This window comes from Sporomusa sphaeroides DSM 2875 (genome assembly GCF_001941975.2).
GTDB classification, from domain to species: Bacteria; Bacillota; Negativicutes; order Sporomusales; family Sporomusaceae; genus Sporomusa; species Sporomusa sphaeroides.
In genome coordinates this window covers 3,554,042-3,611,712 of the sequence record NZ_CP146991.1, presented here as the reverse complement: position 1 = coordinate 3,611,712, position 57,671 = coordinate 3,554,042, and the positions used below count along the sequence as shown (strand labels likewise).

The 57,671-nt window shown below is 49.3% G+C and carries 61 protein-coding genes (2 of these 61 running past the window's edge); 55 read left to right on the top strand and 6 right to left on the bottom strand.

Annotated features, from left to right (window positions below):
- The 3 genes from SPSPH_RS16955 to SPSPH_RS16945 form a co-directional block, all read right to left on the bottom strand.
- Nucleotides 1-296, bottom strand: partial view of an MFS transporter gene (locus SPSPH_RS16955; RefSeq protein ID WP_075757069.1) — the 5' portion only. It extends 1,033 nt beyond the left edge of the window; 296 of the gene's 1,329 nt are visible here — the first part of the coding sequence; it begins with the start codon at nt 294-296; the stop codon falls past the left edge of the window.
- Nucleotides 297-331: 35 nt separating this feature from the next.
- Nucleotides 332-1,597, bottom strand: coding sequence for a lactate racemase domain-containing protein (locus SPSPH_RS16950; RefSeq protein WP_075757070.1), 1,266 nt, complete (start codon nt 1,595-1,597; stop codon nt 332-334).
- 410 nt (nt 1,598-2,007) lie between these two features.
- The gene (locus SPSPH_RS16945; protein ID WP_075757071.1) at nt 2,008-2,700 is read right to left on the bottom strand and encodes a Crp/Fnr family transcriptional regulator; all 693 of its coding nucleotides are present in this window, start codon (nt 2,698-2,700) and stop codon (nt 2,008-2,010) included.
- Nucleotides 2,701-2,917: 217 nt separating this feature from the next.
- On the opposite strand from SPSPH_RS16945, the gene SPSPH_RS16940 reads away from it, so the two are divergent.
- From SPSPH_RS16940 to SPSPH_RS16900, 9 genes are all read left to right on the top strand, one after another.
- Complete coding sequence (locus SPSPH_RS16940) at nt 2,918-3,160, top strand: hypothetical protein (protein WP_158027102.1); 243 nt, start codon at nt 2,918-2,920, stop codon at nt 3,158-3,160.
- A 28-nt stretch (nt 3,161-3,188) separates the two neighbouring features.
- Entirely contained in the window at nt 3,189-3,938 is a 750-nt protein-coding gene (locus SPSPH_RS16935) for a transposase (RefSeq protein ID WP_075757072.1), read from the top strand.
- 49 nt (nt 3,939-3,987) lie between these two features.
- Nucleotides 3,988-4,323, top strand: coding sequence for an MmcQ/YjbR family DNA-binding protein (locus SPSPH_RS16930; protein ID WP_075757073.1), 336 nt, complete (start codon nt 3,988-3,990; stop codon nt 4,321-4,323).
- 17 nt (nt 4,324-4,340) lie between these two features.
- The gene (locus tag SPSPH_RS16925) at nt 4,341-5,183 is read left to right on the top strand and encodes a flavodoxin family protein (RefSeq protein ID WP_075757074.1); all 843 of its coding nucleotides are present in this window, start codon (nt 4,341-4,343) and stop codon (nt 5,181-5,183) included.
- Nucleotides 5,184-5,407: 224 nt separating this feature from the next.
- Nucleotides 5,408-6,094 (top strand): CAP domain-containing protein, encoded by a 687-nt coding sequence (locus tag SPSPH_RS16920; RefSeq protein WP_075757075.1) that lies wholly within the window; start codon nt 5,408-5,410, stop codon nt 6,092-6,094.
- A 150-nt stretch (nt 6,095-6,244) separates the two neighbouring features.
- A complete protein-coding gene (locus SPSPH_RS16915) occupies nt 6,245-7,015 on the top strand; it encodes a histidinol phosphate phosphatase (protein ID WP_075757076.1) in 771 nt (256 codons plus the stop codon).
- 4 nt (nt 7,016-7,019) lie between these two features.
- On the top strand, nt 7,020-7,430 hold the full coding sequence (locus SPSPH_RS16910; protein ID WP_075757077.1) for a VOC family protein: 411 nt from the start codon (nt 7,020-7,022) through the stop codon (nt 7,428-7,430).
- A gap of 278 nt (nt 7,431-7,708) precedes the next feature.
- On the top strand, nt 7,709-9,028 hold the full coding sequence (locus SPSPH_RS16905) for an amino acid permease (RefSeq protein ID WP_109298261.1): 1,320 nt from the start codon (nt 7,709-7,711) through the stop codon (nt 9,026-9,028).
- Nucleotides 9,029-9,328: 300 nt separating this feature from the next.
- Entirely contained in the window at nt 9,329-12,262 is a 2,934-nt protein-coding gene (locus tag SPSPH_RS16900; RefSeq protein WP_075757078.1) for an insulinase family protein, read from the top strand.
- 285 nt (nt 12,263-12,547) lie between these two features.
- On the opposite strand, the gene SPSPH_RS16895 is transcribed toward SPSPH_RS16900, so the two are convergent.
- Entirely contained in the window at nt 12,548-12,838 is a 291-nt protein-coding gene (locus SPSPH_RS16895) for a hypothetical protein (protein WP_083945656.1), read from the bottom strand.
- A gap of 183 nt (nt 12,839-13,021) precedes the next feature.
- Here SPSPH_RS16895 and SPSPH_RS16890 point away from each other — a divergent pair, with 183 nt between their 5' ends.
- The 3 genes from SPSPH_RS16890 (at nt 13,022) to SPSPH_RS16880 (ending at nt 16,279) form a co-directional block, all read left to right on the top strand.
- Complete coding sequence (locus SPSPH_RS16890) at nt 13,022-14,758, top strand: hypothetical protein (RefSeq protein WP_075757079.1); 1,737 nt, start codon at nt 13,022-13,024, stop codon at nt 14,756-14,758.
- A 68-nt stretch (nt 14,759-14,826) separates the two neighbouring features.
- The gene (locus SPSPH_RS16885) at nt 14,827-15,405 is read left to right on the top strand and encodes an RNA polymerase sigma factor (protein ID WP_158027103.1); all 579 of its coding nucleotides are present in this window, start codon (nt 14,827-14,829) and stop codon (nt 15,403-15,405) included.
- Nucleotides 15,395-16,279 carry a hypothetical protein gene (locus SPSPH_RS16880; RefSeq protein WP_075757081.1) on the top strand — a complete coding sequence of 295 codons (885 nt, stop codon included), beginning with the start codon at nt 15,395-15,397 and terminating at the stop codon, nt 16,277-16,279. The genes SPSPH_RS16885 and SPSPH_RS16880 overlap by 11 nt, the downstream gene beginning before the upstream one ends.
- On the opposite strand, the gene SPSPH_RS16875 is transcribed toward SPSPH_RS16880, so the two are convergent.
- A complete protein-coding gene (locus SPSPH_RS16875; RefSeq protein WP_143559017.1) occupies nt 16,232-17,428 on the bottom strand; it encodes an HD-GYP domain-containing protein in 1,197 nt (398 codons plus the stop codon). The two genes, SPSPH_RS16880 and SPSPH_RS16875, sit on opposite strands and share 48 nt — an antisense overlap.
- A 158-nt stretch (nt 17,429-17,586) precedes the next feature.
- Between SPSPH_RS16875 and SPSPH_RS16870 the strand changes: the two genes are divergently transcribed.
- The 43 genes from SPSPH_RS16870 to SPSPH_RS16660 all read left to right on the top strand — a co-directional run bounded on the left by SPSPH_RS16870 (nt 17,587) and on the right by SPSPH_RS16660 (nt 56,905).
- Complete coding sequence (locus SPSPH_RS16870; protein WP_075757083.1) at nt 17,587-18,408, top strand: carbon-nitrogen hydrolase family protein; 822 nt, start codon at nt 17,587-17,589, stop codon at nt 18,406-18,408.
- Nucleotides 18,409-18,451: 43 nt separating this feature from the next.
- Nucleotides 18,452-19,114 carry a LysE family translocator gene (locus SPSPH_RS16865; RefSeq protein ID WP_075757084.1) on the top strand — a complete coding sequence of 221 codons (663 nt, stop codon included), beginning with the start codon at nt 18,452-18,454 and terminating at the stop codon, nt 19,112-19,114.
- A gap of 135 nt (nt 19,115-19,249) precedes the next feature.
- Entirely contained in the window at nt 19,250-19,459 is a 210-nt protein-coding gene (gene rpmE, locus SPSPH_RS16860) for a 50S ribosomal protein L31 (protein ID WP_075757085.1), read from the top strand.
- 169 nt (nt 19,460-19,628) lie between these two features.
- Nucleotides 19,629-20,468: a DUF1385 domain-containing protein gene (locus tag SPSPH_RS16855; RefSeq protein WP_075757249.1), complete on the top strand. Its 840-nt coding sequence runs from the start codon at nt 19,629-19,631 to the stop codon at nt 20,466-20,468.
- Nucleotides 20,461-21,528 carry a peptide chain release factor 1 gene (prfA, locus tag SPSPH_RS16850; protein WP_075757086.1) on the top strand — a complete coding sequence of 356 codons (1,068 nt, stop codon included), beginning with the start codon at nt 20,461-20,463 and terminating at the stop codon, nt 21,526-21,528. The genes SPSPH_RS16855 and prfA overlap by 8 nt, the downstream gene beginning before the upstream one ends.
- Nucleotides 21,521-22,390, top strand: a complete 870-nt coding sequence (prmC, locus tag SPSPH_RS16845; protein WP_075757087.1) for a peptide chain release factor N(5)-glutamine methyltransferase — start codon at nt 21,521-21,523, stop codon at nt 22,388-22,390. Before prfA ends, prmC begins: the two co-directional genes overlap by 8 nt.
- A gap of 78 nt (nt 22,391-22,468) precedes the next feature.
- Nucleotides 22,469-23,512, top strand: a complete 1,044-nt coding sequence (locus SPSPH_RS16840) for an L-threonylcarbamoyladenylate synthase (RefSeq protein WP_075757088.1) — start codon at nt 22,469-22,471, stop codon at nt 23,510-23,512.
- A gap of 88 nt (nt 23,513-23,600) precedes the next feature.
- Nucleotides 23,601-24,194, top strand: coding sequence for a manganese efflux pump MntP family protein (locus tag SPSPH_RS16835; RefSeq protein WP_075757089.1), 594 nt, complete (start codon nt 23,601-23,603; stop codon nt 24,192-24,194).
- A gap of 212 nt (nt 24,195-24,406) precedes the next feature.
- Nucleotides 24,407-24,871 (top strand): low molecular weight protein arginine phosphatase, encoded by a 465-nt coding sequence (locus SPSPH_RS16830; RefSeq protein WP_075757090.1) that lies wholly within the window; start codon nt 24,407-24,409, stop codon nt 24,869-24,871.
- 56 nt (nt 24,872-24,927) lie between these two features.
- A complete protein-coding gene (rpiB, locus tag SPSPH_RS16825; protein WP_075757091.1) occupies nt 24,928-25,368 on the top strand; it encodes a ribose 5-phosphate isomerase B in 441 nt (146 codons plus the stop codon).
- Nucleotides 25,369-25,381: 13 nt separating this feature from the next.
- On the top strand, nt 25,382-25,936 hold the full coding sequence (locus SPSPH_RS16820) for a TIGR01440 family protein (RefSeq protein ID WP_075757092.1): 555 nt from the start codon (nt 25,382-25,384) through the stop codon (nt 25,934-25,936).
- 47 nt (nt 25,937-25,983) lie between these two features.
- Nucleotides 25,984-27,219, top strand: coding sequence for a serine hydroxymethyltransferase (glyA, locus tag SPSPH_RS16815; protein ID WP_075757093.1), 1,236 nt, complete (start codon nt 25,984-25,986; stop codon nt 27,217-27,219).
- A 48-nt stretch (nt 27,220-27,267) separates the two neighbouring features.
- Nucleotides 27,268-27,894: a uracil phosphoribosyltransferase gene (upp, locus tag SPSPH_RS16810; RefSeq protein WP_075757094.1), complete on the top strand. Its 627-nt coding sequence runs from the start codon at nt 27,268-27,270 to the stop codon at nt 27,892-27,894.
- Nucleotides 27,895-27,983: 89 nt separating this feature from the next.
- On the top strand, nt 27,984-28,445 hold the full coding sequence (locus tag SPSPH_RS16805) for a deoxycytidylate deaminase (RefSeq protein WP_075757095.1): 462 nt from the start codon (nt 27,984-27,986) through the stop codon (nt 28,443-28,445).
- Nucleotides 28,446-29,167: 722 nt separating this feature from the next.
- Nucleotides 29,168-29,839: a nucleotide pyrophosphohydrolase gene (locus tag SPSPH_RS16800; protein WP_075757096.1), complete on the top strand. Its 672-nt coding sequence runs from the start codon at nt 29,168-29,170 to the stop codon at nt 29,837-29,839.
- Nucleotides 29,840-30,025: 186 nt separating this feature from the next.
- Nucleotides 30,026-31,075, top strand: a complete 1,050-nt coding sequence (locus SPSPH_RS16795) for a glycosyltransferase family 4 protein (RefSeq protein ID WP_075757097.1) — start codon at nt 30,026-30,028, stop codon at nt 31,073-31,075.
- A gap of 123 nt (nt 31,076-31,198) precedes the next feature.
- Nucleotides 31,199-32,359, top strand: a complete 1,161-nt coding sequence (gene wecB, locus SPSPH_RS16790; protein ID WP_075757098.1) for a non-hydrolyzing UDP-N-acetylglucosamine 2-epimerase — start codon at nt 31,199-31,201, stop codon at nt 32,357-32,359.
- Nucleotides 32,360-32,522: 163 nt separating this feature from the next.
- Nucleotides 32,523-32,729 (top strand): AtpZ/AtpI family protein, encoded by a 207-nt coding sequence (locus SPSPH_RS16785; protein ID WP_075757099.1) that lies wholly within the window; start codon nt 32,523-32,525, stop codon nt 32,727-32,729.
- A gap of 14 nt (nt 32,730-32,743) precedes the next feature.
- Nucleotides 32,744-33,172 carry an ATP synthase subunit I gene (locus SPSPH_RS16780; RefSeq protein ID WP_075757100.1) on the top strand — a complete coding sequence of 143 codons (429 nt, stop codon included), beginning with the start codon at nt 32,744-32,746 and terminating at the stop codon, nt 33,170-33,172.
- 10 nt (nt 33,173-33,182) lie between these two features.
- Nucleotides 33,183-33,863: a F0F1 ATP synthase subunit A gene (gene atpB / locus SPSPH_RS16775; RefSeq protein WP_075757101.1), complete on the top strand. Its 681-nt coding sequence runs from the start codon at nt 33,183-33,185 to the stop codon at nt 33,861-33,863.
- Nucleotides 33,864-33,916: 53 nt separating this feature from the next.
- Nucleotides 33,917-34,168, top strand: coding sequence for a F0F1 ATP synthase subunit C (gene atpE, locus SPSPH_RS16770; protein WP_075757102.1), 252 nt, complete (start codon nt 33,917-33,919; stop codon nt 34,166-34,168).
- Nucleotides 34,169-34,255: 87 nt separating this feature from the next.
- Nucleotides 34,256-34,759 (top strand): F0F1 ATP synthase subunit B, encoded by a 504-nt coding sequence (gene atpF, locus SPSPH_RS16765; RefSeq protein ID WP_075757103.1) that lies wholly within the window; start codon nt 34,256-34,258, stop codon nt 34,757-34,759.
- Nucleotides 34,753-35,310: an ATP synthase F1 subunit delta gene (gene atpH, locus SPSPH_RS16760; protein ID WP_075757104.1), complete on the top strand. Its 558-nt coding sequence runs from the start codon at nt 34,753-34,755 to the stop codon at nt 35,308-35,310. The genes atpF and atpH overlap by 7 nt, the downstream gene beginning before the upstream one ends.
- 73 nt (nt 35,311-35,383) lie before the next feature.
- Nucleotides 35,384-36,907, top strand: a complete 1,524-nt coding sequence (gene atpA / locus SPSPH_RS16755; protein ID WP_075757105.1) for a F0F1 ATP synthase subunit alpha — start codon at nt 35,384-35,386, stop codon at nt 36,905-36,907.
- A gap of 6 nt (nt 36,908-36,913) precedes the next feature.
- Nucleotides 36,914-37,765 carry an ATP synthase F1 subunit gamma gene (gene atpG, locus SPSPH_RS16750; RefSeq protein ID WP_075757106.1) on the top strand — a complete coding sequence of 284 codons (852 nt, stop codon included), beginning with the start codon at nt 36,914-36,916 and terminating at the stop codon, nt 37,763-37,765.
- Nucleotides 37,766-37,797: 32 nt separating this feature from the next.
- Nucleotides 37,798-39,207 (top strand): F0F1 ATP synthase subunit beta, encoded by a 1,410-nt coding sequence (gene atpD, locus SPSPH_RS16745; RefSeq protein WP_075757107.1) that lies wholly within the window; start codon nt 37,798-37,800, stop codon nt 39,205-39,207.
- Nucleotides 39,208-39,210: 3 nt separating this feature from the next.
- On the top strand, nt 39,211-39,612 hold the full coding sequence (locus tag SPSPH_RS16740; RefSeq protein ID WP_075757108.1) for a F0F1 ATP synthase subunit epsilon: 402 nt from the start codon (nt 39,211-39,213) through the stop codon (nt 39,610-39,612).
- A gap of 222 nt (nt 39,613-39,834) precedes the next feature.
- Nucleotides 39,835-41,088: a UDP-N-acetylglucosamine 1-carboxyvinyltransferase gene (gene murA, locus SPSPH_RS16735; RefSeq protein WP_075757109.1), complete on the top strand. Its 1,254-nt coding sequence runs from the start codon at nt 39,835-39,837 to the stop codon at nt 41,086-41,088.
- Between the two features lie 521 nt (nt 41,089-41,609).
- Nucleotides 41,610-42,068 carry an ATP-binding protein gene (locus tag SPSPH_RS16730; protein ID WP_075757110.1) on the top strand — a complete coding sequence of 153 codons (459 nt, stop codon included), beginning with the start codon at nt 41,610-41,612 and terminating at the stop codon, nt 42,066-42,068.
- A gap of 39 nt (nt 42,069-42,107) precedes the next feature.
- On the top strand, nt 42,108-44,141 hold the full coding sequence (locus SPSPH_RS16725) for a SpoIIE family protein phosphatase (RefSeq protein ID WP_075757111.1): 2,034 nt from the start codon (nt 42,108-42,110) through the stop codon (nt 44,139-44,141).
- Nucleotides 44,142-44,430: 289 nt separating this feature from the next.
- Nucleotides 44,431-45,435: a stage II sporulation protein D gene (gene spoIID, locus SPSPH_RS16720; protein ID WP_075757250.1), complete on the top strand. Its 1,005-nt coding sequence runs from the start codon at nt 44,431-44,433 to the stop codon at nt 45,433-45,435.
- 69 nt (nt 45,436-45,504) lie between these two features.
- Complete coding sequence (locus tag SPSPH_RS16715) at nt 45,505-46,215, top strand: peptidoglycan DD-metalloendopeptidase family protein (RefSeq protein WP_075757112.1); 711 nt, start codon at nt 45,505-45,507, stop codon at nt 46,213-46,215.
- Nucleotides 46,216-46,368: 153 nt separating this feature from the next.
- The gene (spoIIID, locus tag SPSPH_RS16710) at nt 46,369-46,626 is read left to right on the top strand and encodes a sporulation transcriptional regulator SpoIIID (protein ID WP_075757113.1); all 258 of its coding nucleotides are present in this window, start codon (nt 46,369-46,371) and stop codon (nt 46,624-46,626) included.
- 196 nt (nt 46,627-46,822) lie between these two features.
- Complete coding sequence (locus tag SPSPH_RS16705) at nt 46,823-47,851, top strand: rod shape-determining protein (RefSeq protein WP_075757114.1); 1,029 nt, start codon at nt 46,823-46,825, stop codon at nt 47,849-47,851.
- An 88-nt stretch (nt 47,852-47,939) separates the two neighbouring features.
- The gene (gene flgF / locus SPSPH_RS16700; protein ID WP_422396920.1) at nt 47,940-48,686 is read left to right on the top strand and encodes a flagellar basal-body rod protein FlgF; all 747 of its coding nucleotides are present in this window, start codon (nt 47,940-47,942) and stop codon (nt 48,684-48,686) included.
- Nucleotides 48,687-48,855: 169 nt separating this feature from the next.
- Entirely contained in the window at nt 48,856-49,638 is a 783-nt protein-coding gene (gene flgG / locus SPSPH_RS16695; RefSeq protein ID WP_075757116.1) for a flagellar basal-body rod protein FlgG, read from the top strand.
- 10 nt (nt 49,639-49,648) lie between these two features.
- Nucleotides 49,649-50,626 (top strand): flagellar basal body P-ring formation chaperone FlgA, encoded by a 978-nt coding sequence (flgA, locus tag SPSPH_RS16690; RefSeq protein ID WP_075757117.1) that lies wholly within the window; start codon nt 49,649-49,651, stop codon nt 50,624-50,626.
- 141 nt (nt 50,627-50,767) lie between these two features.
- Nucleotides 50,768-51,355 (top strand): flagellar basal body L-ring protein FlgH, encoded by a 588-nt coding sequence (locus SPSPH_RS16685; RefSeq protein WP_075757118.1) that lies wholly within the window; start codon nt 50,768-50,770, stop codon nt 51,353-51,355.
- A gap of 39 nt (nt 51,356-51,394) precedes the next feature.
- The gene (locus tag SPSPH_RS16680) at nt 51,395-52,516 is read left to right on the top strand and encodes a flagellar basal body P-ring protein FlgI (RefSeq protein WP_075757119.1); all 1,122 of its coding nucleotides are present in this window, start codon (nt 51,395-51,397) and stop codon (nt 52,514-52,516) included.
- A gap of 17 nt (nt 52,517-52,533) precedes the next feature.
- Nucleotides 52,534-52,947: a rod-binding protein gene (locus SPSPH_RS16675; RefSeq protein ID WP_083945658.1), complete on the top strand. Its 414-nt coding sequence runs from the start codon at nt 52,534-52,536 to the stop codon at nt 52,945-52,947.
- 181 nt (nt 52,948-53,128) lie between these two features.
- Nucleotides 53,129-54,556 (top strand): phosphodiester glycosidase family protein, encoded by a 1,428-nt coding sequence (locus tag SPSPH_RS16670; protein WP_075757120.1) that lies wholly within the window; start codon nt 53,129-53,131, stop codon nt 54,554-54,556.
- Between the two features lie 67 nt (nt 54,557-54,623).
- A complete protein-coding gene (locus SPSPH_RS16665; protein ID WP_083945659.1) occupies nt 54,624-54,938 on the top strand; it encodes a biotin/lipoyl-binding protein in 315 nt (104 codons plus the stop codon).
- A gap of 11 nt (nt 54,939-54,949) precedes the next feature.
- Complete coding sequence (locus tag SPSPH_RS16660; RefSeq protein WP_083945660.1) at nt 54,950-56,905, top strand: SpoIVB peptidase S55 domain-containing protein; 1,956 nt, start codon at nt 54,950-54,952, stop codon at nt 56,903-56,905.
- A 101-nt stretch (nt 56,906-57,006) separates the two neighbouring features.
- Here the strand turns inward: SPSPH_RS16660 and SPSPH_RS16655 are convergent, their stop codons facing one another.
- On the bottom strand, nt 57,007-57,671 hold the 3' portion of the coding sequence (locus SPSPH_RS16655) for an MFS transporter (protein WP_233139145.1). 622 nt of this gene lie beyond the right edge of the window; 665 of the gene's 1,287 nt are visible here — the last part of the coding sequence; the start codon falls outside the window, past its right edge; it ends in the stop codon at nt 57,007-57,009.

Sequence of the window (57,671 nt, the reverse complement as noted above, 5' to 3'; positions counted from 1 at the left end):
ACGATTCCCCAGGTGACCAGTATCCGGGTAATCCAGACTCGGGCACCCACTTTATGCATGATCACGTTGCTGGGTACTTCGAAAAAGAAATAGGATATAAAGAAAATCCCGGCAATAATCCCAAAAGCACTTGCACTTATACCAAGTTCTTTGTTCATCTGCAGTGCTCCAAAACTGATGCACAGCCGGTCCATCATAGATACCACATACAGCAGCATAATATAAGGTACTATTCTCCAGCGCAGTTTAGTCATCAGCTTGTTCTGCATTTCTTCGGTAAACACGGTGTTAGTCATAATTGCCTCCTTTATAATTTAAACTTATTCCAAGGCTATAGCAGGTTGCCTTTAGAATCAAAATTCATTTCCACTGGGTACCCTAATATCTCCAGGCTAGCTTTCTGTTCCGCTTCGGTTAACAGTGTTTCTGAAATCTCCATCTCGCTGATTTCCAAAGTGTTTTTTATTCTAATTACCTTATGCTGCCCCGGTTCAACACAAACGCAGGTCTGTATTGCTGCCGCAATCGCTTCCCTGTCACTTTCCAGTGTCATTGGTATTTTGACCGTTGCCAACACAATTTTCGATGTAAAGGCATTCATATAGCCTTTTTTATAGTCAATTTTTGCAACCAGCTTACGGGTGGTTATGTCTGCCATACCGACACCTAACGCATTGCCTTCCGTTTCCGGCGTAAGGTCCAGCGCCACAAGCCGCTGATAGGCCAGATCCTCTTTTATGTCAACAGCATAGCGTCCGGTAATATTGGGATCCATGCCGTCACCACTGATGTTTTTGCCCAATTGATCAACAATTAACACATCAAAATTAGTAAAAGGGATCTTAGGCATTAGCTCAAATGCTTTTTGTAAAAGTGCAGGCTCTCTTTTTTCAATTAGCTGTTGAGGTATGGCTTCAAGCATAGCCACCTGTTCCTGCGCGTTTTCAACAATAGCCAGCCCAAATAAAACCGGCAATTTGCGGCAAACCTGCTGATAGGCTTCATGCAGTAACGGGCCAAAACCATTTACACTAAACCTGGAATGCAATGCACTGGCACCACGCTGCTTACCGGCGCCAATGGTAAGCATTTTTATGACGCCGCTTTCATGGTGATAACGAAATGCTGTGTGGGGTTTAACTCTGGCAATAGGAATGATCCCATCGGCACCAGCGGCATTACGATCGAAATAAACCGGTAAGCCGGAACCTGTTCGTCCAAGTTCAACCGTATCCATAGAAGATATAATCGGGGCACCGGCTTTCTCCTCCGTAATACCCAAACTCTGCAATACTTCGACTTGTCCTTCGGCTGTTGCTCCTCCGTGGCTTCCCATGGCCGGAACAATAAAAGGCTCTGCGCCATGCCTTTTCAATTCGCTAATGGTAATTGCCACTATATCATCAATCTTCGCAATTCCACGACTACCCACCAGCACCGCAATGCGGGCACCCGGTTTAATGAGTTGAGCAATCTCTTTTCCAGTTAGTTGCTCACTTACAGCAGCCTGCAAATTAGTAATAGGTTCAGTTGAGAATTTTTGTCGTACTTTAACCATTCTTGGTAAAGATATATCGGTTAAAAATTTTTCTAACATGAATCCGCCTCCGGTTCTTTTTTTTACCTCCCCAATTTAGTTACTGTTCTGATAAAGAATCGCGATTCATTGAACAAGTAGTTCTGGGTAAGAATACTGCAATGTATACAATACCTAATTGTCTGACTTGCTAATAATAGCACTCTATTCGAAATATTTCCGTTATTTGCCTGACACCTTAGTGCTTATCAGATACCAATATAATGTCAAGTAGGTGACATTTCTTAGAAAATGTCCAGTGGCACAACCTTGGCGCAAAGAAGAGGAACCCATAAATTTCGTTCCATAAAAATATGCTCCTTTTTGTAGTAGACCAGTTTATCCTGGCTACTGCAAAGAGGAGCATGATAGTTTGTACCCTTTTTACTGTTTTTAAAGCGGCTTATTACAGTTCAACTTGCAGCACATATTTATATTTCCCCTACGGATTTTGCTCTCAGTTTATCCGGATAAATTGCCTGTATCTGCCTGCCTTTCATTTCTATAAATCCCAGTTTTTTAAAGGAATTTATAATGCGGCTTGCCGACTGCCGGGTAGTACTGATAATGGCTGCAAGCTCTTCCTGCGTTAATTTGATTGATACCTTTACTTTATCATTCTTTTTGCTGCTGGATTTCTCTGCCAGATTGAGGAGAGTAATGGCCAGCCTCCCCGGTGCCTGTTTGCAAACATAATTGAGCATAGTTGTATTTGCCTGCTGGAGGCGGTATGCCGTTAAACTCAAAAACTTACGAAGGATGTTTGGATATTTATCCAAAATAATATACAAATTTTTGAGTTCAATAGCATAGACCTCGACCTCTGCTAACGCTTGCGCAAAGCATTGCCATGGGCTCCGGCAAAATGCTTCGGAAATACCGATAAATTCACCCTTGCTTCTAAGCCCTACGGAAACCCGCTTGCCTTCGTCTGTCATGCTATAAATATTGACCCATCCTTTGTTAATATAATATATTTCATTGCAGACCGCCCCTGCGTAAAAAATGATCTGGTTTTTTGGAAACTTCCGTAAATGACCATTCTTCAATATCAGGGTTAACTCTTCTGAAGTCCAAGATAGTTCCATATCCTCACCGCTTTTCCCGTGTTTATTACCACTCAATAACCGGAAAAATCTCCTTTTATTTATTCGCTAGCCCGGCGGTAAAAAATGTCCCATAGAGTCAAAAAATAACCTGCCTTGAGGCGTACCCCGGTTATCCATAAATGCTATCAGCTTTTATGGATAATTATATTAAAAGAGTTAAAGATCCATCTTAAAACTCCTTCAGAATATTTTTTATATTAATACTAATTTTTTAACCTTCAATTTATGATTTATGGACAAGGACAAAAGGGACAAGACAAAAAGAAGACAAAAAAGAAGACAAAAAAGAAGACAAAAAAGAAGACAAAAAAGAAAACAAAAAAGAAGACAAAAAAGAAAACAAAAAAGAAAACAAAAAAGAAAACAAAAAAGAAAACAAAAAAGAAAACAAAAAAGAAAACAAAAAAGAAAAGACAAAAGGGGACGTTCCTTTTTTGTCCTACATATGATAATATATAAAGGACAAATACAATAGGACTCTTTTAGAGGAAGGGGAGAAATGAGTGAGCAGACAAGCAAGAAAAATAAGCGTTACAGGCTTTTATCACATTGTTTTTCGTGGCATAAACCGATTGCATTTATTTGAAGAAGATAGTGATTTTATATATTTTCTTAACAACTTGCAGCACTTAAAGCACGAAATGCAATTTGAAATACATGCCTATTGCTTGATGAGCAATCATGTCCATATGTTAATAAAGGAAAGAGCGCCGGGCGATATTTCTTTAATTATGAAACGACTTTTGACAAAATATGCAATGTACTTTAATCGGAAATATGATCGCAGCGGAGCATTAATAAGTAGCCGATATAAAAGTGTGCCAGTAGAGATCGATGAATACTTTATTCCATTGCTATGTTACATACACCAGAACCCAATAAGAGCCGGGATTGTTTCGATAGCGGAAGAATATCGGTTTAGTAGCTATAGAGAATATTTGTATGGAGGAAATCTAACAGATACTGAATTTTCCTTGGGTCTATTGGGGAGAGATGAGTGGTTTAAACTACATCAGATTATTACGAAACATGATTTCGATGTAACCGGCAGGACAAATATACGTGAAGAAGAAATTCGACGAAGAATAATGCAGTATACAGGCGGGCGGGAAATTCACGAAATAGTAAGCTGGCCTAAAATAGAACGAGATTACGTAATTCGTCAGTTAAAAGAAAAAGAAGGTTTATCTATTCGTCAAATTGAGCGGGCAACAGGAATATCACGCGGCGTAATAGCAAAAGTTGTCAAATAGGGAACGTCCCCTAGTGTCCTGTGATGGGTAGGTTTACTGAGGAGAAACTATGACACGCAAACAGCTAATTTCTTTGTGTTTAAAACTCAATAACGTTTATGAAGATTATCCTTTTAATAAAAGGCAGTCTAATTTATTGTGGACTACGATAAGACATAAACAAAATAAAAAAATATTTGCTCTAATTTTTGAGCGTGATGATAAATTATATATTAATTTGAAGTGTGAGCCTCAATACGTAGATGAGATAAGAGAACTAAAGGCAGATGTTTTTCCTGGCTTTCACATGAACAAACGGCATTGGAATACCGTAATGGTTAATGGTGATGTGTCTGAGAAAGAGTTAACTAAAATGATTGAACATAGTTATAGATTGACACTTTGAAAGGAATGAAATTTTCTATGAAAGTAGTAGGCTTAGTAGCATCGCCCAGAAAATTGGGTAATTCCGAAATATTAACAAAAGAAATGCTGGCTTCATTACCGGATGAAGTGGAAAAAGTCATGATACGGCTGACTGATCTTGATATTAGGCAGTGCAATGCCTGCTACGCCTGTTTGCCGGAAGACAGGCAATGTGTCATTAATGATGATTTTGCCTTTTTACTGGAACATATCAGGCAGGCGGATGCTGTTATCATTGCCACACCTTGTTACTTTTTAGGCACTCATACTACGCTGAAGCTTATTGGCGACAGGTTGATTTCCCTTTTGCAGCAGGCTAAAGAATTTGCCGGCAAGAAATGCGTTGTCGCCGTATCTTATGGGATTGACGGCTGGGAGGGATATGCCCGCGAGGCCGCAGTCAATACCGCCCGGTTCTTTCATTTGGATGTAGTCGGGACAATGCTGGTTCAGGCGGCAAGCCCGGGAGAGGTTGTAAAACCGGAAATACTTGATCAAGCCCGCAGTCTGGCAGCAATGCTCATTAGCGATGGGCAGCAGGCAACCAACCTGCCTGTGCATGCATGTCCGTTATGCGGCAATACGCTGCTTCAGCTTGCGCCTAGCGGGAAGGTAATATGTCGGATGTGCGGGGCAGATGGTCAAATTGAAGTGATCGCAGGGGAAGTTAAGGTGCATTTTGCTACCCCCAGACATCCACGGTTTTCTCCCGCAGGGATGACAGAGCATGGCAGGCTTTTGGAGGCCGTAAAAGACCAATATATAGCTGAACGCCAGGAACTGAACAAATTGAGAAAACCTTATCAGCAGTATAACTGGTGGGTTGAGGCCAAAGCATAGTATCAGGGGGGACGGGGTTACCGACAACAATCGCAAAGGCATGTAGTGTCACTAACCCTGTCATTACAGGAATTGGTTATGCCCTATCAGCCCAATAAATCCGGTAGTTAGTAGACCTGACAGAATCTGGCGTGCCGTTATTTGAAGGATTATTTTAAGTAAGCACGAATTATTATTAGCAGAATCCGACTCAAATAATTTCTTTTATTAGAAAGGTGATCTTTTTGTTAAGAAAGTCCATTAGAAGCAAATTTATACACAGTTTTGTTGCCTTTTCGCTGTTTACCACATCCTTCGGCGGTGTTTTCGCTCTCCCTGCCTTCGCTGAGAGTTCTGAAGCTACGATAGCGGAAGAAACAGTCAAAGATAACTCTACTACCAATAACATACTGGCGGGTATAGCGGTAATTGGCTTGATCAGTGTTCTGAGTAATCGTGGCGATTCCTCTGACAACAGCTCTGCCCCAAAAACATCAACTAAACCTTCTGATTCAACTTCTAACTCCACATCGTCGAATGGTACAATTTCCACTTCTGAAGAAGCACAAGCTTTTAGTCTCTTGAATCAGGACCGTGCGGCCAATGGCTTGACTGCACTCAAATCCAATGCCCAGTTGACCAAACTGGCCGAAGACTATGCTCAGGATATGATTAAACGCGGCTATTTTTCCCATTATAACCCGGAAGGTCTGTCTCCGTTTCAACGAATGAATAACGCGGGTATCACCTACAAAACCGCGGGCGAAAACCTGGCGATTAATACCAGTGTTGCTGCTGCGGAAAAAGCTTTCATGAACAGTTCGGGCCACCGTGCCAATATTCTTAACTCCACTTATACCGATGTAGGTGTTGGTGTAGTACGCAGCCCGGGCGGTTCGGTATATGTCGTACAAGAGTTTATTAGCAAATAACGTAAAAGAACACAAACTTTATATTTCAGGATAGATTCTTTCAGAAAAGGTACTCTGCGTTTGGCGCAGAGTACCTTTTCCGTTTGTAGTTTAGGTGTTTTTGTATTAGAATGATACTATACGCCATTTTATTGTTAGGAGGCTGTACCTTTGCTATTTGATACTCACATTCACACTCGTTATTCTGTCGACTCTAATATGGCTGTCGAGGCGGCTGTCAGCCAGGCTGCCCAATTAGGGTTGGGGATTATTATCACAGAGCATACGGATTTGGCTTTTCCTGAGCCTGATACCGTTACTTTTGATGTTGGCCGGTATTTTCAGGAGTATGATCCATATCACAGTGACAAGGTGCTTCTGGGAATTGAAATAGGCATGGGGCTGGAATGTGTGGAGGAAAACCGGCGCATTATTGTTAATCATCCTTTTGACTATGTTATTGGCTCCATTCATTCGGTTGACAATATGGACATCTATCTGGAAGCGTATTACCATTCACGCACAAAACGTGATACCTATGAGCAGTATTTTACCTGGATGCTAAAATGTCTCAAAACTCATGATTTTATTGACAGTCTGGGGCATATTGATTACATAGCCCGTTATGCGCGCTATCAAGACCCGGAGATATATTATCACGAATTTGGCGACTGGATTGATGAAATACTAAAAACCCTGGCACAAAACGGCAAAGCGCTGGAAATTAATACCCGCCGGCTGACAAGCCCGGCAGCGATAGATATCGTACGGCCGATTTACCAGCGGTTCTACGAACTGGGCGGACAGTTTGTCACCATTGGTTCGGATGCTCACAAACAGCAGGATATCGGTGCCAGGCTGGAGGCCGGCTATGCCTTGGCAGAGGCGTGCAAGCTCAAGGTAGTTTATTTTAAACAACGCAAACCGGAAACGGGGAGGTAATGATATGAAAATAAAGCGGTTTGATACCACGATTAGTACAGATAAACTGATTGAATCCAGGGATTTTTATATGAAGCATTTTGGCTTTCAACTGGTGTATGAGAGTGACTGGTATATTGAACTGCTTGCCCCCGGCATGGCGGCAGGCATTAGCTTTACGAAACCGCAACGGGATGCCGGCGATTTTTTTCATGGAACCGGTATTATTGTTTCGCTGGAAGTCGAGGATGTTGATGATGAGTACCGGCGGCTGAAAGAGTCCGGTGTTGAAATTTTCCAGGAGCTGCAGGATAAGCCCTGGGGTGAACGCAGCTTTGTCGTCAATGACCCGACTGGTGTTCATGTTTATATTTACAAATCCATTCCACCGACACCTGAGTATCAAGTGGTATATGAATCTTTTAAAAAAGCGTAAGCAGAAAATCAGACATGTTTCGCTATGAAACATGTCTATTTTTTTAAAAAGCCATTGTCAGGAAAAATGATTATGTTATAATCATCTCATTGGCATTTTTTGCCCTAACAGAAAGCACGACTTTCTTAAAAGCAGGATAAGGGCAACATCGACTTCCACCGTCGCCGACGGCTCGGTGCAAGCCGTGTTTTCTTTACACTTAACTGGAGGAATGATACTTGGAAGAACTGGGGACCGGAAGACAATTACAGCGTGGACTCAAAAACCGCCATCTGCAGATGATTGCCCTGGGGGGAATTATTGGCAGTGGCTATTTTTTGGGCAGTGGCTATGTGATCGGCAAAGCCGGTCCGGCATCTGTGCTGGCCTATCTGTTAGGCGGCTTAATTGTTTATGCAGTTATGGTATGTTTGGGTGAGCTGGCTGTAGCCCGGCCCATTTCCGGTTCGTTTATCAGTTACACCCGTGACTATATATCACCGGCCTGGGCGTGCGGTGTCGGCTGGTGCTACTGGCTGACCTGGGTAACCTATGTTCCCTCGGAAATGATTGCCGCCGGCATCATTATGAACGGCTTTTTTCCCACTGTAAGCGCTATGTGGTGGGCGGTACTGTTTGGTCTGGCGATAACGGTTATAAATTTGTCCAGGGTCAGTCTGTTTGGCGAATTGGAGTTCTGGCTGGCGCTGATTAAGATTGCTGCACTGATTATGTTTTGTGGTTTAGCTATCATGATTTTCTTCGGTGCACTCGGCGCCGGCGGGTTTCTCGGCACCAGTGTCCTCTTATCCAGCGGCGGTTTTGCCCCTGATGGTTATTGGGTGGTGCTGCTGACAATGGTGATTATTCTGGTCAACTTCCAGGGGTCGGAAATTATCGGTCTGGCGGCTGCCGAAAGCCAGGAACCGGCTAAGACCATTCCGGCTACCGTCAGACAGGTCACTGTGCGGATTATCGCCTTGTACATTATTCCGATGCTGCTTTTGGTAACTATTTTTCCCTGGGATAAAGCCAGTCTGGAAAACAGTGTGTTTGCGGCAGCGTTGAGTTCCTATGGACTGGAGTGGGCGGGGGCTATTTTTTCTTTTGTGGTCCTGACTGCTGCCATTTCCTGTTCTAATTCCGGCCTGTACGGCTGCACCCGCGCCATGTATGCACTGGCACAGGAGGGGATGGCTCCCGCTTGGCTGGGACGGCTGAACCGTCAGGGTGTACCGCAAAATGCGACGGCATTATCTATCGGTGTGTGTTGGCTGGGGGTTGTGTTATACACTTTTGATCAGCAGCAAAGTATCTATACCTATCTGCTGGCACTGTCCGGTTTTACCGGTGCCATTGCCTGGATATCCATCTGCTGGAGTCAGTATAACTTCCGCAAGCAGCTTAGCCCGGATGAAGTGAAGGCACTGAAATATAAAGCACCGCTGTTCCCTTATGTTACCCAGTTGGGCATTTGGGTCCAGATTGCATGTCTGGTTTTTGTTGCGTTTACCGAGGAACTGAGAATTTCTTTGTATTTCGGTGTGCCGCTGCTGATTTTGCCGATTGTCATTTACCGGTGGTCGGCTATGCGCAAGCAGCAGGTTACAGATCATTAGTGTCTTATAAATACATGGTGTACAGGCTGTTTAGCAGCCGTAAGGTACCAGACAAGCAAAGGCTCTGCGAGTATATCGCGGAGCCTTTGCCGTACTATCGGGCGGAAAGCAAGTATGTTTTTGCAACAGAATATTTATTGAGTCATAATTAAATCCAGCCAAGCGGGAGAATCTATAAGTAGATTCACTTGTTCGATTTTGCAGGAAAACCGTTCCATATTGCCGAAAAGCAAAATATTGACTTATTAGCAAAGTAGTTCATAGGATAAGTAAAGAAAATAGTAAAAGCGAGGTAAAGCTATGTCCTTTAAGACAGGTCAAAACTACCATGGGTTTAAGCTGGTGGATGCCAGGCGTGTGGCTGAGATTAATTCAGATGCCAAGCTGTTTGTTCATGAGCAAAGCGGCGCACGCTTGCTATATTTAGGCAATGACGACGACAATAAAGTATTTTCGGTCAGCTTCCGCACCCCGCCGGCGGATTCAACCGGTGTGCCGCATATTGTCGAGCATTCGGTACTCTGCGGTTCGCGCAAATTTCCGATAAAAGAGCCGTTTGTTGAACTGGTAAAAGGCTCGCTCAATACCTTCCTAAATGCCATGACTTTTCCCGATAAGACGATGTATCCGGTTGCCAGCCGCAATGAGAAGGATTTTCGCAATCTGATGGATGTGTATCTGGATGCCGTGTTTTATCCCCTGATGCTGGAAACTCCGGAAATTCTCATGCAGGAAGGCTGGCATTACGAATTGCCGGATAAAGCGGCTGAGCTCACCTATAAGGGTGTTGTGTACAATGAAATGAAAGGCGTATTTTCTTCGCCTGACGCTATTTTAGAGCATCAGATTTATGCCGCCCTGTTCCCTGACACTACCTATGGCGTGGAATCAGGCGGCGATCCGGAATACATACCCGACCTGACGCAGGAACAGTTCATTGCTTTTCACCAGAAATACTACCATCCCGCCAATAGCTATATTTTCCTCTATGGCGACCTTGACCTGGATGACAATTTGAAGTTTTTGAATGAGGCGTATCTCAAAGACTTTGAAGCTAAGAAAATTGACTCGGCGATACCGCTGCAAAAGCCGTTTGCCAAAACGGTGGTCAAAGTGGCCGACTATCCGGTATCACCGGAAGAATCGAAAAAAGATAAGACCTTCATCACCCTGAATATTGCCGCAGGCAAAGCCACCGAGCCGGAAGGCTATCTGGGTCTGATGATGTTGGAACACATTCTGCTGGAGACACCGGCGGCACCGCTCAGAAAAGCGCTGCTGGACGCCGGCCTGGGCAAAGAAGTGTTCGGCAGTTACAGTAAGAGCATTTTGCAGCCTACGATGACGTTTGGCGTAAGCGGCGCCAATCCTGAACAGGTAACCGCATTTCAGGAAACCGTGCAGTCGACGTTGGCAAAGCTGGCTAATGAAGGCTTAGACCCCAAACTGGTGGAATCCTCGGTAAATATCTTTGAATTCCATCTGCGGGAAGCTAATTACGGCAACCGGCCCAAAGGTCTGGTTTACAATATGAAATGTCTGGACAGCTGGCTGTATGATCAGGACCCGCTGATCCATCTGGCATATGAAGCGTCACTGGATAAAATTAAACGGGAAGCTAAAAATGGTTATTTTGAGCAGTTAATCAAACGCTGCCTTTTAGACAATTCTCATCAAGCGCTGGTAGCTTTACAGCCCAATGGCGAGATCGGAGCCCGGCAGGCCGCCGAGCTTAAGGAAAAACTGGCCGCTTATAAAGAAGGCCTGAGTGAGGCCGAAATCAAGCAGCTTATTCACCAGACCAAAGTGCTTAAAGAGCGCCAGGAAACGCCGGATGCGCCGGAAAAGCTGGAGCTTATTCCGCTGCTGGAATTAAAGGATATTAATAAGCAAGTAGAAGAACTGGTAACCGAAAAGCGCACAGAACAAGACGTCACCGTGCTGCTGCATCCTATGTTTACCAACAAGATTGCGTATGTCAATCTATACTTTTCTACCGGGGCGGTAGCTGAAGCCGAACTGCCGTATTTATTCCTGCTGGCCGATATTCTGGGGAAAGTGGATACCGGGAAATACCCCTATGCTGATCTGGTCAAGGAGGTAAATATCCATACCGGCGGTTTCAACTATGATGTGCTTGCTTATCCGGGGGTTGCCGATTATGAGAGCTATGCGCCCATGTTCCGGGTGAAGGCCAAGGCACTTGTCGGCAAGCTGCCGGAAATGTTTGGTCTTATCGGCGACATAACCGGCGACAGCCTGTTTACCGATGCGGGACGGCTGAAAGAACTGATCCGTGAGATCAAGGCTGTCTGGGATACCGCCATCTTCCGGCGTGGTCAGCAGGTGGTAGCCAGCCGGCTGTTATCCTATGTATCGCCGGTCGCTAAGTTTAATGAAAACGGCCAGCTGACCTATTACAAATTTATTGCTGCGCTGGAAGAAGACCTTGACAGCAACATACAAGAGATCGGACGTACACTGGCGGCTGTGGCTGAGACGGTGTTCAACCGCGACAATCTGCTGGCAGGAATCACTTGCGAGAGTGAAGACTATAAGAAATTTGCCCAGAGCTTTCCGGTGCTCACCGGCAAACTGGGAACAAAGCCGTATAAACCGGCCAAACATTATTTCGATATTCAGGCCCGCAACGAAGGCCTCATGACTTCAGGCAAGGTGCAATATGTCGCTAAGGGTGCCAACTTCCGCCGTCTGGGATATAATTATCATGGCAGTATGAAAGTGCTGGAAACTATTTTGCGCTATGATTATCTTTGGAACCGTATCCGGGTGCAGGGCGGTGCTTACGGTGCGTTTGCCCAGTTTGACCGCAGCGGCAATGTGGTATTTGGTTCTTACCGCGATCCTAACCTGGAGGAAACCATCAAAGTATATGATGAGACGGCACGGTATCTCAATAACTTTACTGCCGAAAATATCAGCAAACGGGAAATGACCAAATACATTATCGGTACAATAAGCAGCATGGATACCCCGCTGACACCGCAAATGAAGGGGGAGCGCGCCGATACGGCCTATATCCGCAATATCAGCCAGGCCGATTTACAGCAGGAACGGGATGAAATATTGGCAACAAAGCAGCAGGATATTAAGGAATTGGCTGCTCTTGTGGACGATGTTATGAAGGCAAACTACCTGTGCGTTATGGGCGGTGAACAGAAAATCAAAGCCAGCCAGGCGCTGTTTGGCGAATTGGTTACGGTTATCGATTAATTTGCCTGACTCCCGGCTGTTGCCAACGGGAAGCAAAAGTTCATTTCCTGCTTTGCAGGCTTGACAACAGGATGGGCATTATAACAGAGATTGCCACAGACAACAGCCGCAATGACTTGGGGATGTACTTATTTCGCAGGTCATTGCGTGTGGTGTGGCAATCTCATTTTGTATCAACACAAGATTCGGTACAGGCGGCCGTCATCCAATGCTGCGCCGCTGGCGCTCAACCTCCGCTTACGCACAACGGCTGCCCGCGTCTCAGTGCCGTACAGATGCGTCCTGCTAGTCGGTGGTTAATAGTCCCTGCGCCAGCAAGCTGTCATCGGTTTCCCAGGACTCGACAATTGCTTTTGCGGTGCGGTAATCAAAGCCCATGCCCATTAAATAACACATAAGCGCCAGCTCGGTCATGGCATGACGCGCATTGCTGTTTGTCAACTCGCTTAATCCATGCCGGATAGCAGGCTCAACCTGGATTAAAAAATAACCGGCAGTTAACGACTGCCCGGGAACTAGCTGAAATACCGGTAACTTTGTACAGCGACCGGCTAGCATTTGTTGAAAACTCGGCATGCTGTTGCCTCCCTTGCAGTTTTAGTATAGTTTATGTTTGTAACAGACATTGTGTGTTATGTCAATATTAGAATAATCCTTCCGCTGCACGCCGGACTGTGCCCACCTTCAACTATTGAGTTTGAGATTTTCCAACGATAATACTATATATATATGCCCAGCGTAAGAAAGGTGGTGGCAGCCATGAATATCAATAATGTAACTACTGCCAGCAATGGGACGGCAGTATCGCCAATACAGGAGCAGACTACCACACGTGACTCTGTTCAGGCCAGGCAAAGTGCGGCAGAGCAGACCGCTGCCGCCAGTAAAGCGGTGCTGGTGGCTTTAAAAAGTTTAATGAGTACAGAACTGGATGCTCTTGCGCGAACGATTGCCACCAGGACAACACTTATGAACAAATTGCCGCCGGAGTTTAAGGAACTGGTGCAAAAAATCCTCAACCAGACTCAGGCGGCGCAAACCGCTTTACCGGCGGGGTTAGCCGCCTTGCTGGCCTCCTCCAGGTCGGCAGGCGAAAAACTCAGCCTGCTGGCAGCTATGCTGGAAGAAGCAGCAGGGGCTGATACGGCGAAGACCGCTGAACAGGCTGACGGAAAAAACGCCGGCAAACAGCAGGTTCCGGAAAAATTTATGAATGCTTTGCGTGACAGTAATCCGGATGAACTTAAGGCAGCCGCTAAAATGCTGAAGGAGCTGGCAACTGCCGCGAATCAGGCCGGTAAGCAGGCGGCTCAGGAGCTGCCTGCGAAACCCTCCCAGCCGGGTCAGGCGGCCGCCCGCCAACAGGAACCGCCAACCACGCCACAGCCAGGCCAGGCGGCGGGTAAACAGTCGGACACGCCGGCGCCACAAGCGGGACGATTGCCTGTCATGCAACAGGGGGCGGCAATGCCGCGCCCGGCGGGAGCGCCGGCCGAACCGCCTGCTGCGCCGGTGCCGGCCTCACAGCCGGCAGAGGAGCCGGATGCACCGCTGGCCCGGCCAAACAATAGCACGAATCAGCCGGAAAATAGGCCGGCAACCCAACCGGCAATTCCGCAAAAGCCTAACAGTATGGCCGCGGAAAACAAGAATCCGGCAGCGGCTTTGCCGGCGGCAGATACACCGGAGGTCAATAGTGTTATGAAGCAGCAGCAGGCTCCCGGTGCGGCAGCCCGTTCCGGCGGTGGCACGCCAGAGCAGCCGGAAGCGGCAGTACTTGCCCGTATGCTTGCCGCCCGGCCGGAAATAATGAAAAATATGCCGGCGGAAATCAAAGAATTTATTCAAGTCCTGCTCAAGCAGACTGACGCAAATAAGCCGGTAACTACCAATCTGCCGGAACCTTTGGCTACGCTGTTAAAATCACCGCAGCCGGCAGCCGATAAATTTACCATGCTTGCCCGCATGCTGGCAGAGGCTGCCGGATCGTTCAGGCAGGACGGAGGTTCTGCCCTGCAAACGGCAGTCGGCGGACAACAGGTGCTGGCTGAACTAATCAATGCCTGGCGCAATAAGAATCAGGAAGTACTAAGGGCTGCGGCTAAGGCCATGCGGGAACTGGCTGACACTATGCCCAAACCAGGCGTACTTGCAGAACGCCAAGCCGGTCACAGTGTGCTGTCCTTTACGGTGCCATTATATTTTGGCGACGGACAATCGGTTTATCCGGCTCACATTCATATATATTACCAGGAAGAAGAAGACAAAAAAAAATCCGGTCAGCAGATGACCGAGACGTGGTTGAGAATTTGTCTGGAAACAGAAAATATCGGTATGGTAGAAGCGGCTTTCCGCCTCTATGACGGACAGAACCTGGATGTAAAAGTCAGATTTGACGATAGTGAAGCGGCGGACAGCTTTGTCGACAGTGTTCCCGCGGTAAAAGAGCAACTAGGCCAGCTGCCCTTCCAGTTAGGCGAGTTTTTGGTAAGATAACGGCTGCGTTACTTATTGGCGCAGCCAGCGTTAAATTATATGAAAGACTAAAGCGTGGTGACATGGGATTGTCTGAGGAAGAAAAACTTATTATTGCCAGGGCCCGGGAAGGTGACAGCGCCGCGCTTAATGCGCTGGTGGTCAGCCATTGGCCTTATATTTACCGTTTGGCCTTAAGCAAGACCAGCAACCCGGATGATGCTCAGGAAATTGCGCAAGACACTTTTCTGCGGGCGTTTACTGCATTGCCGCGCTATAAGGAAACCAATGCCGCCTTTAAGACCTACCTTTCGCGGATTGCGCTGAACCTGATTACCGATTATTATCGCCGTCGCGGGCATGCGCCCCCGGTAGTTGATATTGCCGAACACAGTGCGGGAATTATTGATACCGGCTTGCAGCCGGACGAGGCTGTGATCCATGCCGAACGCCGGCAGGCAGTCCTCAAGCTGCTGGCGCTATTGCCTGATGAGCAGCGAAAGGTAATTGAGTTTAGGATTATTCAGGGGCTGGCAGTAGCCGACACCGCCCGGCTTATGGAAAAAAGCGGCGCTGCCGTCAAAATGCTGCAGCAACGGGCGCTTAAAAAACTTAAAGAGTTATTTGTTGAAAATGGAATGGAAGGAGGTAAAGCAGGTGCAAGATAACTACGAAGAACAACAGGCAGAGGCCCTGTCGGCAGCGATAGATGCTCTTAACCGGGGCGAGCTGCCGGACAGACCGGCTGCCGGGGTAGCAGAACTTGTGGGTATTGCCAAAGCAGTCAAAGATGCCGGCTTGTCGGCAGACGCGCCCCCCCAGGCAGTGCTTGACAATATTGTCAGACAGGCGTCAAATACCCTGGTCCGTGAAAAACAAAAAAAACGCCGGCCCTGGCGTTGGGCCGGTGCAGCCAGTGCGGCAGCCGCTGTGCTGGTGGCAGCCATGTTGCAGTTTATGCCGCCGGTTACGCCGGAACGGGAACTGGCTAAAGCGCCACCGGCACCGGCCGCTGAGCAGCCTCAGCCGCCGGCTGCCGTCCCGTCGCCTCAGGTGGCAGCATTGCCGCCGGCAATCGTTGAGCCGCCGCCGGCTGTCACCACATCGCCGGGCCACGCCGATGCTGCGGCTGACTCTGCGGCACCTGCTGAGCTGGTTACCCTGGTGGAGCCGGAGTCTCCCGTTCCGGCAGCCGCTGATACCATGCTGGCCTTAGCCGATCTTACTGCCGATGCCGTCACAATTGATGCGGCCAGCAAAACCATCCGCCAAATCTACCATCAGGGTACAGCTGATGAAATTATTGTTACCCAGGCCCCCAAACAGCAGAGCATGGCTGCACCTCCCCGGCCGCCGCAAACCAAGATGAGAACGGCGGCTTTGCCTCCCGGTGAGTCGACCTATGCCGCGAGCAAACCGCCTGATAAAAATAAAGTTACCGTGATTGTTAACGACCTGGAAGTAACCCTGGAGGGGGCAGCCACTGAGGAAGAATTATTGAGCCTGGCGGAGAGACTGGTTGAAATACATGTTGCCAAGTGATATTTTTACCACCTCAGCCGCAGTAAACACTTTATCGATAAAAATAGTCAACTGCTGGGCTAAATCAATTTCCGGGCCATTTTCCAGTTTGCTGCCGCTTGCGTCAAAAATAACCTTTAGCGCCGGCCGGGTTTGCAGTCCGGGAATAACTTTTGTTACTACCGCAATTTCCCCGGTGGTCAGTCTGACAATACTGCCTACCGGATAAATGGCAATCTGATTCAAAAAGGTCCGTAAGATTATGGGATCAAAATGGGTATTGGCAAGCGACAGCATGACTTCATAGGCCTGGTGCGGTAAGGAGCCCTCCTTATAGGGGCGGTCGGAGGTAATGGCGTCATACACATCCGCGATGGCGACAATTCTGGCATATTCGTGAATATGTACGCCCTTCAGCCCCCGGGTGTAACCTGTGCCGTTAAATTTTTCATGGTGCTGAAAGGCGACATGGGCGGAAACTAAGGGAATGTCTCTCTGGCGGCGGAGAAGATCAAAGCCAAGGGTAGGATGCTGTTCCATTGACTTGCGCTCACTGACTGTGAGTGGCCCGGCTTTGGTTAAAATTTCTTTAGGAATAAGCATCTTGCCGGCATCATGGAGCAAAGCGCCTAAGGACAGCTCCTTGAGCTGAAACCGGTTATACCCTAACTGAATACCGGTAAGGGTAGACAGGACGCAGACATTGACAGAGTGGCCGAAGGTATACCCGTCGCAGGTCCGGATATCGGTCAGATGAACCATGGCACCGGGGTTTTCAATAACTTCCTTCATTAGAAACTCAGCCGTATCTTTAAAGGGCTGTGATTCCAGCCTATGGTTGGCTGAAAAGTTTTGGAAGGCTGTCTGGACAACCTGAACGGCCTGCACCCGCGTTTCCTCACGAACGACTTCCGGGATGGTGTCAAGCATATCCTTGTCGGTTAACTGGTCTGTCAGAGGATTTCTGATATAGACACTTGGCAGGTTAAAATGCTGGAGACGTTCAATCTGCGTACTGTTTAAAACAGTATCGGCACTTAACAGCAATATGCCATCGGTGCTGAAAATATTGCGGGCAAGCACCATTCCCGGGTGTAGATGTTTGGTGGAAACTTTTTGCATAACGGCGAAATATCCTTCCGGTATTTTGATGCGAAATTTATTCGACAAACCATACTATGAATCCTTTAAATGGCACCGGTTATTTGAGCTAAAAATGGGCTGTTGGCGCTGGGCGAAGTGTCTGTTCCAACTGAACCGGCGCCGCCGGGAAAAGCGGAAGTCCTGACTTTAGCAATTAAGCAAATTACTATTTAGGAGGAGAAGCCATGTCAACCTTTACTGTCGGTATTTGCCAACAGGGTGTTGTGCCTGACAAACAGGCGAATATTAATAAAGCCCGCCGGATGATTGGTGAGGCGGCAGCTGGCGGCAGCCGTCTTGTAGTACTGCCGGAGATGTTTAACTGCCCTTATCAGTCAGATTTGTTTGCCCGGTATGCGGAGTGCTATCCGGACGGACCAACCATTACCATGCTTGCCGAGTGTGCTGCCGAGCACAAAATAATCCTGATTGGCGGCTCTATTCCGGAAAGGGATGACGACGGCAAGATTTATAACACCTGTTTTATCTTTGATGAAGACGGCAAGCTGCTGGCGCGTCACCGTAAAACCCACCTGTTTGATGTGAATATTAAAGGGGGTACTGTGTTTCAGGAATCGCAAACCTTAGCGGCCGGCAGTGATGTGACAGTGGTAAAGACTTCGCTTGGCACCATTGGTGTGGCCATTTGTTATGATGTGCGCTTTCCCGAACTGGCCCGGACGATGGTGCTTAAAGGCGCCGATATCCTGGTTTATCCGGCACTTTTCGGACCGGTAACCGGACCGGCGCATTGGGAGCTATTGCTGCGGTCGCGGGCTGTCGATAATCAGGCCTTTGTCATCGGCGCCGCTCCGGCCCTTAATGCCGCGGCAGAGTATAAGGCCTACGGCCACTCGGCTATTGTTGATCCCTGGGCCAGAATCATGGCAATGGCTGATGAAGCCGAGACCGTAATCTTTGGCACAATTGACCTGCAGATAGTGGACCGGGTGCGGGAAGAACTGCCGCTCTTAAAGCACCGCCGTCCGGAGTTATATGAGGGGTAAGCCGCATAAGAGCCCCATTTAATGTGAAAGGAGATGATGCGTTTTGCCATTTTCTTTTGCCGAGCTTTATGCGTATATTGGCATTGTGGCCTTACTTGTTGTGATTCCGGGGCCAAATACCGTATTGGTGATGCAATCGGTCGGCATTAGCGGCCAGCGGGCCGGCCTTTTCAATGTATTTGGCATTGTTACGGCAGTTTATCTGAATGCCCTGCTGTCCGGCCTGGGCTTGACGCTGATTATCATGCAGTCGGCCGAGATATATAACCTGATAAAAATGCTGGGCGCGGCCTATATTGCCTATTTGGGAGTAACCAGCTTAGTGAATGCCTATAAGCTGCATAGACAAAAGGAGTCCACCTGCACCAACAATAGCAGCAGTCAGGCACCGGACGTGGTTATGCGGGAAAGCGGCTTTACGTTCTACTCTAAAGGTGTATTGACAGGGGTTCTCAATCCTAAGTCAGCACTTTTCTTTCTGGCATTTTTCCCTCAGTTCATACACCCGGGTGGCAATATTGTTATTCAATCGTTGATACTTACCATCCTTTATTCGCTGGTATCGGTAACCTGGTATGGCCTGCTTGTCATCTTCATGGGAAAATTACGCCATTTTTTGGTACGCAGTGAAACGCAAAAGTGGTTAAAGGCAATTACAGGAACCATATTAGTTGGCCTGGGGATCAGAATAGCCCTGCAACGATAGCGGCCGGGAACGGTGGCTTTGCATTTATCGCGATATTAGTAAAGTTGCCATATAAGATAGCTTGCGCGGCATTGGCCTATGTGCTATAATTATCACGCGTAATTTAAAGTGGCTTTATAAAGAGAGGTGCAAGATATGCAAGAAAAAATTCATCCCAAATTCGGTGAAGCCAAAGTAGTCTGCGGCTGTGGCAATACATTCATGACCGGTTCGGTTAAAAAAGAACTGCGTGTAGATGTATGCTCAAAATGCCATCCGTTCTATACCGGTCAACAGCGTCAAATAGCTGCAGGCGGCCGTGTAGAAAGATTCAACAAGCGTTACGGCAGCCAAAGCCAAGGCTAATTAGCAAGCAGCAGAGCAGTGATGCTCTGCTGTTACACTATATGATGTCATAATCGGAAACACTGCAGCAGGGCAGGCATGCTCTGCTGTAATTATATTGAGAAAGGGGCGGGGTAGCGTGAGTGAGAAAAGACCTTTTGTCGGCGGGCAAGCTGTAATCGAAGGCGTTATGATGCGTGGTCCGGAGTTTATCGCCACTGCCGTTCGCGAACCGTCCGGCAATATTATTGTTCAGAAAGAGCGGCTGACCTCCATTACCGACCGTTATCCTATTTTGAAGAAACCCATGATTCGCGGTGTGGTGGCTTTGGCGGAATCGTTGATTTATGGCATGAAAGCTTTGTCATTTTCGGCCCAGGCTGCCGGTGAAGAAGAAGAAGAGACCTTGTCCAACAAAGAGATTGCCGTGACCATGTTATTTTCTCTGGGATTAGCCATCGTGCTCTTTGTCATCATTCCCACGTATGCGGCCAAATATATCCATAGTGCTGTAACAGACTCCCGGCTGTTGAATACCTTTGAGGGCATATTGCGCCTGGTTATATTTTTCCTGTATGTTTGGGGAATATCTTTAATGAAAGATATTCAGCGCGTGTTTCAGTATCATGGCGCTGAGCACAAGACCATCCATGCTTATGAAGCCGGCGAGGAGCTGACGGTGGAAAACATCCGGAAGTACAGCTGCCTGCATCCGCGCTGCGGTACAAATTTTTTGCTCATTGTCATGGTGGTAAGTATTGTTATGTTTGCCTTTTTGGGCTGGCCTGATCTCTGGCTCCGGATTTTGTCCCGGATTGTACTCTTGCCGGTGGTGGCAGGCATTGCCTATGAGATTATCCGTTTTGCCGGCAGGAGCAAGGCCAAATGGGTGGCCTGTGCGATTACTCCCGGTCTGTGGCTGCAAAAATTAACTACCCGTGAACCCAGTGACGATCAAATTGAAGTTGCCATCGCGGCTTTACAGGCCGTGCGGCCGGACCAAGATGTAGAGGTGAAAACAGATGCGTGATAAACTGCAGGCGCTTGAAGATAAATTTCAGGAACTGGAAGGCCGGATCAGCGATCCGGCGGTTATGGCTGACATGAGCGAATGGCAGAAACTGACCAAAGCCCACAGCAAGATGAGTGCTGTCGTGGAAAAGTTCCGTGAATACAAAAAGACGCTTCAGGCCCTTGATGATGCCAGTGAAATGCTTAAAGACAAACTGGATGATGAATTCCATGAAATGGTGGAAGCTGAGTATGAGGAAGCTAAGGCGAAAAAAGTGACATTGGAACAGGAACTCAGAATCCTCTTGCTGCCCAAAGATCCTAATGATGATAAAAACGTCATTGTCGAGATTCGTGGCGGTGCAGGCGGCGATGAAGCGGCGCTGTTTGCCGGTGATTTGTTCCGCATGTATACCCGTTATGCGGAAACCCAGGGCTGGCGGGTAGAGATGCTTGACGCCAATGCCCCGGATCTGGGCGGGTTTAAAGAAGTGGTATTTTCCATTGAGGGAGATGGCGCTTACTCCAAACTCAAATACGAGAGCGGCGTGCACCGGGTGCAGCGGGTGCCGACCACCGAGTCGAGCGGCCGTATTCATACCTCCACCGTGACCGTAGCCGTGTTGCCGGAGGCCGAAGAGGTGGATATTGAAATCAATCCGAATGATCTGAGGATTGATACCTATTGCGCCAGCGGCGCAGGCGGGCAGCATGTTAACAAAACCGAATCGGCTGTGCGGATTACACATTTGCCCACAGGGGTGGTAGTGCAATGCCAGGACGAAAAATCACAGCTTAAAAACCGTGATAAAGCTATGCGCGTTCTGAGAGCCAAAATCCTGGAGATGGCGGAGGCGGAGCAGGCCGCTGAACTGGCCGGAACCCGCAAAAGCCAGGTTGGCACCGGTGACCGCAGTGAGCGAATTCGGACCTATAACTTCCCGCAAGGCCGGGTTACCGACCACCGGATTGGGTTAACGCTGCATAAACTGGATTTCGTGTTAAACGGTGATTTGGATGAAATGATTTCGGCGCTGGTAACTGCCGGACAGAGTGATAAACTGAAAGACGTTGAATAATATGAGTGAGCAATGGACCATATCTTCAATTTTACATTGGACTAGGCAGTATTTCGGCTCCAAGGGGATTGATAATCCCCGCTTGGATGCCGAGATACTGCTTTCCCATATCCTAGGCAAGGACAGACTGTATCTGTACACTAATTTTGACCAGCCGCTGACTCCTGAGGAATTAGCCTCCTTCCGCGAAGCTGTCAAACGGCGGGCGCTGCGGGCGCCGGTGGCCTATATTACGGGCTGTAAAGAATTTATGGGGCTGGATTTTGCTGTTAGTCCGGCAGTACTCATTCCCCGTCCTGATACTGAGATTTTAGTGGAGGCCGCTCTTGACCGGCTGGCAGATAAGCCGGAGCCGGCAGTTGCTGATCTGGGGACAGGCAGTGGTGCCATCATTGTCAGCATGCTGACCAAACTGGCGGCCGCCTCCGGTATGGCTGTGGATGTCTCGGCCGCTGCCTTGGCAGTTGCCAGGGAAAATGCCGCCAGACATGAGGTCGGCGCCCGTTTGGAATTTTGCCAAGGCGACCTGTTTGCACCGCTCACCGGGAAAAAGTTTGACGCCATACTGTCAAACCCTCCCTATATTCCGGATGCCGATATCGCCGGGTTGAGTGCCGAGGTGCGGCAGGAGCCGTATCAGGCACTGGCGGGCGGCAATGACGGCTTGCATTTTTACCGGCGTATTGTGGCTCAGGCTGCCGGGTATCTTAAACCTGCAGGTTTCCTTGCCGTAGAAGTGGGCATTGAGCAAGCCGGCCTGGTGGGTATGCTGGCCGATGCAGCCAGCGGTCTGAACCTGGAAGCTATTATCAAGGATTACGCGGGAATTGACCGCGTGCTGGTCTTTCGCCTGCGCCACTGAGTGGCTGAGGGTTACACTGGACCTCCCCTTGCAGCCACTTGTGGCAATTTTATTATCCGCTGGAGCTGATTAGATATTATGTATACGAAATATTATAGAGTTGACCCCGTTTGTCCGGATGCTGCCATGCTGGCAGAGGCGGCAGCACTGCTCAGGCAGGGAGAATTGGTGGCGTTCCCGACAGAGACGGTGTATGGGCTGGGGGCTAACGGGCTGGATGCCGCAGCGGTAAAACGCATTTTCCAGGCTAAAGGGCGGCCGGCAGATAATCCGCTGATTTTGCATATTGCTGACGCGGATAAGCTTGCTGAGCTGGCAGCTGCTGTTCCGGCCAGTGCCAGGGCGCTGGTTGAATGCTATTGGCCGGGCCCGCTTACTGTTGTGGTTGAGCGTCAGGGGCATGTGCCTGATGCCGTGACCGGCGGGTTGAATACGGTGGCGGTGCGTTTGCCGTCATCGCCTGTTGCCAGGGAGTTAATCCGTTTGGCCGGTATCCCGGTGGCTGCGCCCAGTGCCAATACCTCCGGCAGGCCAAGCCCGACCACAGCGCAGGATGTGCTGGCAGATCTTGAAGGTAAGATTGCCGCGGTGATCGATGCCGGACCTTGTGACATCGGCGTAGAATCCACCGTAATTGACTGTACCACGCCGGTGCCGACCCTGCTCAGGCCGGGAGGGATTACTTACGAGATGCTGATAGCCGTGCTGGGCGATATCGAAGTTGATCCCGCGTTGGACGGGGCTAAGACTGTCCCTAAGTCTCCCGGCATGAAGTATACTCATTATGCGCCGGCTGCTCCCCTGACTTTGATTGAAGCCGAACCTGTCCGCAGTGCCGGTTTGCTAATCGGGGAAATCAACAAGGCCCTGACAGCCGGTAAAACGGTAGGCGCCATCGTATCTGCCGAATTGGCGGACAGTGTGCCGCCGGCAGTTATGACTGCGGTCTATGGTTCACGGGCTGACGCCGCCGCTGTGGCCGCTAATTTATATACGGTGCTGCGCAGCTTTGACGATAAGGCGGTGGACGTTATTTATGCCGAAGGCATTGCCGAGCAGGGCTTAGGCTTAGCGGTGATGAACCGCCTGCGCAAAGCCGCCGGTTACCGCATTCTCCGCTAATTAAGTTTGGAAATCGGGAATGAGAGTCTGAGGAATGCTTCATATTGCCTTCTGCCGGTACATATATATTACGGCGGAGGTGGGGAATATGAGTGTTTTTGAACTCTTCGTCCTGAGTGCGGCCTTAGGAACCGATTTGTTTTCCGTAGCCGTGCCGCTTGGCATGAACAAAGTGCGCCGGCTGATTATTATCCGGTCAGCAATTGTATTCGCTCTGTTCCATATTATTATGATTTTAACAGGTTATCATATTGGCCATTGGCTGGGCGGCGTTGTGGAGCACATTGGCGCTTACCATATTGACTGGCCGGCAGCTAATGTACAAAACATTGCCGCCATTATTGGCGCATTGGTATTGGCAGGCCTGGGTCTTAATATGATTAAGGATACTGTGCGTGGGCAGGAAGCGGCTTCACTGGTCAGTCCGCTAAGGGGCAGCGCGCTTTTTGTGCTGGCCGCCAGTGTCAGTATTGATGCCCTGGCAGCCGGGTTCAGCCTGGGGATGATGGATGTGGATTTGCTGCAGCTGAGTATGATTCTTGGTCTGGTCATCTTCGTCATTGCCCTCCTGGGCTTGGGGCTGGGCCGCAAACTGGGGCAGTATATCGGGAGCAGGGCTGAATTGCTGGGTGGCCTGGTCCTGCTGCTGTTAGGCATACATATCATCTGGTCAACGATTTAAAAGTTGCTGTTTAGCATAACGACTATACAAGACCCGGCGCGGGTGACCATCATACAATGCTACGATGCTGGCGCTTTGTATAACAGTCGCCCGCGCCTCAGATGCCGGTAATTGAAAGAACTCCGTCAGCGGCTTTTCGCCCAGTATAAAAGCAGAGTAACAGGTATGAGATATTTTTTCCGGACACAAAATATAAAGGAGTTGAGCGAACCATGTTCAAAATTTTGTTTGTGTGTACAGGCAATACCTGCCGCAGTCCGATGGCGGCCGCTCTTCTCGCCGATATGGCCGAAAAAGCCGGGATGGCCGGCCGCATAAGTATTGCATCGGCAGGCCTTGCCGCCGGGCGGCAGCCGGCCTCGGCGCAGGCGCGGAGTGTCATGCGGCAGGCTGGCCTGAATGTGGACAACCATTGTTCCCGGCAACTGACGCTGCCACTGCTGACAGCAGCAGATTTAATACTAACCATGACGGCGGCGCATAAACAGGCACTGACCGGGATGGCGGCCGGCCTGGAGGGAAAACTGTACACGCTGGCCGAATTTGCCGGTGAAACCAGGGATGTAAGCGATCCTTTCGGCGGCAGTGAGGCTGTATACCGGGAATGTGCCGGGCAAATCCGGCAGCTGCTTACCCAGGCCTGGGTAAAAATTGTCGGTTTGGCAGGAAAAAATTAATCGGCGTGGAAAAAGATGAAAAGACGTTAAATATGAAATATAGGAAGTGTACTTGCATGAAGGTAGCTATTGGCAGCGATCATGGCGGTTTTTGCCTGAAAGAAGAACTTAAAGCTCTGCTGGCAGAGCTTGGTGTGGAGGCCGACGATTTTGGCACCCATACGGCGGACTCGGTTGATTACCCCGACATTTCCCGGCAGGTAGCCGAAGCTGTGGCCAAGGGTGAATATGAACGGGGCATTATTGTTTGTGGCACAGGTATTGGGGTAAGTATTGCCGCCAATAAAATTAACGGCATTAGAGCCGCGCTTTGTAATGATGTCTTTTCCGCGCAAATGTCGCGTGAACATAATGATGCCAATATCCTGACACTGGGTGAACGGGTGATTGGTCCCGGTCTGGCCCGGATGATTGTTGAGGTCTGGCTCAAAACTGCGTTTGCCGGCGGCCGGCATGCCTGCCGGGTAGAAAAGATAATGGCCCTCGAAAAGGTGTAGGGAGTGAAGAACTGTGGAGACAGATTTGGCAACCATTGGACGCCAGATAACACAGGCGGCGGAAGAACTGATAAAAACAGCCCGTTTAAAACCAGGGAATATTCTGGTAGTGGGCTGCAGTACCAGTGAGGTGCAAGGGGCGCGTATCGGCTCCTATGGCTCTGAAGTAATAGCTGCTCGACTTTTGTCGAGTCTTTTTAAAGTTTGCTCCAGGTATCAGGTTTTGCTGGCCATACAGTGTTGTGAGCACCTTAACCGGGCGCTGGTTGTTGAACAGGCTGTAGCCGACACACATAACCTCGAAGTGGTTCAGGTTATTCCGGTGCCTAAAGCCGGTGGTGCACTGGCCGCCGAGGCGATGCGTGCCTTTGACAATCCGGCGGTGGTGGAAAGCATTACGGCTCAGGCCGGTCTGGACATTGGCAGCACACTCATTGGCATGCATATTAAAAAAGTCGCCATTCCGGTACGTCTGACGCAAAAGTATATCGGACAAGCCTATTTGACAGCCGCCCGCACCAGGCCTAAACTGATTGGCGGGGCACGCGCTGTTTATGAGCTCTGTTAATGTGCTTTTAAATATATATTTACATGTAATTTGAGGAGGAATAGAACATGACAATACTTGCAGGAGTAGACCCCGAGGTAGCACGAGCCGTTGAGCTCGAACGCACCCGTCAGCAAACCAAACTGGAGCTTATTGCCTCAGAGAACTTTGTCAGCAAAGCGGTAATGGAGGCGCAAGGCTCAGTATTGACTAATAAATATGCCGAAGGGTACCCTGAGCACCGGTATTATGGCGGCTGTGAATATGTTGATATTGTCGAGAAACTGGCTATTGACCGGGCCAAAAAGTTATTTGGCGCAGAACATGTAAATGTTCAGGCCCATTCGGGAGCGCAGGCCAACACCGCTGTATATTTTGCCTTTCTGAAGCCTGGCGATACCATTTTAGGCATGAATCTTGCCCATGGCGGCCATCTGACCCATGGCAGCCCTGTAAATATTTCCGGGCAATACTTCAATATTGTGGCCTATGGTGTTGATGAGGTTACCCACCGGATTGACTATGATCAGGTTGCCGAGCTGGCTATGACACACAAGCCGAAAATGCTGGTAGCCGGTGCCAGTGCCTACTCCCGGATTATTGACTTTGCCCGCCTGGGACAAATTGCCCGTGAAGCCGGTGCCATGTTCATGGTTGATATGGCGCATATCGCCGGTCTGGTGGCTGCCGGTTATCATCCCAGCCCGGTGCCGCATGCGGATATTGTTACTACAACCACCCACAAAACCCTGCGCGGTCCGCGCGGCGGCATGATCCTTTGCCGGTCCCAGTATGCCAAGGCCATTGACAAAGCCATCTTCCCCGGCATCCAGGGCGGCCCGTTAATGCATGTTATTGCCGCCAAGGCTGTATCCTTTAAGGAAGCTCTCAGCGAGGAATTCCGCCTGTATCAGGGACAAATTATCAAAAATGCGCAAGCTCTGGCTGAACGCCTTAAGCAAAATGGCTTTACGTTGGTATCCGGCGGTACGGATAATCATTTGATGTTGGTTGACCTGCGCGCGCAGCATATTACCGGCAAGCAGGCTGAGGAACTTTTGGATGAGATTGGCGTTACTGTCAATAAAAATGCCATTCCCAACGACCCGGCCAGTCCGTTTATTACCAGCGGTATCCGCATAGGTGTCCCTGCCGTCACTTCGCGCGGTATGGTTGAAGAGGATATGGTGGCAATCGGCGACATTATCACCATGACCCTGACTAAGCTGGAGGACGGCGCTGCCCGGGATAAGGCCCGCTCCATGGTGGCCCAGCTGTGCCGCAAATATCCGTTGTATGCTTAAAAGGCTGTTGCTTTGGGCATAACATATGAAGTATGAGGAGATGAATGCATGCAAGTAAAAATAATCGACCATCCCTTGATTCAGCATAAATTGTCACTTGTTCGTGATGTTAAAACCGGAACCAAAGAGTTTCGCGAGCTTTTGGAAGAAATCTCAACACTTATGGCTTTTGAACTGACCCGGAATCTGCCCCTGGAAGAAACGCAGGTAGAAACGCCGCTTACCACCTGCACCTGCAAGATGCTGTCAGGCAAAAAAATTGCCATAGTGCCCATTTTGCGCGCCGGTTTGGGGATGGTAAACGGTATCGTCAAACTGATTCCTGCCGCCAAGGTGGGACATATCGGGGTATATCGTGATCATGAGACCTTGAAGCCTGTCGAGTATTTTTGCAAACTGCCTACCGATGTGGCAGAACGTGAATTGATTGTTGTTGATCCCATGCTGGCGACCGGCGGCTCGGCGGTGGCGGCCATTGAGATGCTGAAAGCCAAAGGTGCCAAACAGATTAAATTAATGTGTCTGGTAGCGGCACCGGAAGGTGTTGCCGTGATGAACGCACACCATCCGGATGTAGAGGTGTATGTTGCCGCTGTCGACAGCCATCTGAATGAACGTGGCTATATTGTGCCCGGTTTGGGAGATGCCGGTGACCGGATTTTCGGCACAAAGTAATTGGAAGAAAATTATCTGTTTCGATAAATCACTGTGTACCTGGGCTGTGCATACATTGGTAATACACCGTTTGGTCAAGGGGGAATAGTATGAATGACAACAAAGGGCTTGACCGGCCATCGTGGGATGAATATTTCATGGATATTACCAAGGTGGTTGCTACCCGTTCAACCTGTCTTCGCCGGCAAATCGGCGCTGTTATTGTCAAGGAGCAACGGCTTTTAAGTTCAGGCTATAATGGTGCACCCTGCGGTTTGACCCACTGTGGCGAAACCGGCTGTATTCGCGCGAACAATCAGGTACCGTCCGGCGAACGTCAGGAATTGTGCCGGGGGCTTCATGCCGAACAAAGCGCTGTCGTTCAGGCAGCCATGTACGGGGTATCCATTCGTGATGCCACCATTTATTCCACCCATCAGCCTTGTTCAGCCTGTACCAAGATTCTAATAAACGCTGGTATCAAACGTATCGTTTACCAGTACAGTTATCCGGATAAACTGGCCGAGCAATTAATTGCCGAAGCCGGAATCGAATATGTTTGTTTTACCTAAGTGAATAATATAACTGCCTAATACTCTGTCTGGAGTGTTAGGCAGTTTTTTTAAAGCTGCCAGAATACATAAGCTCTGTGTGCCAACACAGACCCGGCACAAAACACCGTCATCCAACGCCGCGTCGCTGGGGCTTCTTCGTACCCCGTACCCCCCGTAACCCCCGTAACCTACCCGGCCATTGCCGGAAAAAAAAGCGTTCCGCAGGAGAAAAGCCGGGCGGTATTCCGTTAAGAAATCCGTACTGTTTGAGCGTAAGCGAGTTTACGGATTTTAGGAATACTGCCCGGCTTTTCAGCTTTTGGAGGCTTCAGGCCTAGAACATGGCTAAAGGAAGTTCCGCGCTCCGCTTGGAACTAAGCGATTCACACAAGTTCTAGCGTCGCATTGCTCCTAATAACTTGGTTCTCTGCTTATGGGGCAATGCCAAAAGTAAGACCCTTCCCTTGTATTCGATTATTGACTAGGACTAAAGCAAAAGAATCACGTTGGCGCTTTCTTATCTGACAGAAAATTCCGGTTTATGATAAAGTTAAGAAGGATTTATGGCAAGCTTGGCGAATATAATCATTTGGCAATTAAATGATTGCCAGGATCACTTTTTTTGCTGTTGGCAGCTATTTGCCGTTCCTGGCGCAAGCCGTATTTTTCTTAACTATAGAGCTGGTTTGGTATCTGGGTTTCCCAATACTCAACCAGCTTTTTTACAGAGGAGTTTTTGCATGCTGGAAGCCATTTATTTACCTAAACTGAGATATCTCACTCCCACCCTTGATTCCACGCTGCTGAAAGCCATGGAAGAGGCGGGGGAATTAGCCCGGGCGGTACTGAATTTTATGCCTTGGGAAAAACTGAGCCCGGCTGAATTGAAAGAACAGACTGAGGCCATTGCCCTGCTTGCCGATGTCAAGGAAGAACTCCTGGATGTGGCTCAGACCTGTGTTACCATGATTTTTGTTATGGAGGATTCCTTCGGCATTGACGCCGACAGTCTGATTGGTGAACACCTCGCCAAACTGGCAGATAAAGGTTATGCTTATGATACCAGTCAAAATTACCGCATTACCACAACCCCAAACCGGCAGGATGGCAACTATAAATATATCAGCCTCCCGCACCTGAGGCTTGATAATGTTACCTTATTGACTACTGTGTGCAAGATTCAGGAGGAAATAGGCGAACTGACCCAGTTTCTGGGCAAGCATGCCGGAGCATCCGGCGAACAGGCCCGGCTTGATCCTGACGAAGTCAACCGGGGAGCGGCTTTGGAATTATTGGATATTGCGCAATGCTGTTTTACGATGATGTATATTTTGGCCGGACGGTATGCCGTAAATATTGCTGAATTGGTTGCCGGACATGTGAACAAGCTGCAGCGGCGGGGTTATTGCTAAATGGCAGCCGTTCCAGGACGGTATCCGGCTGAGCTAAATTAAGGTATAGTGAGTGTATTTCATGCATATTGTTATTGGTAGTGAAAATAATAGGAATACGGGACGAATTGCCTGCTTGCTGCAGATTGACAACTTTTGCACAAGTAAGGTAAAATGAGTGTTGCGTAGAAAAAGAGGTGTTATAATATGCAAACCTATATAGTGGCTTTTACTGTTGCCTTGGCTGCAGCTTACTTTATCACGCCGCGTGTTAAAGATTTGGCCATTAAAGCCGGTGCGCTTGATGCTCCGGATGCCCGTAAAGTGCATACCAGCCCGATTCCCCGCATGGGCGGGTTGGCAATATATTTTGGCTTTGTGCTGGCCGTGCTGTCAAGCATGCATGTCAATCATGAAATTCTGGGCTTGCTGCTGGGCGGTACCGTCATTTTGGCTGTTGGCATTATCGACGACCTGAAACAGTTGTCGGCAAAAGTCAAATTGCTGGGACAGATTGCGGCCGCCATTGTCCTTATTTTATTTGACATCCGCATTGAATGGCTGACAAATCCGTTTGGTGAAATGATTTATGTCAATTATTTATCTATCCCGCTTACTATTTTGTGGGTAGTCAGCCTGACAAACACGGTAAACCTGATTGACGGTCTGGACGGACTGGCAGCCGGGGTATCTACCATTGCCTCGATTACCATTCTGTTGGTGGCACTGGAGCAGAACTTTTGGACGGTGGCTATTTTGACGGCAGCGCTGGCCGGCAGTGCGCTTGGTTTCTTACAGCATAATTTTAATCCGGCGAAAATCTTCATGGGTGATACCGGCAGTATGTTTTTAGGGTACATGCTGGCGGCTGTTTCTGTGCTGGGAACGGTTAAAAGTGCTGCCACCATTGCGTTATTTGTACCCATTATCGCCTTAGGGCTGCCAATCATGGATACGGCGTTTGCCATTATCCGCCGGTATATGAGCGGCCGGCCGATTTTTAAACCGGACAAAGGTCATTTGCATCACCGGCTGCTGGCCATGGGGCTAAGCCAAAAACAGGCTGTTTTGCTGATGTATGTAATCAGTGGCTGTCTGGGGATAAGCGCGATTGCCCTGACGGAGGTAAGTAAAGTATATGCTGCCTTAATTTTGCTTGCTATCATTTTAGTGGCCTTTTTTGGCGCCAAGAAAATTGGTGTATTAAATAATAATGACGGTGTCCTGAAAAGCACTGATTCGCTTAAGAGTCATTAATTTTCAGCACAGACCTCATACCGTATTTCACACAATGGCAAGGCGGGCATTTGGTGCCCGCCTTGTGTTTATAAAGGTAGAAAGTGAAAGTGCGCACTTATTGTTGCGGAAGGAGCAATATACATGTCCCGTATTAAAGTTATGACGGTTTTCGGCACCCGGCCTGAAGCTATAAAAATGGCGCCTGTTGTTCTGGAACTGGCCAAGCATCCTGAATACATAACCCCGGTTGTGACGGTAACCGCCCAGCACCGGGAAATGCTTGACCAGGTGCTGCGGCTGTTTGCCATTACGCCTGATCATGATCTTGATATTATGAGTCAGGGGCAGACGCTGTTTGACATTACCTGCCGGGCCATGCAGGGACTCAATCAGGTGTTTGCTGCAGAAAAGCCTGATATGGTGCTGGTTCATGGCGATACCACCACCACTTTTGCCGGTGGGCTGGCTGCTTTTTATCACCAGATCCCGATTGGCCATGTGGAAGCCGGACTGCGTACCGGCGACAAATACTCACCCTTTCCTGAGGAAATGAACCGCAAGCTGACAGGGTCCTTTACCGATGTCCATTTTGCCCCGACAGCTACGGCCAGGCAAAATCTGCTCAGGGAAAATATCGCCGGTGAAAGCATTTTGGTGACAGGCAACACGGTAATTGATGCATTAAAAGCTACTGTGGACCCAGCCTACCAATTTACCGATATATTATTGCAGGGGATTGATTATGCTAACCGTAAAGTTATCCTGGTTACAACCCACCGCCGTGAAAATTTAGGCGAGCCTATGCGCCATGTATATCAGGCGTTAAGGGATATTGTTACCGCCTTTACCGATGTTGAGATTGTTTTTCCGGTACATAAGAATCCGTTAGTCCGGCAGGTGGTGCAGGAAGAATTGGGCTCAGCCCCGCGTGTTCACCTGATTGATCCGCTGGACTACCAGCCCTTTGCCAATCTCATGGCCAGGTCTTACCTGGTGCTGACCGATTCGGGCGGGATTCAGGAAGAAGCGCCGGCCCTTGGTAAACCGGTGCTGGTTTTGCGTGATACCACCGAACGGCCTGAAGCGGTAACCGCCGGTACGGTTAAACTCATCGGCACAGACCGGGAGCTTGTATATAAAGAGACCAAGGAATTACTTGTTAACAAAGCAGAATACCGGCGTATGGCCAATGCCGTCAATCCTTACGGGGATGGCATGGCTTCCAGCCGCATTGTGGCAGCCATTTTACACAAATATGGGCTGACTGCCAGCCGCCCCGGTGAATTCGAAGTATGCCTATAAAACTACCAAAGTTTACATTTAGTGTAAATATGGCCAAATTTTTATTCTTTTCTGTAATCAGCAGGAATTTCAGAGGATGATGGAGAATAGGCTATAAAGTTGAGCTGCGTTAATTTGTAGAAATTTGTAGAAATTTGCGTTTGGCTTAACAAGAGGTGCAGATATGCCGAAAAAACAGGATGGGATGTGGGCGGCTCTGAGCCTGGTGGGAACGATTGGTCTTAATATGGCTGCCATGGTAGCAGTAGGGCTGTTCTGCGGCAAATGGGCTGACAAGTATTTCAACACCTTTCCCTGGTTTACCGTGTCAGGTATTGTCTTTGGCATGGCGGGCGGGCTGTGGTCTACCTACAAAAAAATTGTTAAGTGATAAAGGATGTTATAGTGTTTAAAGCAGGTTTTGCTGACAACTACGTCGTTCAAGTACGGCGGACGTTACTGCAGTTAGTGGCACTGGGGTTGTTTATGACCCTGAGTGCGTTAGCGGCAGGCCAAACTTTTGTGATACCCGGCCTGTTGACCGGTTGGACAAGCAGTGTAATCTATTTTCTGCTGATGTGCCGCCGGGTAAAACAGAGCGCTGAATTACCACCCGGCCAGGCGCTGGCTTCTATGCGGGCAGGGTGGCTAATACGCTTGGGGTTTATCATAGCCATACTTGTCTTATCAGTCCAAGTACCCGGTATTGATTTTTTGGCGGCAGTAGTGGGTTTATTCTCACTTCATATAGTATTACTGATAAATGCCGTGTATATCGTGGTTTGCGGACTTATAGCAAATTTCGGCAAGCAAAATAATTCAGGAAGGGAGTGAAAATGAAAGTATGGGACATGGTGGAGGAGGCCATGAGATGGGACATAAGCTGGCACATTTTGCCGGACTGACGTTCAATCTCGACACCTTATACATGACATGGCTAACCATGGCGATTGTCATTGCTCTGGCAATAGTTGCCACCCGCCGGGTAGAAATTATTCCCCGCGGCTGGCAAAACTTCCTGGAGATGGCAGTTACTGCTTTGTTAGATCAGATTGATAATACCATGGGGCCCAAGGGGAGAAAATTAGCACCACTTATTATCACGCTGTTTTTGTTCCTGCTTGTTGGTAATGAATTGGGTCTGGTACCTGGGTTTACCTCGCCGACCAATGACATTAACACCACACTGGGCCTAGCGCTGATGATTGTTGTTATGGTACATATTCTCGGGGCTGTAAACAAAGGTCCTGTCAGGTATCTTAAACATTTTTTTGAACCTTACATCCCCTTTGTTATTATCAACATTATTGAAGAAGTGGCTAAGCCGATTACCTTATCCTTCCGTTTATTCGGCAACATTCTGGCTGGTGAGATATTGCTCATCATTTTGGGAATGCTCGTACCGTATGTTATTCCAACAGCATGGTTGGCTTTCAGTGTGTTTGTCGGCGTTGTACAGGCGTTTATTTTTACCATGCTGTCCATGTCGTATTTGTCCAACTCATTACAGGATGGACACCATTAAAATTACTTACTCAGAAATACTCATATTGAACAAAGAATAAGGAGGAGTTTTTTGTGGAACAAGCTATTATTATTGCAGCCTCTGCTATTGGAGCGGGTTTGGCTATCGGCCTTGCCGCTATTGGTGCTGGTATCGGTGACGGTGCAGTTACTGCCAAAGCTATTGAGGGGATGGCAAGACAACCGGAAGCTAAGGGAACTATTCTCGTAAACATGCTTATCTCAGTAGGTTTGATCGAGTCTATTCCTATTATTGCTGCCGTTATTGCTATCGTACTGGTATTTGCCAATCCATTTATTAAGTAATCTAAGCGTTATCGGGCAACTGGCAGAACGGACTATGCCTTCTGCCTTTTGTTCCCCTTATACGCCGGAAAGAGGAGGGGCCCTCAGTTGGTTGATTTGAATGCGACGCTTATAGCGCAAATTATAAATTTTCTTATACTTGTGGCTATTTTAACAAAAGTGGCATATAAACCGCTAATGAAGGCGCTGGCTGACCGGCAGGCCAAAATCGCAGATAGCCTGGCAACGGCTGAACAGGAAAAGCAAGCTGCTGAAAAACTCAAGCAGGAATATCTTGCCCAATTGACCGAAGCCCGTGTACAGGCGCAAACTATTGTTGATAAGGCTGCCAAGCTGGCTGAACAAACCAAAGACGAAATCCTTAAGGAAGCCCGTGAAGAAAGCGCACGGCTGTTAAAAGCCACCCAGGAGGAAATTGCCCGGGAGCGTGAGCGCGCTGTTGCCGAGCTTAAAGGCGAAGTGGTGACATTGGCTGTTGCCGCGGCTTCCAAAATTATTGCTCAAAATATGAATGACACAGCCAATGCTAAAATTGTTGATGATTTCATTAACAATTTGGATGGCAAGAAAATTGGTGGTTTGCCATGCTAACCAATCAGTTAGCTCTTACCTATGCGCAGGCCATTTATGAAATTGCCACTGAAAAAGCTGCGCTGGATACAGTGGAACAACAGCTTAAACTGGTTGAAGCCACAATTGCCGGACATGAAGAGTTGGCTACTTTAATGTACCATCCATTAGTGCCTGCACCAGCAAAAAAAGAAACAATCAACCGGATTTTTGCCGAGGATTTGGACGTTTTTGTCCGTAATTTCTTGCTGCTCTTAGTTGACAAACGGCGTGAGCCGGCTTTACCGGCTATTATTCACGAGTACATACGTCTGGCCAATGATGCCAGAAATATTGCCGAAGCCGAGGTCTTTACCGCCAAAGAGCTGAGTGAAGAACAGCGTCAGGCCCTGGCAGCAAAACTAAGCCAGGTTACCGGTAAAAATATCGTGATTAAGACAACTATCGATCAGGAATTGATCGGCGGTGTTGTTGTCAAAATTGGCGACAAACTGATTGACGGCAGCGTAGCCCGTCAGCTAAAAGCGCTCAAAGCTGCGCTTTTGACTAACCAAGCCACTGCTGCTGTGTAGTCTCAGTATTTTTAGTATAAGGCAGTTTGAGCCGTCTTGCTGTAGACTTTATGATTGGGGTGACATACAAGGTATGAAAATGAGGCCAGAAGAAATAACGGCTATCATCAAGCAACAGATTGAGCAGTATCAGGTAGACCTCAATGTTGATGATGTTGGCACTGTTATCGAAGTAGGCGACGGTATCGCCCGGATTCACGGCCTGGAAAAGGCTATGGCCGGCGAATTATTAGAATTTCCGCACGAAGTATTTGGTATGGTTCTAAACCTGGAAGAAGATAATGTCGGCGCCGTATTATTGGGCGGCGAAATTGAAATCAAAGAAGGCGACACAGTACGCCGCACAGGGCGCATCATGCAGGTTCCTGTAGGCGAAGCCATGGTTGGCCGTGTTGTCAATGCACTGGGTCAGCCGATTGACGGCAAAGGACCGATTGTTACCACTGAACACCGTCCGGTTGAATATGCCGCACCTGGCATTGCCGCCAGGCAGTCGGTTAAAGAACCGCTGCAAACAGGCATTAAAGCCATCGACTCCATGGTTCCTATCGGCCGCGGCCAGCGCGAACTGATTATCGGCGACCGTGGTACCGGTAAAACAGCTATTTCTATTGACACCATTATCAACCAAAAAGGTCAGGGCGTAATTTGTATTTATGTCGCAATTGGCCAAAAAGCCTCCACCGTGGCCCGTGTCGTTAAGACCCTGGAAGAAGCCGGCGCTATGGAGTATACCATAGTTGTTGCCGCGACTGCTTCTGACAGCGCGCCGCTGCAATATCTGGCACCTTATGCCGGTGTTTCCATGGGTGAGTATTTTATGTATAAAGGCGGCGCCGTGCTCTGCGTGTATGATGATTTATCCAAACATGCGGTAGCCTATCGTGCCATGTCGCTTTTGCTCCGCCGTCCTCCCGGACGCGAAGCGTATCCGGGCGACGTATTTTATTTACACTCCCGCCTCTTAGAGCGTGCAGCCAAGCTTTCAAGCGAACTGGGCGGCGGGTCCATTACCGCATTGCCTGTAATTGAAACACTGGCCGGCGACGTTTCCGCCTATATTCCTACCAACGTAATTTCCATTACAGATGGTCAGATATTCCTGGAGAGCGAACTGTTCTACTCCGGTATCCGTCCGGCGATTAATGCCGGTCTGTCGGTATCCCGCGTAGGTGGTTCGGCTCAAATCAAGGCCATGAAGCAGGTTGCAGGCCGTCTGCGTCTGGACCTGGCACAATACCGTGAATTGGCGGCCTTTGCCCAGTTCGGTTCCGACCTGGACAAAGCTACCAAAGCGCAGCTTGACCGTGGTCAGCGGATGATGGAAATCCTGAAACAGCCACAATATATACCTATGGCGGTAGAAGAACAGGTTATGGTTATTTTTACAGGCATCAACGGCTATCTTGATGATGTGCCCATTGAGGATGTAACCAAGTTTGAGCAGGATTTGCTTAAATTCATGCGCAGCAATTACGCCGAAGTGGCCAAAACCATCAGAGATAAGAAGAACCTTGACAGCGAAACTGAGGCGGCCCTCAAAAAAGCAATCAAAGAATTTAAAGATACTTTTGTTAAAGTTGAAGCGGCGAGGTGATAATATATGGCTAACGCCAGAGATATCCGCCGCCGCATTAAAAGTGTAAAGAATATCCAGCAAATCACCAAGGCCATGAAGATGGTGGCTGCTGCCAGGCTTCGCCGGGCACAGGAACGGGCTATTGCCAGCAGGCCATATACTGATAAGATCAGAGAAGTATTGGCCAGTGTGACAGCCAATGCCGGCGACGCTTCCCATCCGCTTTTAGAAGTGCGGGAAGTGAAACAGGTAGGTTATCTTGTGCTTAGTGCCGATAAAGGTCTGGCCGGAGCGTATTCGTCCAACCTGGTGAAAGAGGTTTTGCCGCAGATTAGCGGCAAAGATAATGCCAGATTAGTTACTGTCGGGCGCAAAGCCCGTGACTATTTCAAACGGCGCGGCTATAAAATTGATGGCGAATATTTCGGTTTTTCGGAAAAGCCGTCCTACCAGGATGCCGTAATGCTGGCAGAACTGATGGCTGATAAGTTTGAGTCAGGGGAGTATGATGAAATTTACCTGACCTATACTCACTTTTATTCGCCTGTTAACCAGAAACCGACAACCATCAAACTGTTGCCGGTAACCGGAACCGGCGATGGGGAAGAAACTCCTCAGACCGAGTATATATTTGAGCCATCAGCCGGTGAAGTATTGAGCCTCTTGCTGCCACGCTATCTGGAAACCGTCATTTATGGCGCACTGTTACAGTCGTCTGCCAGTGAACTGGGCTCCAGGATGACGGCCATGGGCTCAGCCACAGATAACGCGCAAGAACTCATTTCCAAACTGACCTTAAACTACAACAAAGTACGCCAGGCCACGATTACCAGTGAAATCAACGAGATTGTGGGCGGGGCCGAGGCACTTAAGTAGAAGGGTTGAAGAAGTTAAGGAGGGGGAACCCCGTGAATATCGGTAGAATTATTCAAGTTATCGGTCCTGTTATTGACGTCGAGTTTCCCCCGGAAAAACTGCCTGCCATTTATAATGCTGTTACGGTTGATGAAACAGTCGGCGACGTTACTGTTAAGCTGACTGCTGAAGTAATGCAGCATCTTGGTGATAACACCGTTCGCTGCGTTGCCATGTCTTCCACTGATGGCCTGACTCGCGGCATGAAGGCAGTTGATACCGGGGAGCCTATTAAAATTCCTGTCGGCAAAGGTACACTGGGCCGGGTATTTAATGTACTTGGACAAACAGTTGACAACAATGCTGAGGCGGTGAATGCCGACGAATTTTGGCCTATCCATCGTCCGGCTCCTGCTTTTGAAGACCAGGCAACAACCACTCAGATCCTGGAAACAGGCATTAAAGTTGTTGACCTCATTGCCCCTTACGCGCTTGGCGGCAAAATCGGCCTGTTTGGCGGCGCCGGTGTTGGCAAGACGGTATTAATTATGGAACTTATCCGTAATATAGCCACAGAGCATGGCGGCTACTCGGTATTTGCCGGTGTAGGCGAACGTACCCGTGAGGGCAATGATTTGTGGAACGAAATGATTGAATCAGGCGTTATCGACAAGACGGCGCTGGTTTACGGTCAGATGAATGAACCGCCCGGAGCGCGTATGCGTGTAGGGCTTACCGGCCTGACAATGGCCGAATATTTCCGTGATGTCGGCGGTCAGGACGTGCTCCTGTTTGTTGACAACATCTTCCGTTTCATCCAGGCCGGTTCCGAGGTTTCGGCACTCTTAGGCCGGATGCCGTCCGCGGTAGGTTATCAGCCGACGCTGAGCACCGACGTTGGCGCCCTGCAGGAACGGATTACCTCCACGAAAAAGGGTTCAATCACCTCGGTTCAGGCCGTATATGTGCCTGCCGATGACTTGACTGACCCGGCTCCGGCAGCCACCTTCGCTCACTTGGATGCCACCACGGTATTATCCCGCCAGATTGCCGAGCTTGGCATTTATCCGGCGGTTGACCCACTGGACTCTACGTCCCGGATTATGGACCCCAATGTGTTAGGCGAAGACCATTATCAAGTGGCCCGCGGTGTGCAGGAAGTTCTGCAGCGCTATAAAGAGCTGCAGGATATCATCGCTATCCTGGGTATGGAAGAATTATCTGATGAAGATAAACTGACAGTTTCCCGGGCGCGGAAGATTCAAAGATTCCTGAGCCAGCCGTTCTTCGTAGCGGAAGCCTTTACCGGCACCCCCGGTAAATATGTGCCGCTCAAAGAAACCATTCGCGGCTTCAAGGAAATTATCAGCGGTAAGTATGATGATCTGCCGGAAACGGCCTTTTATATGGTAGGAACTATTGACGAGGCAGTGGAAAAGGCTCAAAAGATGAAGGGGGAATAATATATGGCCAATAAGATGCGGCTGGATATTGTTACTCCTGATCGGATGGTTTATTCCGAAGACGTTACTATGGTTATTGCCAGAGCCACAGACGGTGATCTGGGTATTCTTCCCGGACATGCCCCGCTCATTGCCGGCCTTACTGTTTGGCCGCTGCGGATAAAGAACGAGGAAGGTGAGCAGCAGCTGTCTGTATGCGGCGGCTTCATCGAAGTCCGTCCTGAGAAAGTAACCATTTTGGCTACTTGTGCGGAATTACCGGAAGAAATCGATATTAAACGGGCGGAAGCTGCAAAAGAGCGGGCTGAATCCCGCTTAAAAGGCGGCCAGGATGTAGATGTCGAACGGGCTGAAATGGCTCTGAGACGTGCTATGACCCGTCTAAGGGTTGCCGGAAGTAAATAAATAAAATGAGATTGCTTCATCATGCCTGCCGGCAGATGGAAGCAATCTCATTTTTTTATTTCACCATAATTTACATGGATAACCTGCCTAAATACTGGAAAAAATAAAGATGACATTTGCAGTTAAATGTAATTTTTGGACTCGGGCTCTTGCTTAGCTACTACGGTAATGATAAACTAGTCTAGGAAAAATGTACTTACCGCTGTGGTGGGAGGAAATCTTGTGGAAAAATTAATTGTTCGTGGAGGCAGGCGTCTTTTTGGCACAGTCAGAGTCAGTGGAGCCAAGAATGCTGTGCTGCCGGTCATTGCGGCAACATTGTTGGGGACAACTCCCAGCACGTTAGAAGACATACCGGATCTGGAGGATGTCCGCACAATTGCTGAAGTGCTTGAGCATTTAGGCGCGTCGGTAAGAATCGAACCAGGTACGCTATATATCGATTGCACGAAAATAACGGCCCTTGAGGCTCCTTATGAGCTTGTACGCAAAATGCGGGCATCTTTTTTAGTCATGGGACCGCTCCTGGCGCGCGAAGGATGCGCGAAAATTTCGCTGCCTGGCGGCTGTGCCATTGGTACCAGGCCTATTGATTTGCATCTTAAAGGCTTTGAGGCTTTAGGGGCTGAAATCATTACCGGCCATGGCTTCATTGAAGCCAGAGCACCGCAGGGACTGACAGGCGCAAGAATTTACCTGGATTTTCCCAGTGTCGGCGCTACTGAAAATATCATGATGGCAGCCAGTATGGCAAAAGGCCAGACCATTATCGAAAACCCGGCCGAAGAGCCTGAAATTGTTGATTTAGCCAATATGCTTAATCACATGGGGGCTAACATCCGCGGCGCCGGTACTAATCTAATCCGGATTGAAGGCGTAAGCGAACTGAAAGGGGCTTGCCACGCAGTCATCCCTGACAGAATTGAGGCCGGCACTTACATGGTGGCTGCCGCCATGACCGGTGGCGATGTTTATGTGGAAAATGCCCTGATAGAGCACTTAAAACCGGTTATCGCCAAGCTAAAGGAAGCCGGCGTTGTTATTGAAGAAGATATCAATGGTGTCAGAGTACGCGGAACCGGTATGATCCGGTCTGTGGATATTAAAACTCTGCCCTATCCCGGTTTTCCGACCGATATGCAGGCCCAGCTTATGGCCCTTATGACCATTGCCCAGGGTACCAGCATAGTTACTGAAACAGTATTTGAAAACCGGTTTATGCATGTTGATGAACTCAAGCGCATGGGTGCCTCGATCAAAATTGACGGACGCAGCGCCGTGGTGGAAGGGGTGGCCAAGCTTACCGGCTGCCAGGTGAAAGCCACCGATCTTAGGGCCGGTGCAGCTATGGTATTAGCCGGACTGGTGGCCGAAGGTCAAACTGAGATCAGCTATATTCACCATATTGATCGCGGTTATGACAATTTGGTAGAGAAATTCCGTGGTATTGGTGCAGATATTGAACGTGTCGGTTAACTGAACTAATTAATTATAATGCCAGAAAGCAATAAAGTAAGGCGGCCGCGCTCACGCCCGGCCGCCTTACTTTATTTTTCTTTATATCTTTCCAGGCTTGATCACTGGGCGGTATCGCGTGAAGATAAAATAAACCTGTTCTGGCGCTTTATTTTTATCTTCATGGGTACTAGATAATTATGGTACAGCCCTATATAATGACAGTTAATTAGATTTCCTATATACATTTGCAAAATTGTTGCGTTTCGCGCCAAAAAATATGTGTTTCATGTTGGCAACTGAGCATGCTGACAAGATTTCTTACAATATATAGTAATATTATGGGCTGTGTGGAGGAGGGGTATTATGAATGTACTTAGGGATATGAAAATTTTTACCAAGCTGATGACTCTGATTGCGGTGACTGCCATCTTTCTCGAGGCTGATTAGGGTTTTCGATATTAGGCAGTAGAGCGGCTTTATGACAACCATTGCCTACCTTTACACATAACCGGCGAACGGTTCAAAAAGGGGATGACAATTTGTCTGGATTATTTCATCAAGGTGCGAAACTACAAACCTTTATTACCCGGTTCAAAATATATGACAAAGAGCAAATACCGGCATTTCGGGAACAGGTTCGCGAAGTGCTGGGGGAAAGCGATGCCGGGTTGCTGTATGTCGGCTTCAACGAAGCGCTGAATAATGCGATTGCCCATTCGCAGGCATTGAATAATCCGGTACAGCCAATATTGGTCAAATTGGTCATTATCAAAGGTAAAATCATAATTATCCGGATAAAACACCAACAGGGCGGGTTTTCTGGCAACCAGTTACTGACAGCTATCCGGACCATCAGGGGAGACCCCTTTGAGACGGTGGTGGACAAGGAGTCTCAGCGGGGGCTTCTGTTGATTGACGCCATTTTTGACAAAGTATGCTACAGCCGAAATGGCAGAGAAATCATGATGGTCAAGCGGCTTCGGGAAAAAGCCGGATGAATTCGTAAAGATCCAATCTCAGTATAGAAGGTGTTATGAATGCGCGCGGGAGATAATTCGGGAGAAAAGCAGGCAGCCGGCACGCTAGAGACGGTTTTGCGGAATATGGCGGCAAAACTTTCGCTGCAAAAGGTGTTCTCGGTTGCTTTTGTGTTCCAGTTTATGGTGCTGTTCGGGCTGATAGCAGGCATTTGCGTCTATGGCGGCCAACAGGCTGTAAATGCCGTTCTTAAAGAAATGCAGCGCGAAGTTCTGGAACGGGTTTACGAACAGCTAAGCCGTTATATGGAAGAACCGGTGAAGCTTAACCGCCTGAATGTCGACGCCTGGCGCGTCGGGATACTGGATTTAGCTGATACAACTGCCAGGGAACGGTATTTCACCAGCCATATCCGGGCTTTCCCGGGTGCGGCCATGACATTTGCCGGCCTGCATGACGGCGCGTTTTACGGTGCCCGGCGCAAAGCCACCGGTGAAATCCAGGTGGTGCGGAACAACCGGGAGACCGGCGGGGATTCCTGGTATTATTCTGTTTCACCGCAGGGTGACGCCGTTGACCGTGAGGAAATTTTCCAGCGGTTTGATGCGCGGACCCGGCCCTGGTACGAAGGTGCGGCAAAGCTTGGCAGACCGACCTTTAGCGGCGTATACCGGCATTTCGTGTTTCATGAGCCGACCGTTACTGCCGCTCATCCTGTATTTGATGCCGGTGGGAAGGTGGTTGGCGTCTTCGGTGTGGATTATCTTTTGTCCTGGGTGGGAGATGTTCTGAGGGAAATACCGGTAGGCACCTCCGGACAGATCTTTATCACCGATGCCGAAGGATTGCTGGTTGCCACATCAACATCGAATGCGCTTTTTGTGGAAAAGGACGGTCAGGTTAGCCGGGTCCAGGCCAGTGAGGCCAGAAACCCGGTGCTGAGGACAGCCGTGCAGTCCTTAGCGAGTGAAAGCGGGGGCGAATCACGCGAGATTGAGTATGATAACCGTTCCTTCCTGGTAGGCGTGAAAGGGTTCCAGGCGAGCGGAATCAATTGGAACATCTATGTGGTCCTGGCAAATGATGATTTTCTCGGAGATATGAAAAGGACAGTCACCTGGACTGTGGTAATAACAATACTTGCGGTAATTGGTGCCTCCTTTATGGCGGTTTGGACAGCCGGGTGGATAGCGCGCCCGATACTCAGGCTTAACTCGGCAGCTCACGAACTTGCCGAAGGACGATTGCAGGCGGTGCCGGATACGGACAGGCAGGATGAACTTGGACAGCTGGCACGCTCTTTCAATGCGATGGCCCAGCAAATTACCGGCCTGGTGGAAGGCTTAGAGCAGAAGGTTGCGGAACGGACCAAGGCGCTGGAGGAAATAACCGAGCGGGAGCAAAAACTGCGCGAGAGTTTGCACGCTGAACTGATGAAGGCAGGCAAGGAGCAGCGGTCCATGCTACCGCCGGATATCGAGCAGGAGCGTCTAGCCTTAAGGATAATTTATGAGCCCAGCATGCATGTCAGCGGGGACTTCTGCGGGTATCACTGGCTGGAAAAAGGCGACATTCTTTTTGGCTATATCATCGATGTTACCGGCCATGGTGCGGCATCAGCGCTGCAGACGGCGGCAATCAATGTGATGATTCAGGAAAATTTGCATGCCGGCTTCTCGTTAGCCGAAGGCATGGTTGAGCTAAATAAGCGAATAGGTTCATATCTCAGAGACGATACCATGGTGGCGGCGTGCTGCTTTCAACTGGATTTTAAACGCCAGGAACTCAGCTATATAGCGGCAGGCATTACGGAATTTTTCATCAGCTCGGCTTTGGTCAAAGGCCGGCTCAAAACCTTCGGCTCATTTTTAGGGTTATCCGATCAGCCGGAATTTGAAGTCCTGACCATGCCGATAGCCGCAGGGGACATTATTTGTTTCTACAGTGACGGCATTGCCGACCAGTTTGTAGAAGCGGGCAGTCTGCCGGTAAACGCTGCCTTTGATGAAGTGGTAGAAGGTGTTAGAAATGCGGCAGGCATCGGTGTCCTGCGAGATGATTGTACGGCGATGTGCATTAAAATAATCATGTAAGAGAAACCTTGCTAATCTTACTTTGGCCCATGGATGATATTCTTCCGGCCTAAATACAGTGTGCAGCTTCCCGTAAATTGGAGATTGCTTCGCCTATGTTCACCCTGAACGGAGGGGCCTTACGCCTTTGTCGCGGCGGACACAGCGTGGCAATCTCTTTGTTTTCCGTATTTGCTCATACCTCAAAGCTTGTTTGCATATTATTAAAGTAGACTTAGCTTCAGGTGGCGCGGGTGAGTCACCGGACAATGCTGAAAACAAGGGCAAAATGGCGCCAGGGGTGAGCAGCGTGAGATATGTGGTGCTTTATGGCATCGTATTGGTAATCCTGTCGGTTGTCGCTATTCCGTCGGTGGTAGTATTGGGGCTGTATGACTGGAATAAGGAAAAGGCGGCCATAAACCAGCCTTTTGCTTACCGGGGGGAAGATATTACGATTAAAGTGTATATGCACGAAATTAATCAAATTGTTTCCATGAACCTGGAGGATTATATAAAAGGGGTTATAGCCGCCGAAATGCCGGCCGAATTTGAACTGGAGGCGCTTAAGGCCCAGGCGGTGGCTGCCCGGACTTATGCCGTAAAGCATATGGCAATTTTTGGCGGTACCGGCTCGGCAGAACACCCGGGTGCCGACGTAACTACTGATTATAAAGACAGTCAGGCCTGGCTTGATGAAACCCGGCTCAGAGTCAAATGGGGTGCAAATTACGGCAAGTATTGGCGCAAGATCAACCAGGCGGTGGACCAAACACGAGGACTGATACTTACGTATAATGGCGAGCCGATTAATGCCGTATTTCACTCTACCAGCGGGGAACGGACAGCCAGTGCCAAAGAAGTGTGGGGTTTTGATTATCCCTATTTGCAAAGTGTTGCTTGTACCTGGGACCGGCAATCGCCGCGATATCAGGAAACGAAAGAAATAACCTTTGCCGAATTAGAAGGCCGGCTGGGGGCGGATGCCGGAATCATGGCGGCGCTCCAGAGCGGCGACAGTACCGCTATTGCCGGGATTATTGACAGAACCGATTCCGGCAGGGTGAATAAAGTGCGGATCGGTGCCAAAACGCTGACAGGTCAGGAAATACGGCAGAAATTAGAGCTGCGTTCTACTAACTTTACAGTGGAGCCGGCGGCAGATAAGCTGGTATTTAAAACTATCGGCTATGGGCATGGGGTTGGTTTATGCCAGTACGGAGCCAATGGCCAGGCCAAAGAAAACCGGGATTTCCGTCAGATTTTGACTTATTATTACACCGGCGCCGGCATCAGGAATATTTTTGGGTCATAGGGAACTGCCGTATCGACTGTAAGGTGTCAAGCAGGCATTTTCTGGGCATACTATCTATGAGGTGATAGTATGCCCAGAAGAATTTGGGGCAAGGTTGCAGGCTGCCGTTATGGCAGACAAGCAATGACAGCCGGGGTGCTGCTGGCAGTAGCCTCAGTTATGCTGTTGGGTGTTATTAGTGCATTACAGCAGGCCGCGCCGCTGCCGCCTAACACAGCACCGGTTTCCGAGACAGTACCCTTGCCAGAAGCCGCTGCAACTGCTAATTTGCCTGAACCTGTGAACACCGGCAGCATTCAGGAAGCGACAACTGCGCCAACCATACCGGAGGCGGTGGTTGCCGAGGACAATAGTGCCGTGAATGAAGCTATTCAAGCGTTGTGGCGTGGTGGTATTACCCATGCCTTTGGCTGGCAGCTCCATCCATTATATGGGGACTGGCGGTACCATAATGGCGTAGATATCGGCGGCGGCGAAGGACAAATCGTGCCGGCGCTGCTAAGTGGTGAAGTTGTTGATGTGTATACTGACAAGGCATATGGTTTGACAGTAGCCGTCCGCAGCGGCAAATATACGGTGTATTACAGTTCGCTGGCCAGTGCTGCGGTGCAAAAAAATGCTATGCTTAAACCAGGCACGCCTATTGGCTCTATGGGGATTTGCGGTGGTGAGCCTGAACCTCACCTGCATCTGGCCGTTAAAACCAATGACGGACAAAAGGCAGTCAATCCTCAGGAACTATTTCCGGATATTCCGGCCAGAGCGCTTCAGCAGAACTGACTGATGCATGCAGCGCAGGAGTCTTGAACCGCATACTAAGATTAATTTAACTTAGGTATAAGAATGGCCCTCATGCAGGGTCATTTTTTCTTTTCCTCCGCATATACATGTTAGCAAAGGGTTAAAAGGACGGGCGCGGGGGGGAAAGACTGGATGAAAGAATATATTCGCAAACGGGTGCTGGATATCTGTAACCACATCATGGAAACCAAGCACACCGTGCGTCAAACAGCCACTGTTTTCGGGGTAAGTAAAAGTACTGTTCACAAGGACATGATTGAACGTCTCCCTGAAATTAATAAACGGCTGGCAGCCAAGGTAAAAAACATTTTGGAACTGAATAAGGCCGAGCGGCATATACGCGGCGGTGAGGCTACCCGGAAGAAATACCAGGAAGAAAAAGAAGAATAAACAAAGAGCAAAGAACAAGGAGAAAAAATCTGTCAGGCCGTAATGATAGATGGCAGAAAATAGAGGACTTTTAATTTATTTGTAGAATAATTAAATCACTTGTGATTATCTTATTGTTTCCTCCTTTTTCTTTACCGCAAGGTAAGACAAGCCCGGGGAATAAGGAAGATAACGTGAAAGGGGATTAAGATTCTACATGTTTGGGACAATGGATATTGGCGTCGATTTGGGAACAGCCAACGTTTTAGTATACATAAAAGGAAAAGGTATTGTATTGAGGGAGCCGTCGGTGGTGGCTATTGACCGTGACACTAACCGTATTCTGGCTATCGGTGAAGAAGCGCGCCGGATGCTTGGCCGGACACCGGGCAACATTATTGCCATCCGTCCGTTAAGCGAAGGGGTAATTGCCGATTATGACACCACTGAAATTATGCTCAGACACTTTATCCAGAAAGTGGCCGGCAAGAGTTTCTTTTTCAAACCCAGAATCATGGTATGTATTCCTTCCGGTGTGACTACCGTGGAAAAACGGGCGGTATTGGAAGCTGCCGTGCAGGCAGGAGCCAGTAAGACCTATCTTATCGAAGAACCGTTGGCAGCGGCGCTGGGGGCCGGTCTGGAGATTGCCGAGCCCTGCGGGGCTATGGTGGTAGATATCGGCGGCGGCACTACCGATGTGGCTGTGCTGAGTCTGGGCGGGATTGTTGTCAGTGAATCGCTCCGGATCGGCGGCGATAAGTTTGATGAAGCGCTTATCCGCCATGTCAAAAAGGAATATAATATATTAATTGGTGAACGTACCGCCGAAGAAATTAAAGTTGCTATCGCTACCGCCTATCCCAATGGCCGCAACGAAACCCTGGAAATCCGCGGCCGGGATTTGGTATCAGGCTTGCCCAAAACCCTGCGGGTGAATTCGGCTGAAACCCGGGAAGCGCTCATTGAACCGGTATCGCTGATCGTCGAATGCGTCAAGTCGGTACTGGAAAAGACGCCGCCCGAACTGGCAGCCGATATTGTTGACCGCGGCATTGTAATGACAGGCGGGGGAGCGTTGATTCATGGGCTGGACAAGCTGATTAACCAGGAGACAGGCATTCCCACCTACCTGGCGGAAGATCCTTTATCCTGTGTTGCCCTGGGAACAGGCAAGGCCCTCGATTCACTGGAGAGTCTGCAGGATACGCTGACAACCCTGAAAAAAGGCACCCTGGCCGGCTAGCACTGTGATAACTGTGAGCAAAAGACATAGCCCTGCACTCCCGCCGCTTGCGGGAGTGCGGGTAGTCATGGGATAAAAATTTATTGAGGTGATTCCGTTGATTCGAGGTATTTATACAGCAGGTTCCGGTATGCTGGCAGAAACCACCAGAGCCGATACTGTTGCCAATAACCTGGCAAACGGCAATACTACCGGTTATAAGAAAGACATTGCCATATCCAAGGATTTTGCCAGTTTGTTAATTCGCCGCATTAATGACGGCAAGGAGGCGCCGGCTATCGGTACACTGGGCATAGGTACCATGATTGACGAAATAGCTACCATTCATACCGGCGGCGCGATGAATCCCAGCGGCAACTCACTGGATTTTGCCATTGAAGGCAAAGGCTATTTTGTTGTCGAGACCCCGGCGGGAGAGCGCTTTACCAGAAACGGGGCCTTTAGCCGTAATGGCCAGGGCCAACTGGTGACCGGGGAAGGCCAGCGGGTGATGGGGCAAAACGGAGCCATTACCATTCCAGACGGTACGCTGACAGTAGAGGAATCCGGCAGAATAACCGTTGATGGTGTTGAAGTCGGGCAAATGCGTGTGGTGGAATTTGCCAACGAACGCGAATTGCTGAAAGAAGGCAACAGCTTATTCCGGGCCCCGGACAATGGACAGCAGGCAACCGGCAAAGTGGTACAGGGCTTTTTAGAACGCTCCAATGTTAATATTGTTGCAGAAATGGTCAACATGATCAGCGGCTACCGGGCCTATGAGGTCAATGCCAAAACTGTGCAGGCCCATGATCAGCTGCTGGACAAAGCCGTAAATGAAGTGGGAAAAGTCTAATCGGCGGCGCAATTGTTGCTTAACTTTTGGCAAAAACATTCGATACATACTATAGAGGGCTGGACCTGAGGGAAGCCCTGGTGCTGTGACTGCCTTACCATGGCCGGCATGGCACGAGCATTGCTGAATGACAGAAGCGATGTGCTAAAAAAAATCGGGGGTAGAAACAATGATTAGAGCCTTATGGACTGCCAGCACAGGCATGAAAGCCCAGCAAGCCAACCTTGATGTTATATCCAATAACCTGGCTAACGTAAATACTACCGGCTTCAAAAAAAGCCGTGCTGATTTTCAGGATCTTATGTACCAGACCCTGCGTCAGGCAGGCGCTGCCAGTGGTCCTGACACCGAAGTACCAAGCGGTATTCAAATGGGTCATGGCGTACGCCTGGTAGCTACCCAGAAACTGCATGGACAAGGCAATTTCCAAAATACAGGCAATGATTTTGATTTGGCTATCGAAGGGGATGGCTTCTTCCAAATCACCATGCCTGACGGTGACATCGCCTATACGCGTGACGGCGCCTTCAAAAAAGACGGCCAGGGACGGCTGACGACCTCGGACGGTTATCTGCTGGAGCCGGCAATAACAGTGCCGGATAATGCCACCGGTATTACTGTGTCTGCCGATGGCCGCGTTACCGCCTCAACACCGGGCGGTGACGAAGATCTTGGTCAAATCACCATTGCCCGGTTTGTCAATCCCGCCGGTCTGTCAAGCATAGGCCGTAACCTGCTGGAGGAAACAACCGCCTCCGGCGCGCCGGTTATCGGCAATCCGGGGGAAGACGGCGCCGGCACTCTCGCTCAGCAATATGTTGAAATGTCCAATGTACAAGTCGTGGAAGAAATGGTCAATATGATTGTTGCCCAGCGGGCCTATGAAGTCAATTCCAAAGCCATCCAAACGGCTGATGACATGTTGGAAAGAGCCGCTAACTTAAAACGTTAGGAAATAACTCATGAGACATAAATTTTACCGGCTTACCATGGTAATTCTGTGTGTTGCCGGTATCTTATTTACCGGCAACAGAGTACAGGCCCAGGGACTGACAATTGTAGTTGCCCCGGAATCCATAGTCAGCGGCCAGCATTTTACGCTTGGCGATATCGCTGACATCAGCGGCAATGATATTGACCGGATAACCCGATTGCGTCAAATCAGGCTGGGAAACACGCCTTCGCCTGGCCGGAGCTTTGTCTTTTCCCAGGAAATATTAGGGATAAGGCTACAGGCCGCCCGGGCTGATTTAACCGGTACTGCCTGGAAAATTCCACCACAGTTTAGAATAACGGCTGCCTCGCAGGTGCTTAACGGGCAGCTGCTGATTGCTGAAGCTGAGCAATTTCTGCAAAAGCAGCTTGCTGGCGCTGATGTGGTTATTACGCCAATAAGTCAGCTGGGGGAAGTTTTACTGCCCCCTGGTGCCATAACCTATAATATGGAACTGCCCTATGGGGTAAAATATAATTCTCCCACTACTATGAGTATCGGGATACAGGTGGCAGGCCAGCCTTTTACGGTTGCCCAGCTGCGGTTTAACATCAATAGATATGAGCAGGTGGCTGTCGCCACCCGGGTATTAGCTGGCGGAGAACTGATAACTGCCGACAGTATAAGCTTTGAACGGCGGGATATCGGGCGGATGCCGCCAGGCTATTTCACCAATCCTGACAAATTATTGGGTTTGGCGGTCAAACGTCAATTGGCCCCCGGAACAGCCATAACTGACAGCATGGTCGCCAAGCCGGTACTTATTACACGGGGCAAAACCGTTACTATTGTTGCCAAAATTGGCGGTATTGAAGTAAGTGTTCCGGGCACCGCCTTGCAAAGCGGCAGTGAAAGCCAGTTTATCCGGGTGAAAAATACCAGTTCTAATAAAATAATTATCGGCCAGGTTGTTGATGAAACGACAGTCCAGGTTCATTTACCCTGAGACTAACTGCTCTAAGACTCCCAGCTTTACAAGGGGGAGTTAGACCAGCTAAGTCTTAGGATAAGGGCGACTAACCTTCAGATGGGATTAAAATCCCCCCTGAAGCTAAGTCTACTTTATAGCGGAAAGGCAGGGGAAAACATGATCCGCAAATCTATAATTCTTCTACTGGTGCTTACCTTTGCGATAGCTTCTGTTCCCGGTGTGCAGGCTCAGTCGCTCTGGGTGGACAACTCACCGGCCGCCACCATGTTTTATGATCGCCGGGCCCATGCGGTTGGCGATGTCCTTACCATCATTATCAGTGAAACTTCCAGTGCCAGCCGTTCAGGCAATGCAGCCAACTCCAAATCGGCCAGCACCAGTCTGGATGCCGGTGTTGGTTTGTTTACCTTTATTGAGCCGGTGAGCGGCAGCAGCTCGGACAGCTTTAAAGCGCAGGGCTCCATATCCAATACCAACAAAGTAACAGGACGGCTTACCGTCACGGTAACCGAAATTAAACCAAACGGACAAATGGTTGTTTCCGGCACCCAGACAATTAAACAAAACTCGGATGAACAGAAAATTACCATTACCGGTATGATTCGTCCGGAAGACGTAGCTGCCGACAATACCATATTGTCAAACAAAATAGCTGATGCTCAACTCAAAATCGAGGGCAAAGGCCCGTTAACCAGAAAACAACGTCAGGGAATACTGACTCAGGTATTTGACTTCTTATTTTAATGCCCGGGCATTGCCTGAATAAAGACTAGCGGAGGACATATGCGAAAATTAATAGCAATGTTTCTGGTCGCCATGCTGGCTGTTGGTATGGCAATTCCTGCGATAGCCGCGCCGGCACAGGTCAGCACCCGGATTAAGGATGTGGCCAAGGTGCAGGGCGTACGCAGCAACCAATTGGTAGGCTATGGTCTGGTAGTTGGACTGGCAGGCACCGGTGACTCAGATAAAAGCACCTTTACCGTCCAATCGATTGTTAACATGCTCAAAACCTTTGGTGTTATGATTAACACTTCGCAGCTCAAGCCTAAAAATATAGCTGCCGTGATGGTTACCGCCACATTGCCGCCTTTTGCCAAATCTGGCGATGCCGTTGATATTACCGTTTCATCAATGGGCGACGCTAAGAGTTTGCAGGGGGGAACCCTGTTGCAAACCCCGCTGCGGGCAGCTAACGGCCAGGTTTATGCCGTTGGCCAGGGACCGTTATCAACCGGTGGCTTTGCTGTTGGTGCCGGTGGTGCCAGCCAGCAGAAAAATTTTCCTACGGTAGGCAATATTCCCAGTGGCGCAATGGTCGAACGGGAAGTACCCATGCCGTTCACCGACAAAAATAATGAGAAGCTTACCTTGACGCTTAACCGGCCTGACTTTACTACGGCCAGCAGGATTAGTGAAGCCATTGACCAGCGCTTTGGCCAGATAACCACGGCCAAAGACCCGGGTACGGTGCTTGTCAATATCCCTTATTATTATAGTGATAATATTGTCGGCTTTGTTGCTTCGATGGAAGAACTGGCCATCACTCCCGATAGTGTGGCTAGAGTGGTCATAAACGAACGCACCGGTACGGTTGTTATCGGCAGCAATGTTGCCATTGACGAGGTAGCCGTTGCCCAAGGCGGTCTTACGATAAAAATTGGTCGAACTACCGATGTCTCCCAGCCTCCGTCCTTCTCCGACGGCCGCACAGTGGTGACAACCGAGACTACGGTAGAAGCGAAAGAAGAACCGGCCGGATTGATCGTCCTGCCTGCTTCCGCCAATGTGGGAGATGTGGTGGCTGCTCTTAATGCAGTGGGCGCAACACCGCGTGATATCATTTCCATTCTGCAGGCTATCAAGGCGGCAGGAGCCTTGCATGCCGAGCTCCAAATCATGTAGGTGGGCAGGTGAGTGTAATGCGTATCGATTCTAACAATTTTATACAGCCCAGTCCTGTTTCCCGAACAGGCGGTACTCCGGTGGTTGACCAGGGAGCGTCCTTTGCCGAACAGCTGGAAAAGGCCGCTAAAGCGGCCGGACGGACAGCTCCGGGAGCAGCCGACGCGGCAGCCCAGGCGGCTGAGGATGCCAAGCTCAAAGCAACCTGCAAAGAAATGGAAGCTGTTTTTCTCAACATGATGTTAACAAGAATGCGGGCCACAGTGCCTAAAGGAAACTTGCTGGGCAACAGCTCGGAAGAGCAAATGTTGACATCCTTATTGGATACCGAGTTAACAAAAAATATGGCACAAGCCGGTGGTATGGGGCTGGCCGATATGTTATACCGTCAGTTAAAGAAAAATGATGTAAAAGGCCAGGCTCTCCGTTAGCCTGGCTTTCCCCATCCTGGCAGCAGCACCGGCTAATATTGCTGATGCTTTTGTCCAGGCACAGGCGGGTGGTGCATTGATAACGCTCCACCACTGGCGTTTGACTTCCGCTTTTGCCAACACACCACCCGCCTGTGCGGTCAGATGCTTTAACCGGAATATATAAAGGAGTTATTGTATTATGTTGAAACAATGGAAGCAACGGTTACCCTTATTTTTAGTAATTACAGCTGTGCTGGTCTTTTCTATCCAAAACATGGTACAGGCGGCACCTAACATAGTTGTGAATAACGTCAGGGTAAGCCAGACAGCGGAAGCCGTACGTTTCGTCTTTGATGTGACAGACCTCCCCCAGTATAAAGTGATGACGCTGGAAAATCCGCTCAGACTGGTCATCGACATGCCGGGAACTGTCAATAAGGCGGCTGCTCAATATAATTTGAATGACCCTACAGTGAAGGGGCTGCGGCTGGCGCAATTCGAGCCCGGAAAATTGCGGGCTGTTGTTGATCTTAAAACAGTCTATATGTACAAGATATTTACCTTGCCTAACCCCAACCGTCTGGTTGTTGATATTATAAAAGATTATGAGCACAAGCTGGTTGATGAAGTGGTTCCCGGCATTACCTACACCTCCTGGCTGCGGCATGCCGCCAATGGGCCGGTATGGGCCCATATTCTTGATATTGATCCTAAGGCAGGCTTTGCCGTAAAGCCGGTACTGTCTAATGAAATGATACAAGGTCTTGAACCGCTTCTGCCTATGGCGCAGCGCAGTGGCGCCATAGCGGCGGTTAACGGCTCTTACTTCGGTCTTGACGGTTCTATTATCGGCCTGTTAAAAATCGATGGTGAAATTGCCAGTACGCCGGAACTGCCGCGTACGGCGCTTGGTATCTTGCCAACCGGCGACTTGTTTATCGACCAAGTAAGCTATGAGGGGAAAATTGAGCTGCCTGGCGGCAAAACCGCAGCCATTCAGGCCGTAAACCGTGAACGCGGTGAGAACGAGCTTGTATTGTACAATGGTTTATATGCTCCTGCGACTGGCTGCAATCAGCATGGTATGGAGTATATTATAGTAAACGACAAGGTCACCGCCATTAACACCGGCAATTCCCCCATACCGCCGGACGGGGTGGTGCTGTCGGCGCATGGTACGGCAGCCCGGCCGCTTGCCGGCCTGAAGGTGGGAGATACCGTTACTGTGCGGCAAACCCTTGGCTCCGAATGGGATAAGACGCAGCATGCCTTAGGGGCAGGTCCGATGCTGATTAAGAACAATAGTGTCTTTTTGACCACCAAGATGGAAGAATTCGGTCCGGATGTAGCCGGAGGCCGGGCCCCGCGGACAGCCATCGGACTTAAGGATGACGGACATATTCTGGCAGTTGTCGTGGACGGACGGCAGGACAGCAGCATTGGCATGTCCCTGCTGGAACTGGCTCTCTTTATGCAGGAACTGGGGGCTCGCGATGCCATGAACTTAGATGGCGGCGGCTCCAGTGAGATGGTAATCCAAGGCAAAATCGTCAATAAACCTTCGGATAAACGGGAACGCCGGGTGGGGAATGCGCTGGTAATTATTCCATCCCGTGTTGCTAATTAGAGAAAATGCGATATAATAAAAATATAGATAGAGCCTTTACCATAAAATAAAAAGGCAGGTGTTGCACATGATGGCTCACAAAAGAAGTATCATCATTATTACGGTGCTGCTGGTTATTGGCGCTGTAGCCTGGGCTTTGGCTGCCGGACAGACGGTAGACCAGCGCGGCGTATTGGCAGGCAGCGTTATGGCCAATGGTCTAACCACTCCTGGCGCCACGGCCCGTGAAGGCGATATTCTGGTATATGTTCAAACAATTACCGGTCCGGCTGCCGCAGTTCGCGCCACCGTTGACGGTACAGTCAAGGAAGTATTGGTTAAACCTGGCGACAAGGTTAAAACAGGCGATATTTTAGTAAGAATTGAACCATCTAAAAGATAGTTTTGGGAAGGATGAAGATATTGTCTATAATTATAAGGCGCTGCCTGACAGCGCTGGTAGCGGTATTTTTGCTGCTGCCATTTGTCAAAGTCCAGGCAGCGCCTGAGTTTATGCCTGTTGATCAGGTAACCAAAGGCATGCATGGGATTGCTAAAACAGTTGTTTCCGGCAACAAGATTGAGGAATTTGGCGTAGAAGTGTTAGGTGTCATGGAGCAAAAAGGCCCGTCCGGCGATTTGCTGCTGGTGCGTACTTATGGTGACGTTATTGACCGTACCGGTGGTATTGCCCAGGGAATGAGCGGCAGCCCGGTATACATTGACGGCAAGCTGGTAGGGGCTATCGCCTATGGCTGGGCATTAACCGACCACAAAATTGGCATGGTAACCCCGATTGCCGATATGCTGGCACTTTGGGATATTAATAAGGGGGGGCAGCCTGAACCCAAGCTACCGGCAGAGCTGAAAGTACCTGCAGAACTGCAAATGCCTGCAGAACAACCGGCAATACCGGAAGAACCGGAAGTGCCTGCCGAGCAGCCTGCAATACCGGAAGAACCGGAAACGCCTGCCGAGCAACCGGACCTGTCTGCCAATCAGGCCGCTACACCGTTAATGGTATCAGGCTTTGGGGAACAGTCCCTCAAAATGCTGGCAGACAAGCTGAAACCATACAATCTTACCCCTTATGCTGTCAACAGCAGCATGGCTGACACTAACAATGGCATTGCTTATAGAACCGTGGAACCTGGCAGTACCATTGGTGTGCAGTTGGTTCGCGGTGATGTCAGCGTCGGGGCCTTAGGGACAGTAACCTATGTGGAAGGCGATAAAATCCTGGCTTTTGGCCATCCTTTCCTTAAGCGGGGCCAAGCCAACTATTTTCTGACAGATGCCAAAGTATATACTACCGTGAATGGCTTGGAGAACTCTTTCAAAGTGGGGAACTCAACCGAAGCCATTGGCATGGTTACCCAGGACCGGGGAGCCGGTATTGCCGGTAAGCTGGGACATTTCCCCAGCGTGGTTCCCTTAAGAATCAGTGTTACCGACAACACCCTCAGCCGCACCAATGACCTGTGGGCACAAGTGGTACAAGATGAGGAACTGGCGCCTACGCTTGCGGCAGTCAGTGTCTTTAATGCCATTGAAAAAACCACCGACCGTATAGGTTCCGGCTCTGCCCGGGTCGGTTTTGAAATCAGTGCTGCCGGTATTCCCGGCGGCGTGCTGAAACGTGAAAATATGTTTTACACACAGGGCAATATCGGGGAACTGGCGATAGCCGAGGTGCATGAAGCGCTGGCGCTCTTAGCCGGCAACCAGTTTTCACCGGTAACGGTAATGGATGTAAAAGTAGATGTCACAATCGATAACGAGCGCAAGACAGCCACTATTGTCGAAGCCAAAGCCAATACCGCTGAGGCAAAACCGGGAGACAAAGTGAATATTGAGGTTAAGCTCAAGCCCTTTCGCAGTGAACCCATCACCAGACAAGTTACCTATACAGTACCCCAGGACCAGCAGCCAGGAACCCTTATGCTGGCCGTACGCGGCGGCGGTATGATTTCGCTGGCACAACTCCTGGGTAAAAATCAGGTTACTGAAGAAGACATCACGAAACTGTTTTTGGCCAAACCGAAAGCCAAGTCCCTGGAGGAAGCAGTTAAAGAACTGGTCAATCGTGACCGCAACAACGACATCGTGGTGGAAGCTATTGAAATGGGCATGCCTAACAGCCCTGGCGGCGGCACAGGCAAGAATGCCAAGCCGGCAGCTGAGAAAAAGTTTGAACCCGCACCCACACCGGTTCAGCCGGACAATGCCAAACTAACAGCAAAACTTGGCAGTTCGTTTGCCCAAAAAGCAAAAAATGCCAAGAATGATGCCGATAAACGCAAAGTTCATCTAACAACAGACTACATCATTGACGGTGATGCTCAAGTCGTGTTAAACATAACTAAATAGCTTAAGATAAGCAAAGCATTTTGCAAGCTGTAAACTAAGGGTCTGACTCAATAAACAAATTGAGTCAGACCCTTAAATAGTATTACAGCAGAGTTCCTAAGTTAGGCCGAAACCTTACCGGCCGGTATATCCTTTCGTTGAATCTCCTGGTCCGGTTTGACGGCAATCCAGCACACCACGCCAATAATGGAAGAAAACGCAGTTACCAAAATAGCCGCCTGCCAGCCGTAATGCGTAGCTATCCAGGCGGTTGCAACCGGAGCGACGACCCCGCCAATATTACCCCAGAAGTTCATCCAGCCGGAAACGGTACCGCAGAACTTGCCGCCAATATCCATAGAAGCCGCCCATGACGCATTAAAGGTAAATCCCAGAGACCCCAACGATATGGTGAGCCAGAGCACATTTGCACCAGGAGTAGACGCAACTGCAGCCATATACAGGGCTGCTCCGGATAACAGCAGTCCGGCCGATCCGAAAAAGGTGCGTGCCCGGTGCTTCGATACTCCGGCAGCAATAAGCTTATCACTGACAAAGCCTGTAAAAAAGGTGACAAAACACAAAGCCGCCCAGGGGAACGAGGCGGCAAGCCCCATTTTGGCCAGCGAGAACCCTTGGGCTTCCATCAGATAAAGAGGAAGCCAGGCAAGAAAAACATACATAATGTAATCGGTGATAAAATACTGCAACCCGATAGCCCAAAACTGGATGGAAGTGATGAAGCTTTTCCAGGGAGCAATCTCTTTAGCAGCTTTCGGATCGCTAA

What these genes read in the sequence shown, in the direction of transcription:
- SPSPH_RS16950 (WP_075757070.1), bottom strand. Translation starts at nt 1,597, where the DNA reads ATGTTAGAAAAATTTTTAACCGATATATCTTTACCAAGAATGGTTAAA.
- SPSPH_RS16940 (WP_158027102.1), top strand. Translation starts at nt 2,918, where the DNA reads ATGGACAAGGACAAAAGGGACAAGACAAAAAGAAGACAAAAAAGAAGA.
- SPSPH_RS16930 (WP_075757073.1), top strand. Translation starts at nt 3,988, where the DNA reads ATGACACGCAAACAGCTAATTTCTTTGTGTTTAAAACTCAATAACGTT.
- SPSPH_RS16925 (WP_075757074.1), top strand. Translation starts at nt 4,341, where the DNA reads ATGAAAGTAGTAGGCTTAGTAGCATCGCCCAGAAAATTGGGTAATTCC.
- SPSPH_RS16910 (WP_075757077.1), top strand. Translation starts at nt 7,020, where the DNA reads ATGAAAATAAAGCGGTTTGATACCACGATTAGTACAGATAAACTGATT.
- SPSPH_RS16905 (WP_109298261.1), top strand. Translation starts at nt 7,709, where the DNA reads ATGATTGCCCTGGGGGGAATTATTGGCAGTGGCTATTTTTTGGGCAGT.
- SPSPH_RS16900 (WP_075757078.1), top strand. Translation starts at nt 9,329, where the DNA reads ATGTCCTTTAAGACAGGTCAAAACTACCATGGGTTTAAGCTGGTGGAT.
- SPSPH_RS16895 (WP_083945656.1), bottom strand. Translation starts at nt 12,838, where the DNA reads ATGCCGAGTTTTCAACAAATGCTAGCCGGTCGCTGTACAAAGTTACCG.
- SPSPH_RS16890 (WP_075757079.1), top strand. Translation starts at nt 13,022, where the DNA reads ATGAATATCAATAATGTAACTACTGCCAGCAATGGGACGGCAGTATCG.
- SPSPH_RS16870 (WP_075757083.1), top strand. Translation starts at nt 17,587, where the DNA reads ATGTCAACCTTTACTGTCGGTATTTGCCAACAGGGTGTTGTGCCTGAC.
- rpmE (WP_075757085.1), top strand. Translation starts at nt 19,250, where the DNA reads ATGCAAGAAAAAATTCATCCCAAATTCGGTGAAGCCAAAGTAGTCTGC.
- SPSPH_RS16855 (WP_075757249.1), top strand. Translation starts at nt 19,629, where the DNA reads ATGATGCGTGGTCCGGAGTTTATCGCCACTGCCGTTCGCGAACCGTCC.
- prfA (WP_075757086.1), top strand. Translation starts at nt 20,461, where the DNA reads ATGCGTGATAAACTGCAGGCGCTTGAAGATAAATTTCAGGAACTGGAA.
- SPSPH_RS16840 (WP_075757088.1), top strand. Translation starts at nt 22,469, where the DNA reads ATGTATACGAAATATTATAGAGTTGACCCCGTTTGTCCGGATGCTGCC.
- SPSPH_RS16835 (WP_075757089.1), top strand. Translation starts at nt 23,601, where the DNA reads ATGAGTGTTTTTGAACTCTTCGTCCTGAGTGCGGCCTTAGGAACCGAT.
- SPSPH_RS16830 (WP_075757090.1), top strand. Translation starts at nt 24,407, where the DNA reads ATGTTCAAAATTTTGTTTGTGTGTACAGGCAATACCTGCCGCAGTCCG.
- rpiB (WP_075757091.1), top strand. Translation starts at nt 24,928, where the DNA reads ATGAAGGTAGCTATTGGCAGCGATCATGGCGGTTTTTGCCTGAAAGAA.
- glyA (WP_075757093.1), top strand. Translation starts at nt 25,984, where the DNA reads ATGACAATACTTGCAGGAGTAGACCCCGAGGTAGCACGAGCCGTTGAG.
- upp (WP_075757094.1), top strand. Translation starts at nt 27,268, where the DNA reads ATGCAAGTAAAAATAATCGACCATCCCTTGATTCAGCATAAATTGTCA.
- SPSPH_RS16805 (WP_075757095.1), top strand. Translation starts at nt 27,984, where the DNA reads ATGAATGACAACAAAGGGCTTGACCGGCCATCGTGGGATGAATATTTC.
- SPSPH_RS16800 (WP_075757096.1), top strand. Translation starts at nt 29,168, where the DNA reads ATGCTGGAAGCCATTTATTTACCTAAACTGAGATATCTCACTCCCACC.
- SPSPH_RS16795 (WP_075757097.1), top strand. Translation starts at nt 30,026, where the DNA reads ATGCAAACCTATATAGTGGCTTTTACTGTTGCCTTGGCTGCAGCTTAC.
- wecB (WP_075757098.1), top strand. Translation starts at nt 31,199, where the DNA reads ATGTCCCGTATTAAAGTTATGACGGTTTTCGGCACCCGGCCTGAAGCT.
- SPSPH_RS16785 (WP_075757099.1), top strand. Translation starts at nt 32,523, where the DNA reads ATGCCGAAAAAACAGGATGGGATGTGGGCGGCTCTGAGCCTGGTGGGA.
- atpB (WP_075757101.1), top strand. Translation starts at nt 33,183, where the DNA reads ATGGGACATGGTGGAGGAGGCCATGAGATGGGACATAAGCTGGCACAT.
- atpH (WP_075757104.1), top strand. Translation starts at nt 34,753, where the DNA reads ATGCTAACCAATCAGTTAGCTCTTACCTATGCGCAGGCCATTTATGAA.
- atpA (WP_075757105.1), top strand. Translation starts at nt 35,384, where the DNA reads ATGAAAATGAGGCCAGAAGAAATAACGGCTATCATCAAGCAACAGATT.
- atpG (WP_075757106.1), top strand. Translation starts at nt 36,914, where the DNA reads ATGGCTAACGCCAGAGATATCCGCCGCCGCATTAAAAGTGTAAAGAAT.
- SPSPH_RS16740 (WP_075757108.1), top strand. Translation starts at nt 39,211, where the DNA reads ATGGCCAATAAGATGCGGCTGGATATTGTTACTCCTGATCGGATGGTT.
- SPSPH_RS16725 (WP_075757111.1), top strand. Translation starts at nt 42,108, where the DNA reads ATGCGCGCGGGAGATAATTCGGGAGAAAAGCAGGCAGCCGGCACGCTA.
- SPSPH_RS16715 (WP_075757112.1), top strand. Translation starts at nt 45,505, where the DNA reads ATGCCCAGAAGAATTTGGGGCAAGGTTGCAGGCTGCCGTTATGGCAGA.
- spoIIID (WP_075757113.1), top strand. Translation starts at nt 46,369, where the DNA reads ATGAAAGAATATATTCGCAAACGGGTGCTGGATATCTGTAACCACATC.
- SPSPH_RS16705 (WP_075757114.1), top strand. Translation starts at nt 46,823, where the DNA reads ATGTTTGGGACAATGGATATTGGCGTCGATTTGGGAACAGCCAACGTT.
- flgG (WP_075757116.1), top strand. Translation starts at nt 48,856, where the DNA reads ATGATTAGAGCCTTATGGACTGCCAGCACAGGCATGAAAGCCCAGCAA.
- flgA (WP_075757117.1), top strand. Translation starts at nt 49,649, where the DNA reads ATGAGACATAAATTTTACCGGCTTACCATGGTAATTCTGTGTGTTGCC.
- SPSPH_RS16685 (WP_075757118.1), top strand. Translation starts at nt 50,768, where the DNA reads ATGATCCGCAAATCTATAATTCTTCTACTGGTGCTTACCTTTGCGATA.
- SPSPH_RS16680 (WP_075757119.1), top strand. Translation starts at nt 51,395, where the DNA reads ATGCGAAAATTAATAGCAATGTTTCTGGTCGCCATGCTGGCTGTTGGT.
- SPSPH_RS16675 (WP_083945658.1), top strand. Translation starts at nt 52,534, where the DNA reads ATGCGTATCGATTCTAACAATTTTATACAGCCCAGTCCTGTTTCCCGA.
- SPSPH_RS16670 (WP_075757120.1), top strand. Translation starts at nt 53,129, where the DNA reads ATGTTGAAACAATGGAAGCAACGGTTACCCTTATTTTTAGTAATTACA.
- SPSPH_RS16665 (WP_083945659.1), top strand. Translation starts at nt 54,624, where the DNA reads ATGATGGCTCACAAAAGAAGTATCATCATTATTACGGTGCTGCTGGTT.
- SPSPH_RS16660 (WP_083945660.1), top strand. Translation starts at nt 54,950, where the DNA reads ATGAAGATATTGTCTATAATTATAAGGCGCTGCCTGACAGCGCTGGTA.